This window comes from Enterobacter sp. BWH52, assembly GCF_001037565.1.
In the GTDB taxonomy this organism is placed as follows: domain Bacteria; phylum Pseudomonadota; class Gammaproteobacteria; order Enterobacterales; family Enterobacteriaceae; genus Enterobacter; species Enterobacter hormaechei_C.
The window spans coordinates 1,791,134-1,847,936 of sequence record NZ_KQ089854.1 but is presented as its reverse complement, the minus strand read 5'-3'; the positions used below and the strand labels follow the sequence as shown (position 1 = coordinate 1,847,936).

56 protein-coding genes, 1 other RNA gene, 1 pseudogene and 1 other annotated feature (2 of these 59 cut by a window edge) are annotated in these 56,803 nt (G+C 54.9%); of the genes and pseudogenes, 21 read left to right on the top strand and 37 right to left on the bottom strand.

Translation table 11 applies throughout. From position 1 onward, the window contains the following. From SK47_RS08765 to sufA, 7 genes are all read right to left on the bottom strand, one after another. Positions 1–732, bottom strand: partial view of a L,D-transpeptidase LdtE gene (locus tag SK47_RS08765; RefSeq protein WP_003857729.1) — the 5' portion only. The gene continues 282 nt to the left of window position 1, outside the view; only the first 732 of its 1,014 coding nucleotides appear in the window; it begins with the start codon at positions 730–732; the stop codon falls past the left edge of the window. Between the two features lie 97 nt (positions 733–829). Next, positions 830–1,246 carry a cysteine desulfuration protein SufE gene (gene sufE / locus SK47_RS08760; RefSeq protein WP_048243924.1) on the bottom strand — a complete coding sequence of 139 codons (417 nt, stop codon included), beginning with the start codon at positions 1,244–1,246 and terminating at the stop codon, positions 830–832. A 14-nt stretch (positions 1,247–1,260) separates the two neighbouring features. Beyond that, complete coding sequence (sufS, locus tag SK47_RS08755) at positions 1,261–2,481, bottom strand: cysteine desulfurase SufS (RefSeq protein ID WP_003857731.1); 1,221 nt, start codon at positions 2,479–2,481, stop codon at positions 1,261–1,263. Then, complete coding sequence (sufD, locus tag SK47_RS08750) at positions 2,478–3,749, bottom strand: Fe-S cluster assembly protein SufD (RefSeq protein ID WP_048243922.1); 1,272 nt, start codon at positions 3,747–3,749, stop codon at positions 2,478–2,480. Before sufD ends, sufS begins: the two co-directional genes overlap by 4 nt. After that, positions 3,724–4,470 carry a Fe-S cluster assembly ATPase SufC gene (sufC, locus tag SK47_RS08745; RefSeq protein ID WP_003857736.1) on the bottom strand — a complete coding sequence of 249 codons (747 nt, stop codon included), beginning with the start codon at positions 4,468–4,470 and terminating at the stop codon, positions 3,724–3,726. Before sufC ends, sufD begins: the two co-directional genes overlap by 26 nt. Positions 4,471–4,479: 9 nt before the next feature. Beyond that, positions 4,480–5,970 (bottom strand): Fe-S cluster assembly protein SufB, encoded by a 1,491-nt coding sequence (gene sufB / locus SK47_RS08740; RefSeq protein WP_003857739.1) that lies wholly within the window; start codon positions 5,968–5,970, stop codon positions 4,480–4,482. A gap of 8 nt (positions 5,971–5,978) precedes the next feature. Further along, positions 5,979–6,347 (bottom strand): Fe-S cluster assembly scaffold SufA, encoded by a 369-nt coding sequence (gene sufA / locus SK47_RS08735; protein ID WP_003857741.1) that lies wholly within the window; start codon positions 6,345–6,347, stop codon positions 5,979–5,981. 496 nt (positions 6,348–6,843) lie between these two features. On the opposite strand from sufA, the gene SK47_RS08730 reads away from it, so the two are divergent. Further along, the gene (locus tag SK47_RS08730; RefSeq protein ID WP_017693570.1) at positions 6,844–7,203 is read left to right on the top strand and encodes a hypothetical protein; all 360 of its coding nucleotides are present in this window, start codon (positions 6,844–6,846) and stop codon (positions 7,201–7,203) included. Position 7,204: 1 nt separating this feature from the next. Next, entirely contained in the window at positions 7,205–7,657 is a 453-nt protein-coding gene (locus SK47_RS08725) for a DUF3828 domain-containing protein (RefSeq protein ID WP_048243920.1), read from the top strand. 109 nt (positions 7,658–7,766) lie between these two features. Here the strand turns inward: SK47_RS08725 and SK47_RS08720 are convergent, their stop codons facing one another. After that, on the bottom strand, positions 7,767–8,495 hold the full coding sequence (locus tag SK47_RS08720) for a MerR family transcriptional regulator (RefSeq protein WP_003857744.1): 729 nt from the start codon (positions 8,493–8,495) through the stop codon (positions 7,767–7,769). Positions 8,496–8,684: 189 nt separating this feature from the next. Beyond that, a complete protein-coding gene (locus SK47_RS08715; protein WP_003857746.1) occupies positions 8,685–9,905 on the bottom strand; it encodes a diguanylate phosphodiesterase in 1,221 nt (406 codons plus the stop codon). Positions 9,906–10,244: 339 nt separating this feature from the next. On the opposite strand from SK47_RS08715, the gene ycgZ reads away from it, so the two are divergent. From ycgZ to fdhF, 4 genes are all read left to right on the top strand, one after another. Continuing rightward, complete coding sequence (gene ycgZ, locus SK47_RS08710) at positions 10,245–10,484, top strand: regulatory protein YcgZ (protein WP_003857747.1); 240 nt, start codon at positions 10,245–10,247, stop codon at positions 10,482–10,484. Positions 10,485–10,488: 4 nt separating this feature from the next. Then, on the top strand, positions 10,489–10,809 hold the full coding sequence (locus SK47_RS23085; RefSeq protein ID WP_032658210.1) for a hypothetical protein: 321 nt from the start codon (positions 10,489–10,491) through the stop codon (positions 10,807–10,809). Positions 10,810–10,838: 29 nt separating this feature from the next. Further along, positions 10,839–11,117: a biofilm/acid-resistance regulator YmgB/AriR gene (locus SK47_RS08705; RefSeq protein ID WP_003857748.1), complete on the top strand. Its 279-nt coding sequence runs from the start codon at positions 10,839–10,841 to the stop codon at positions 11,115–11,117. Positions 11,118–11,310: 193 nt separating this feature from the next. Continuing rightward, a complete protein-coding gene (gene fdhF / locus SK47_RS08700) occupies positions 11,311–13,461 on the top strand; it encodes a formate dehydrogenase subunit alpha (RefSeq protein WP_048243918.1) in 2,151 nt (716 codons plus the stop codon). 51 nt (positions 13,462–13,512) lie between these two features. Here the strand turns inward: fdhF and SK47_RS08695 are convergent. The 6 genes and pseudogenes from SK47_RS08695 to SK47_RS08670 form a co-directional block, all read right to left on the bottom strand. Beyond that, positions 13,513–14,165, bottom strand: a pseudogene (locus tag SK47_RS08695) (helix-turn-helix transcriptional regulator). 41 nt (positions 14,166–14,206) lie between these two features. Beyond that, entirely contained in the window at positions 14,207–14,719 is a 513-nt protein-coding gene (locus SK47_RS08690; RefSeq protein WP_022650916.1) for a fimbrial protein, read from the bottom strand. An 11-nt stretch (positions 14,720–14,730) separates the two neighbouring features. Beyond that, positions 14,731–15,678, bottom strand: coding sequence for a fimbrial protein (locus tag SK47_RS08685; RefSeq protein ID WP_048243916.1), 948 nt, complete (start codon positions 15,676–15,678; stop codon positions 14,731–14,733). Between the two features lies 1 nt (position 15,679). Next, on the bottom strand, positions 15,680–18,223 hold the full coding sequence (locus SK47_RS08680) for a fimbria/pilus outer membrane usher protein (RefSeq protein WP_048243914.1): 2,544 nt from the start codon (positions 18,221–18,223) through the stop codon (positions 15,680–15,682). Between the two features lie 27 nt (positions 18,224–18,250). Beyond that, positions 18,251–18,928: a fimbrial biogenesis chaperone gene (locus tag SK47_RS08675; RefSeq protein WP_045346430.1), complete on the bottom strand. Its 678-nt coding sequence runs from the start codon at positions 18,926–18,928 to the stop codon at positions 18,251–18,253. A gap of 57 nt (positions 18,929–18,985) precedes the next feature. Then, the gene (locus SK47_RS08670) at positions 18,986–19,465 is read right to left on the bottom strand and encodes a fimbrial protein (RefSeq protein ID WP_047930536.1); all 480 of its coding nucleotides are present in this window, start codon (positions 19,463–19,465) and stop codon (positions 18,986–18,988) included. Between the two features lie 405 nt (positions 19,466–19,870). Between SK47_RS08670 and SK47_RS08665 the strand changes: the two genes are divergently transcribed. Together SK47_RS08665 and SK47_RS08660 are read left to right on the top strand one after the other, a co-directional pair. Then, positions 19,871–20,530, top strand: coding sequence for a winged helix-turn-helix transcriptional regulator (locus tag SK47_RS08665; RefSeq protein WP_048243912.1), 660 nt, complete (start codon positions 19,871–19,873; stop codon positions 20,528–20,530). Positions 20,531–20,607: 77 nt separating this feature from the next. Then, positions 20,608–21,237 carry a helix-turn-helix domain-containing protein gene (locus tag SK47_RS08660; RefSeq protein WP_023315938.1) on the top strand — a complete coding sequence of 210 codons (630 nt, stop codon included), beginning with the start codon at positions 20,608–20,610 and terminating at the stop codon, positions 21,235–21,237. A 46-nt stretch (positions 21,238–21,283) separates the two neighbouring features. Here the strand turns inward: SK47_RS08660 and SK47_RS08655 are convergent, their stop codons facing one another. The 3 genes from SK47_RS08655 to SK47_RS23680 form a co-directional block, all read right to left on the bottom strand. Then, positions 21,284–21,478: a YdiH family protein gene (locus SK47_RS08655; RefSeq protein WP_003857766.1), complete on the bottom strand. Its 195-nt coding sequence runs from the start codon at positions 21,476–21,478 to the stop codon at positions 21,284–21,286. A gap of 85 nt (positions 21,479–21,563) precedes the next feature. Further along, a complete protein-coding gene (gene menI, locus SK47_RS08650) occupies positions 21,564–21,974 on the bottom strand; it encodes a 1,4-dihydroxy-2-naphthoyl-CoA hydrolase (protein WP_045336604.1) in 411 nt (136 codons plus the stop codon). After that, positions 21,971–25,027, bottom strand: coding sequence for a D-2-hydroxyglutarate dehydrogenase YdiJ (locus SK47_RS23680; protein WP_048243910.1), 3,057 nt, complete (start codon positions 25,025–25,027; stop codon positions 21,971–21,973). The genes menI and SK47_RS23680 overlap by 4 nt, the downstream gene beginning before the upstream one ends. Positions 25,028–25,226: 199 nt before the next feature. On the opposite strand from SK47_RS23680, the gene ydiK reads away from it, so the two are divergent. Both ydiK and rprA read left to right on the top strand, forming a co-directional pair. Further along, complete coding sequence (ydiK, locus tag SK47_RS08640) at positions 25,227–26,342, top strand: AI-2E family transporter YdiK (RefSeq protein WP_048243908.1); 1,116 nt, start codon at positions 25,227–25,229, stop codon at positions 26,340–26,342. Positions 26,343–26,551: 209 nt separating this feature from the next. Then, positions 26,552–26,659: antisense sRNA RprA (rprA, locus tag SK47_RS23070), an RNA gene on the top strand. 5 nt (positions 26,660–26,664) lie between these two features. Here the strand turns inward: rprA and SK47_RS08635 are convergent. The 3 genes from SK47_RS08635 to ppsA form a co-directional block, all read right to left on the bottom strand. After that, entirely contained in the window at positions 26,665–29,040 is a 2,376-nt protein-coding gene (locus SK47_RS08635) for a glycoside hydrolase family 3 N-terminal domain-containing protein (RefSeq protein ID WP_048243907.1), read from the bottom strand. Positions 29,041–29,043: 3 nt separating this feature from the next. Beyond that, positions 29,044–30,444 carry an MFS transporter gene (locus SK47_RS08630; RefSeq protein ID WP_045336609.1) on the bottom strand — a complete coding sequence of 467 codons (1,401 nt, stop codon included), beginning with the start codon at positions 30,442–30,444 and terminating at the stop codon, positions 29,044–29,046. Positions 30,445–30,678: 234 nt separating this feature from the next. Continuing rightward, entirely contained in the window at positions 30,679–33,057 is a 2,379-nt protein-coding gene (gene ppsA / locus SK47_RS08625; protein WP_048243904.1) for a phosphoenolpyruvate synthase, read from the bottom strand. A 335-nt stretch (positions 33,058–33,392) separates the two neighbouring features. Here ppsA and ppsR point away from each other — a divergent pair, with 335 nt between their 5' ends. The 8 genes from ppsR (at position 33,393) to SK47_RS08585 (ending at position 41,525) form a co-directional block, all read left to right on the top strand. Continuing rightward, on the top strand, positions 33,393–34,226 hold the full coding sequence (gene ppsR, locus SK47_RS08620) for a posphoenolpyruvate synthetase regulatory kinase/phosphorylase PpsR (protein ID WP_017384644.1): 834 nt from the start codon (positions 33,393–33,395) through the stop codon (positions 34,224–34,226). Between the two features lie 150 nt (positions 34,227–34,376). Next, positions 34,377–35,423 (top strand): 3-deoxy-7-phosphoheptulonate synthase AroH, encoded by a 1,047-nt coding sequence (gene aroH, locus SK47_RS08615; protein ID WP_048243902.1) that lies wholly within the window; start codon positions 34,377–34,379, stop codon positions 35,421–35,423. Between the two features lie 211 nt (positions 35,424–35,634). Further along, positions 35,635–35,823 (top strand): hemin uptake protein HemP, encoded by a 189-nt coding sequence (gene hemP, locus SK47_RS08610; RefSeq protein WP_015570723.1) that lies wholly within the window; start codon positions 35,635–35,637, stop codon positions 35,821–35,823. A 76-nt stretch (positions 35,824–35,899) separates the two neighbouring features. After that, positions 35,900–37,882 (top strand): TonB-dependent hemoglobin/transferrin/lactoferrin family receptor, encoded by a 1,983-nt coding sequence (locus tag SK47_RS08605; RefSeq protein WP_048243900.1) that lies wholly within the window; start codon positions 35,900–35,902, stop codon positions 37,880–37,882. Positions 37,883–37,917: 35 nt separating this feature from the next. Then, a complete protein-coding gene (gene chuS / locus SK47_RS08600) occupies positions 37,918–38,946 on the top strand; it encodes a hematinate-forming heme oxygenase ChuS (protein WP_032661763.1) in 1,029 nt (342 codons plus the stop codon). Further along, on the top strand, positions 38,943–39,761 hold the full coding sequence (locus SK47_RS08595) for a heme/hemin ABC transporter substrate-binding protein (RefSeq protein ID WP_032609037.1): 819 nt from the start codon (positions 38,943–38,945) through the stop codon (positions 39,759–39,761). Before chuS ends, SK47_RS08595 begins: the two co-directional genes overlap by 4 nt. Then, a complete protein-coding gene (locus SK47_RS08590; protein WP_032658176.1) occupies positions 39,761–40,753 on the top strand; it encodes a FecCD family ABC transporter permease in 993 nt (330 codons plus the stop codon). Before SK47_RS08595 ends, SK47_RS08590 begins: the two co-directional genes overlap by 1 nt. Continuing rightward, complete coding sequence (locus SK47_RS08585) at positions 40,746–41,525, top strand: heme ABC transporter ATP-binding protein (RefSeq protein WP_032658174.1); 780 nt, start codon at positions 40,746–40,748, stop codon at positions 41,523–41,525. Before SK47_RS08590 ends, SK47_RS08585 begins: the two co-directional genes overlap by 8 nt. On the opposite strand, the gene selO is transcribed toward SK47_RS08585, so the two are convergent. The 14 genes from selO to thrS all read right to left on the bottom strand — a co-directional run bounded on the left by selO (position 41,522) and on the right by thrS (position 54,165). Beyond that, positions 41,522–42,964 (bottom strand): protein adenylyltransferase SelO, encoded by a 1,443-nt coding sequence (gene selO / locus SK47_RS08580; protein WP_048243897.1) that lies wholly within the window; start codon positions 42,962–42,964, stop codon positions 41,522–41,524. The two genes, SK47_RS08585 and selO, sit on opposite strands and share 4 nt — an antisense overlap. Before the next feature lie 61 nt (positions 42,965–43,025). Beyond that, on the bottom strand, positions 43,026–43,739 hold the full coding sequence (locus SK47_RS08575) for an EAL domain-containing protein (RefSeq protein ID WP_003857794.1): 714 nt from the start codon (positions 43,737–43,739) through the stop codon (positions 43,026–43,028). A gap of 293 nt (positions 43,740–44,032) precedes the next feature. Further along, positions 44,033–44,497, bottom strand: coding sequence for an NlpC/P60 family protein (locus SK47_RS08570; protein ID WP_015570730.1), 465 nt, complete (start codon positions 44,495–44,497; stop codon positions 44,033–44,035). 72 nt (positions 44,498–44,569) lie between these two features. Further along, the gene (gene btuD / locus SK47_RS08565) at positions 44,570–45,325 is read right to left on the bottom strand and encodes a vitamin B12 ABC transporter ATP-binding protein BtuD (protein WP_022650906.1); all 756 of its coding nucleotides are present in this window, start codon (positions 45,323–45,325) and stop codon (positions 44,570–44,572) included. After that, positions 45,325–45,876, bottom strand: a complete 552-nt coding sequence (locus tag SK47_RS08560; protein WP_023315929.1) for a glutathione peroxidase — start codon at positions 45,874–45,876, stop codon at positions 45,325–45,327. The genes btuD and SK47_RS08560 overlap by 1 nt, the downstream gene beginning before the upstream one ends. Positions 45,877–45,909: 33 nt before the next feature. Next, positions 45,910–46,890 (bottom strand): vitamin B12 ABC transporter permease BtuC, encoded by a 981-nt coding sequence (btuC, locus tag SK47_RS08555; protein ID WP_023315928.1) that lies wholly within the window; start codon positions 46,888–46,890, stop codon positions 45,910–45,912. Positions 46,891–46,993: 103 nt separating this feature from the next. Continuing rightward, positions 46,994–47,293 (bottom strand): integration host factor subunit alpha, encoded by a 300-nt coding sequence (gene ihfA / locus SK47_RS08550; protein WP_003857805.1) that lies wholly within the window; start codon positions 47,291–47,293, stop codon positions 46,994–46,996. A gap of 4 nt (positions 47,294–47,297) precedes the next feature. Next, entirely contained in the window at positions 47,298–49,685 is a 2,388-nt protein-coding gene (gene pheT / locus SK47_RS08545) for a phenylalanine--tRNA ligase subunit beta (RefSeq protein ID WP_032667094.1), read from the bottom strand. Positions 49,686–49,700: 15 nt separating this feature from the next. Continuing rightward, a complete protein-coding gene (gene pheS / locus SK47_RS08540) occupies positions 49,701–50,684 on the bottom strand; it encodes a phenylalanine--tRNA ligase subunit alpha (RefSeq protein ID WP_003857809.1) in 984 nt (327 codons plus the stop codon). Between the two features lie 62 nt (positions 50,685–50,746). Next, positions 50,747–50,871 (bottom strand) — a sequence feature (Phe leader region). Beyond that, entirely contained in the window at positions 50,822–50,866 is a 45-nt protein-coding gene (gene pheM / locus SK47_RS23885) for a pheST operon leader peptide PheM (protein WP_001386830.1), read from the bottom strand. (Overlaps the previous feature by 45 nt.) A gap of 117 nt (positions 50,872–50,988) precedes the next feature. Beyond that, entirely contained in the window at positions 50,989–51,345 is a 357-nt protein-coding gene (gene rplT / locus SK47_RS08535) for a 50S ribosomal protein L20 (protein ID WP_000124850.1), read from the bottom strand. Between the two features lie 50 nt (positions 51,346–51,395). Further along, complete coding sequence (gene rpmI, locus SK47_RS08530; protein ID WP_001124225.1) at positions 51,396–51,593, bottom strand: 50S ribosomal protein L35; 198 nt, start codon at positions 51,591–51,593, stop codon at positions 51,396–51,398. 97 nt (positions 51,594–51,690) lie between these two features. Further along, positions 51,691–52,233: a translation initiation factor IF-3 gene (gene infC / locus SK47_RS08525; protein WP_023616141.1), complete on the bottom strand. Its 543-nt coding sequence runs from the start codon at positions 52,231–52,233 to the stop codon at positions 51,691–51,693. A gap of 3 nt (positions 52,234–52,236) precedes the next feature. Beyond that, a complete protein-coding gene (thrS, locus tag SK47_RS08520) occupies positions 52,237–54,165 on the bottom strand; it encodes a threonine--tRNA ligase (protein WP_003857814.1) in 1,929 nt (642 codons plus the stop codon). A 324-nt stretch (positions 54,166–54,489) separates the two neighbouring features. On the opposite strand from thrS, the gene yncL reads away from it, so the two are divergent. Further along, positions 54,490–54,582, top strand: coding sequence for a stress response membrane protein YncL (gene yncL / locus SK47_RS23065; protein ID WP_071785204.1), 93 nt, complete (start codon positions 54,490–54,492; stop codon positions 54,580–54,582). A gap of 98 nt (positions 54,583–54,680) precedes the next feature. Then, positions 54,681–54,788, top strand: coding sequence for a small membrane protein YniD (gene yniD / locus SK47_RS23880; RefSeq protein ID WP_003857815.1), 108 nt, complete (start codon positions 54,681–54,683; stop codon positions 54,786–54,788). A gap of 149 nt (positions 54,789–54,937) precedes the next feature. On the opposite strand, the gene SK47_RS08515 is transcribed toward yniD, so the two are convergent. Both SK47_RS08515 and SK47_RS08510 read right to left on the bottom strand, forming a co-directional pair. Continuing rightward, complete coding sequence (locus SK47_RS08515; RefSeq protein ID WP_003857817.1) at positions 54,938–55,168, bottom strand: YdgH/BhsA/McbA family protein; 231 nt, start codon at positions 55,166–55,168, stop codon at positions 54,938–54,940. Positions 55,169–55,431: 263 nt separating this feature from the next. Then, a complete protein-coding gene (locus SK47_RS08510; protein WP_026080717.1) occupies positions 55,432–56,190 on the bottom strand; it encodes a DUF481 domain-containing protein in 759 nt (252 codons plus the stop codon). A 296-nt stretch (positions 56,191–56,486) separates the two neighbouring features. On the opposite strand from SK47_RS08510, the gene pfkB reads away from it, so the two are divergent. Continuing rightward, on the top strand, positions 56,487–56,803 hold the beginning of the coding sequence (pfkB, locus tag SK47_RS08505; protein WP_022650900.1) for a 6-phosphofructokinase II. Its footprint extends 616 nt past the window's final position; the window shows 317 of its 933 coding nt (coding positions 1–317); its start codon is at positions 56,487–56,489; its stop codon lies beyond the right edge, outside the window.

Sequence of the window (56,803 nt, the reverse complement as noted above, 5' to 3'; positions counted from 1 at the left end):
CGGCTCGATGGAGAACTTCACCGGCTCATTGATAATCTGCACCCGCGTGCCGACGCGCACTTGCTCAAACAACGCTTTGATATCCGGCGCGTTCATCCGCATACAGCCCGAGCTGACCCGCAGCCCTACGCTGTCCGGCGCGCTGGTGCCGTGAATAAGATATTCCCCATTCCCGATACCCAGACGAAGCGCAAAGCGCCCCAGCGGGTTATTTGGCCCTGCGGGTACCACAGGCGGCAGTTTAATTCCCTGGGCCAGTGAGCGCGCTCTGATGCCCGCTGTGGGGGTCCAGGTAGGGTTAGGGATTTTCTGACTCACACGGGTGGTGCTGACCGGTGTTTCCAGCCCAAGCTGACCAATACCCAGCGGATAGACCTGCACGATATTTTCGCCTGGCGGATAGAAGTAAAGACGCAGCTCCGCCAGATTCACCACAATGCCCTCGCGCTCGGTGTCCGGCAGTAGCATCTGGGAAGGGATCGTAATGACCGTTCCTGGCGCAGGATTCACCGGTGCAATGGTATTATTGGTTTCAAGGATGAGCTGTGCGGCGGTATTAAACCGACGAGCGATAGACTGAAGTTTATTGTCCCCTTCCTGAATGGTGTATGTCTGGTTTTGCCCAATCAGGCGGCTGCCTGCGGGCGGTAAAGGATAATCAACCGCCCTGGCTGAATTAACAGCACTGAGCGAACCAAGGAGTAATAGAGTTATTAGAGACGCGCGCTTCATGCTGAGATTCCTTATTCACTGACCAAACGTCAGAAAGCTGAAAAACCAGCGAGGTGGAAACCACCCCGCGAAACAGAATGAATGCTGTTCTGTCAGTTTAGCTAAGGATTGCGGCTTTGGCGCGTATGGCGCGGATCATCGCTTCCAGTCCCTGGGATCGGGACGGGGTGAGGTGTTGGGTTAAGGCCATTTTTTCAAACCACGGGCGAACGTCAAAGGCGACAATATCCTGCGCCGACATCTGGTGATAAAGAATAAATACGACGGCAGTAAGCCCCTTCACAATGGCGGCATCGCTGTCACCCTGTAAATCGATTACGCCATCATCCGTCTGCTGCATCTGGATCCAGACCTGGCTCTGGCAGCCCTGAATGATGTTGTCCGGGTTATGCGCCTCTTCGCTGAGCGGCGGCAGGCGCTGACCCAGTTCGATGATATAAAGGTATTTCTCTTCCCAGTTCGCGCAACGCCCAAAGTTGCGCAGCAATTTATCTCTGTCCGGCAAATCTGCCATCTCTCGCCTCTCCGTTAGCCAAGCAGCTGGTGAATACGTTTTAATCCCGCCACCAGTCTGTCGACCTCTTCCGTTGTGTTGTACATCACCAGCGATGCGCGGCACATGGCCGGTACCTCATAATACGCCATCAGCGGCATCGCGCAGTGATGCCCGGTACGCACAGCGACGCCGTAATTATCAAGGAAACTGCCCACATCATAGGCGTGATGCTTGCCGAGGTTGAAGGCTATCACACCCAGACGGTCAGCAGGACCATATAAGGTCAGGTCCGGGACGCTGACCAGCTCCTGCAAGGCGTAATGCATCAGCAGCTGTTCGTACTCCTGAATCGCCGCCAGCCCCGTTTCAGAGACGTAGCTAATGGCCGCGCCCAGCCCGATGATCCCGCCCGTGTTGGGCGTACCCGCCTCGAAGCGCCAGGGCGCACGGGCGTATGTTGTGCCGTCCGTCAGGCTGACGGTGGCGATCATTGACCCGCCCCCTTCCCACGGCGGCATGGCCTGGAGAATGTCCTCTTTCACATACAACACGCCGATGCCCGTCGGGCCATACAGCTTGTGCCCGGAGAAGACGTAGAAATCGCAGTCCAGGGCCTGAACGTCAACCGCATGGTGCATCACCGCCTGGGCACCATCAATCAACACTTTCGCACCGGCCTGATGGGCTTTGTCGACGATCAGCGCCACCGGATTTTCCGTGCCCAGCACGTTTGAAACGTGGGTCACCGCCACCAGCCGCGTTCTGTCGTCCAGCAGAGCGTCCAGCTTTTCCAGCTGGAGCGTGCCGTCTTCATTCAGGGGGATCACCCGCAGTTGCGCCCCCACACGCTCGCAGAGCATCTGCCAGGGCACGATGTTGGCATGGTGCTCCATCTGGGTGATGATGATGTTATCCCCCGCGTGCACCTGCGCATTGCCCCAGCTGTTAGCCACCAGGTTGATCCCTTCGGTGGTGCCGCGCACGAACACCAGCTCTTCCGGCGAACGCGCGTTGAGGAAGGCTGCAACCTGCGTGCGCACGTTTTCCATGCGCTGGGTCGCCTCGGCGCTCAGGGTGTGGATCCCACGATGTACCGCCGCATAACCGTGGCGGTAAAACTCGGCTTCCGCATCCACCACCTGATTCGGTTTTTGCGCGCTGGCCGCACTGTCGAGATAGGCCAGCGGCAGACCGTTCACTTCACGGGTCAGTACCGGAAAATCTGCCCGGACTTTCTCTACGGGAAATGTCATGCTTCGCCTCCAGGCAGTCGCTGACCGATACGGGCCAGCACCTGCTGTTTAAGTCCGCCATCGGGCAGCGCTTCCGTCAGCTCAGCCGCAAAGGCGTAAATAATCATCTTTTGCGCGGCCTGCTGGTCTATCCCGCGCGAGCGCAAGTAGAACATCTGCTCATCGTCAATACGCCCGACCGTCGCGCCGTGACTGCATTTCACGTCGTCCGCATAGATTTCCAGCTGTGGTTTGGTGTCCACCTCTGCCAGACGTCCCAGCAAGAGGTTGTTGTTGGTCATCTGCCCGTCAGTTTTGATGGCGTGCTGCGCCACGTTGATCAGGCCGTTGAACACCGCACGTCCTTTGTCGCTGACGATGGTTTTGTGCAGCTGACGGCTGTTGCAGTAGCCTTTGTTATGCTCAAGCCAGGTGCGCGTGTCGCACACTTCTGACTTCACCGGCATCGCCAGGCTGTTAATACGCAACGTAGTGTTTTCACCGTTCAGCTGGGTGCTGGTATTGTGGCGCAGCACCGCGCCGCCAAGCAGAAAACTGTGGCTGTACGCCGCGGCATCCTGGCCCAGCAGAATATCGTTGTGGGCGAAGTGGTGACTGAGCGGATTCTCAAACGCCAGCTTGATGTGGTGCAGTTGGGCATTGGCCGCCACGTTCATCGTCAGACGCGAACCGGTAAAATGACGGGTGTCGTTAAGGCTGACGTAATGCTCGATCACCGTCGCCTCCGCCCCTTCTGCCAGCTCAAGATGGTGGCGATAGTGGGCGGTGTTAATCTCATCACCCGCAACGCCCTGGGTGATATGCATCAGCAGCAGCGGTTTCGCCGGGCGCTGGTTACGCTTAACGCGAATATGGGTGACAGATTGTGACAGGCTCTCTGTCAGGTGCAGGAAGACTTCAGGCTGAACGGGCGCGTTCAGCGACTGACGTTCATCGTTAATGACGATATCGAACCCGCTCTCCTGCACGCTGTCGCTCAGCTCCGCACGGAACAGACCGTCGACAAACACCAGACGCACGGCATCCACGCTCAGCGCCAGCATGTCGCGCTGATCGGGGCTGACCTGCGCCAGACGGGTGACAAAATCGCCGTTCAGCAGGCCATCCAGCGGGGTATATTTCCAGTTCTCATGTTTACGCGTCGGTAAACCGAGACGCAGCATCTGCTGGAGATGGTGCTGAGCCTGTTCAGAGCGCGCTCCAGCCTGCGCTTCAAACAGCCGGTGCCACTGCTGAAGTGCATTACTGCTGTTCGGTAAGCCAGCCATAACCCTGCTCCTCCAGTTGTTTAACCAGCGTAAAGTCACCGGATTTCACAATGCGTCCCTGGTAAAGCACGTGGACATAGTCCGGCTTGATGTAGTCCAGAATTCGCTGGTAATGTGTCACGATGATAAATGAGCGGTTGCCATCACGCAGGGAGTTCACCCCGTCGGCAACGATCTTCAGGGCATCGATATCCAGCCCTGAATCGGTCTCATCGAGAATGCACAGCGCTGGCTCCAGAACCGCCATTTGCAGAATATCGTTACGTTTCTTCTCACCGCCGGAGAAACCCACGTTTACCGAGCGGGTCAGCAGATCTTCCGGCATTTTCAGCAGCTTGATCTTCTCTTCCATCAGATCCTGGAAGTCAAAGCGATCCAGCGCCTCAAGGCCGCGATACTTGCGCACCGCGTTCAGCGCGGTTTGCAGAAAGAACTGGTTGCTGACGCCCGGAATTTCCACCGGATACTGGAAGGCCATAAAGATGCCCTCGCCGGCACGCTCTTCCGGCGACATCTCCAGCAGATCTTTGCCGTTAAACTCAACGGAGCCGCTGGTAACTTCATAATCTTCGCGTCCTGCCAGCGTCGCTGAAAGCGTACTTTTCCCGGAGCCGTTTGGCCCCATGATGGCGTGAACTTCACCCGGTTTGACGTCAAAATTGAGGCCACGCAGGATCTCTTTCTCTTCCACGCTAACCTGTAAATCTTTAATGCTTAACATGTGCTTTCCTTAACCGACGCTGTGTTCAAGACTAATGGCGAGGAGTTTCTGGGCTTCAACGGCAAATTCCAGCGGCAGTTCAGAGAACACGTCCTTACAGAAGCCGTTAACGATCATTGAAATCGCATCTTCTTCACTGATCCCGCGTTGCAGGCAGTAGAAAAGCTGATCTTCACCAATACGTGACGTAGTTGCCTCATGCTCAAGCTGGGCGCTGTTATTGCGGCATTCGACATACGGGAAGGTATGCGCCCCGCAGTCCGCGCCAATCAGCATGGAGTCACATTGGGTGAAGTTACGCGCGTTGGTTGCCGTCGGCATGATTTTCACCAGCCCGCGATAGCTGTTCTGGCTGTGACCGGCAGAGATCCCTTTGGAGATGATGGTCGATTTGGTGTTTTTACCGATGTGGATCATCTTGGTGCCGGTATCGGCCTGCTGATGACCGCTGGTCAGCGCCACGGAGTAAAACTCACCGATTGAGTTGTCGCCGCGCAGAATACAGCTCGGGTATTTCCAGGTAATGGCGGAGCCGGTTTCTGACTGCGTCCAGGACATTTTGCTGTTTTCGCCTTCGCACAGCGCACGCTTGGTGACGAAGTTCAGAATACCGCCGGTGTTACCGTCGCCCGGGAACCAGTTCTGTACCGTAGAGTACTTCACTTCCGCATCTTTATGGATGATGACCTCCACCACCGCCGCGTGCAGCTGGTAGCTGTCGCGCACAGGAGCGGAGCACCCTTCGATGTAGCTAACGTAGCTGCCTTCATCGGCCACCAGGATGGTGCGTTCAAACTGGCCGGTTTTTTCCGCGTTGATGCGGAAATAGGTCGAGAGCTCCATCGGGCAGCGCACGCCTTTCGGCACGTAGATAAAGGTACCGTCTGACGCCACCGCCGCATTCAGTGCCGCGAAGAAGTTATCGTTACTGGGTACCACGGTGCCAATGTACTTTTTCACCAGCTCCGGGTGATCGTGAATGGCTTCCCCGAAGGAGCAGAAAATAATCCCCTGCTCCGCCAGTTTTTCACGGTAGGTGGTTGCCACCGAGACGGAGTCAAAAATGGCGTCTACCGCCACCTCTTTGCCTTCGCGCACGGGCACGCCGAGCTGATTAAACGCCTCTTCCACCTCTTTACTCAGGAAGCTGTTCTCGGCACCGGTTTGCTGTACCGCGCCGGGTTGCGAGGCACAGGTATCATCACAGCTGCCGCAGGAGGGCGCGGAGTAGTAGCTGTAATCCTGATAGTTCAGCTTATCGTAATGCGCTTTCAGCCAGTGGGGTTCTTCCATCTCCAGCCACGCGCGGAATGCGCTCAGGCGAAACTCCAGCATCCACTCTGGCTCGTTACGTTTCGCCGAAATGGCGCGCACGACCTCTTCGTTGATGCCTTTCGCCAGTTCATCGGTTTGCAGCTGCGTGAAGAAACCCTCTTTATAGTTGAGGTGTCCGCCGCTCCAGGTGTTTACATCACTCGTTGCTTCAGTATTACGAGACATAGTACCGCCTATACCCCAAAGCTTTCGCCGCAGCCGCATTCGTTCTGGGCTTTCGGGTTATGAAATTTGAATAACTGGTTTAAACCTTCCCGAACGTAGTCGACTTCGGTTCCATCGATAAACGGCATCGCCTGTAGTGCGACGTATAACTTTGCACCGTCGGTTTCAAAGACCAGATCGTCCTTTTCAGGTTCGGTTACGGTATCCAGCACGTAGCCAAATCCCGCGCAGCCAGTCTGCTTAACGCCTAAGCGTACGCCGAGGATGTCGGGATTTTTTGCCACCAGCTCATGAATATGCGCCGCCGCCGCGGGCGTCAGCGTTAAGCCACGCCAGGCAAAATCGGCCGGATTGAAGGTTTCTGAATGCAGTTCCATAGGTCCACCTCATCTGATAAGCCACCAGGGCATAACACCATGTTAGTGATAACGATTATCACTTCAACCCCCTGCGAGCAGGGGCTTTGGGCTAAACCGCCCTTTTTGGCTACTTTCATTAAGCATAGACCCTGTGACGGGATGCGGATGGGATGGTTAGATTTGTTCAATGCATTGATAAATAATGCATTTCATAAGAAAGGCGGTGAGGTAGCGGGCAATGATAAAAATTGTATTGGAAATACCTATTTTTAAGATAGCTAAAGTACACCCAGGCACCAAATACATTATTTACGTATGCCTCCCCCTTAAGCCAGGTTCTTTTTAATCCTTTTTTGCCTTACCTGGGTGCGCATAAAGACGTTTAATGGATGAGTTAACCATTATTTATCAGTCTGATAGTGGTTAAATTCCGCTCATGATTATTTACATAAACTCATCCCTTTTCGGCGTAATGTTTCCCTTGTTAACCATTTATTCAATAAGGGATTAAATTATGTGGAGTGCCCATAAAGCCGCAGTTCATGCTCGCCAGCATGCAGGTCAGTATAGCCAGAAAAGATGTGCAGAATTTGTTTCGAAATCCATTCGCGCCGGCGGTGCTAATCTACAGAACACGCATTATGCTAAGGATATGAAAAGCAATTTAATTCTGGCGGGTTTCCACCAGGTTTACGGTGAGCCTGTTGAGGGCGATGTGGCGGTGATCCAGCCCACTGCGCACCACCCATATGGCCACGCTTGCATCTATGGTGGGAACGGCGTCTGGTACTCTGATTTTGTTCAGCGAACAATGTATCCGGGAAAGGAATACCGGGAATTAAAGCCAGCATATGCAATTTACAGGCATGACTGACATGAAAAAAATAATTCTGGCGATCCTGCTTCTGCCCACTCTCGCATCCGCTGCACAGAAGTTCCCCCCTGAGGTATCCGCTGCCCTTCAGTTTAATAAGTGGTACATCTCGCAAATTATTATCGGGAAAGAGCCCCTGAAAAACTATGAAGCGCTGAGGCCATATGTAACCCGCGAAACTATCAGCAAACTCAAAGCCATGGATAAGCTGGATCCAGATGAATATGACGTGCCTGACGTCGATATGTTCATCAAGGCTCAGGGATATGAAGATGACTGGGCCATCGTCAGTGCGCGGGCGCTGGATTACGATGCCGCCTGTATGCAGGTTTATATCTCATTCGGCAAAAAGCGGGATCACACCGTGATTGACTGCATGGTCAAGGAAGATGGCGCGTGGAAAGTTGAATCCGTGGCCAGCATGAATATTTCAGACAACCTGATGATGGAATAAACCGACGATATGACAGGGGTACTGATGCTATGCATCTTCGCGGATACCCCTGTCGTATCGCCAGAAGGCAAAATCCCGCACTGGCGGTTTACCGTTGGCCCCCTTAACATCAGTGATGGATCGAAACGGCGAAACCCTGTTCACGCCAGTGGTCGAGCTGCTCCTGTTGACGAGGCGTAGGCGCTTTACCGGTCCAGACGAAGATTTTTTGCCCGGGGAAGAGTTCAGGACGTGGAGAATCAATCGGCTCAGCCAGCACGTCGATATGCCAGCCTTTGTAGGCAAGACGGGCCGCTTCCAGCCACAAATGCGTACGGTCGTCGCACTCCCACCCAATCAGCAGCGCATCCTTACCTGCTTTTTTTCGCGACTCACCCAGGCTTGCAACGGCAAACTCAATCAGGACACCGTCGAGCAGGCTCGCCATGTGACGCACCGTATTCTGGTCCTGGTTCATTCGCTGCCGCACAGGGGTGATGATGTTATCTATCAGAACATCCATCGCATGGTCACGGCGGAACTCGCCGATTTTGGCGCGCAGTTTTGCCGGGCTGGCATAGCGCAGAACGGTTAACATCTCTTCCTGAAACGATGCCCAGTTCCCCTGAGTCATCACTTCTGTATTTTCAAGAAGCGCTTTTACTTTACCGACCGAAACACCCGTTTTCATCAGGCGTTTGATCTCTTCGATACGCAGGATATCTTCATCGTCAAACTGACGATGGCCCCCTTCGCTTCGCTGCGGCTTCAACAATCCATAACGGCGCTGCCAGGCACGCAACGTAACGGGGTTGATACCGCATCGTTCGGCCACTTCGCCGATACTGTAATAGGCCATTAACTCCCTCACGCACAATACTTCCATACCTAACCAAACCAACCTTATCAGATTGTACAAATCATTTGTATAACTAACTCCTCGTTCTGAGACAAGTGAATGGCTCAAAGAACCACTCACTCGTTAATATATTGTTGTATAAATTTAGCCGTACGTACAGGTCACTTTTAACAGTTACGTACAGGTTTTTTATAAATCGTACTTTTTCTCGGGCCAGGCAATCGCCGGAATGCCCCCCAGACGCGGGCTGGCGAAAAGGTGACCCTGGAACTGAGAAATCCCGGCAGATTCCAGCCACATCCACTCTTCAGCTAGCTCTACGCCTACCGCACAGAACAGAATTTCCAGGGAGGCGCAGCATTTAATGATTGACTGAATGATTGCCTGACGCGGGCCGCTCTTGTGCACGTTAGCAATCAAATCACGGTTGATCTTGATTCTGTCCGGCTGGAACTGGGCCAGCAGTTGCAGACCGGCGAATCCCGCGCCAAAGTGATCGATGGCCACGCTGATCCCGGCGCTTTTAAGCTGTCTGACCGCGCTGGTGAACTCTTCGAAGCGCGAGATCGCCTCGCTCTCGGTGAACTCGACCACAATTTGCTCCGGCACAAAACCGTTCGCCTCAATTGCCGTCAGTAAAAAATCGACGGCGCCAGGAACATTGACCAGCGTCATCGGCAACAGATTAATGGACAACGTTTGAGTCTGTAGGCCCAGCGCGCTGGCCATCGACAAAGCCACCTGCTTACTCTTCAGATCCGATTCGTACAGCGCCTCACGCGACAGGTTGGCAAAGTAGCTTTCCGGGGACTCACCGGACGGCGTGCGGATCAGGGCTTCCCAGGAAACCACCTGCTGCATAAACGGATCGACGATAGGTTGAAATGCGAAACTACAGTCCGCGCCCTTTGCCACTACCGTTGGCTGGGAGGATAATGGCGTGTTTTCGGTGACAAACTCCCAGGCGTCAGCCGGAGGCAGCTCAAAGTAGTTGGCTTTTTCAGTGGCCTCAACGAAGGTGCGGAAAAATTGTAGGGCGCGATCGTTATAGGTCAGCTGATAGCGGGTTGTGCCTTTATCGAGTACCTTTTGTAGCACTTCGTCGGTGTCGTACTGACGAAGGTCAAAGAGCTCCATACCTACGTTGCCAAAACGTCTTGAAGGCCCGTGATCGCTTAATAATTCGACCACGTTGTGATGCCGTGGGTCACGGCAGATGAGCTGATAGATCTCCTTAACGTTATCAGCGGGCCCTTCAAGTAACTGAAAGAAGTGTGTGCCGTTAAACAGCAAAATCCCCGTCACATCGAACTGGCGATTTCTACAATTTGCAGCAGCGACCATGTCTTCCAGCGCTTTCACTGGAACGTCCTCGCAGATATGACTGCGGTAAATAATGGTTGTGAGCATGCTAATCCTGAAGATTGAGGGGGTGACCACGAAAACACGTGGGGAGAACTCTGTTATAGCACATTAATTACCCAATAAATAATTTACATCTCAACAATTTACATGACTTCTTTGCGCCTTTTCCGGGCTTGTACAACTCTGCAACGCCACTTCGAATTGTACAATATATTTTGTGAATTTAGCAGTAAGCTGTATACATATAACCATATGATAAATATATACTTTATCAAATATATTATAAAATATTTAAAAAATTGTACATTTTTAATGTACAGATTTGAAAATTATGTATACCTTAAATGTAACGTTACTGATTACGAAAATTTACAGGAGCGAAACATGCAGCAGAACGGACACCTCGCAGACACAGCAACAGCAATTGCGCAGTACTTCGAAAAAGCCGCGCTTCCAACCCAACAGGAAACATTGGGTCAGGTTGTTGTTGAAATCCTTAGCGACGGGCGGAATCTGAATCGCAAATCGCTCTGCACAAAACTGTTAAGTCGCCTTGAAAAGGCCAATGGCCCGGAAGAGGAGCATCATTATCACATGCTTCTTGGCCTGCTCTTCGAACGTTAATGTTATGAACAGCAGTGATGCGGACAGACTGATCGACCAGCTTATTGGAGAAGCCGCTCTTTCACTTTTGAAGGAGCGCGGTCCTGTAACGACCGAGGGTTTGGTTCAGCGTCTGCGTAACATGCAAGCCTGTGAGACGGATCCCCAGCGGCGGGAGACATTAGCGAGGGTGATAGCTGAAATCAGCTCTGGCACGGTCGCTTTTAAAGGTCGCAGAACCGCACAAGGACGAATTCAGAGAGAGGGATCTCTCAAAAATAACCGAGACAATGTAGTGCCGTTATTTGGAAATGGAAAACCGTCCGATCCCAAAAAGATACATTGACTACAACTTTACAGCTACGGTGAGAACAAATGAGACAAAATATTCAGCTTCAACCCGAATACCACTCCGCCTTTTTAGATAGCGCGTTGTCGGAGTATTTCCGTCACGCAGGCGATCGCTTTGCTGAAGAGTCTGCCATTTTTTCGACTGCGGTTCGTTGTGTTCTTGCTTCCGAAGGTCATCTGACCAACAAAGCGATCATTCTCTGGCTGATCCAGACGCTGGAATCCACCGATGATGTCGTTAAGGCGGATGTGATCCGCAAGACGCTGGAAATTGTCGTCGGTTACACCATGGACGATCTTTAACGCCTCACTCTTCCCATCTCTTCGGATAGCGTGTCATCGTCAATTCTGACGAACGGACTGACGATGACACGCCCTCTCTCCCCTAACGCCCTGTTAATCAAGCACGCCGAATTTGGCATGGATCCTGCTTAGTCCGCTAAGGGACTGGGCTTTCCAGTAAACATTGCTTCATTTCTTAACAGGTCTGTTATTGATGAAAAAAATCGCCAGCGTCTGCCCCTACTGCGGTGCAGGCTGCAAACTTAACCTCGTCGTTAAAAATAACCGGATTATCCGTGCCGAAGCCGCTAATGGCGTAACTAATCAGGGCACGCTTTGCCTGAAAGGGTTCTACGGCTGGGACTTTCTTAATGATACTCGGCTGCTTACCCCCCGCCTGACGCAGCCCATGATCCGCTACAGCAAAGGCGAGGCCTTTACCCCTGTTACCTGGGAAGAGGCCATTCGCTATACCGCTTACAGGCTTAAAAGCATCAAAGAACAGTACGGCCCTCGGTCCATTATGACCACGGGTTCCTCGCGGGGAACGGGCAATGAGACCAACTATGTGATGCAAAAATTTGCCCGTGCGGTGTTGAATACTAACAACGTCGACTGCTGCGCCCGCGTCTGTCACGGTCCGTCCGTTGCCGGTTTACAGGAGACCCTCGGCAACGGCGCCATGAGCAATTCCATTAACGATATTGAAAACTCAAAATGCCTGCTGGTATTCGGCTATAACTGCGCCGACTCTCACCCCATCGTCGCCCGACGCGTGCTTAAAGCACGTGAAAATGGCGCTAAAATCATTGTCTGCGATCCGCGTCATATTGAAACGGCACGCATTGCCGATCTTCATCTTCAGTTAAAAAATGGCAGTAACATGGCGCTGGTCAATGCCTTTGGCTATGTCCTGCTTGAAGAGGAATTGTACGACAAAAACTACGTTGCTCGCTTTACAGAAGGGCTTGAGGCGTACCGACTGACGGTAAAAGATTACGCACCCGAGCAGGTTGAACATCTGACGGGGATCCCCGCGCGGGATGTTCGTCAGGCAATGCGCATGTTCGCAGCGGCGCCTTCAGCAACGGTGATGTGGGGAATGGGCGTCACGCAGTTTGGTCAGGCGGTCGATGTGGTGAAAGGTCTCTCCAGCCTGGCACTGCTGACCGGCAATCTGGGCCGCCCTGCCGTCGGCGTGGGGCCGGTTCGCGGGCAAAATAACGTTCAGGGCGCCTGCGATATGGGTGTTCTGCCCAATATGTTTCCCGGCTACCAGGACGTCACTGATCCGGCGGTCAGACTGAAATTTGCCGATGCGTGGAAAATCAATGTCAACCGGATGGACGATCGCGTCGGAACGCGCATCACCGAAGTGCCGCATCTCGCGCTGGAAGGTAAGATCAAAGCGTATTACATCATGGGGGAAGATCCGCTTCAGACAGAAGCCGATCTGGGTCTGGTCCGCCGCGGCTTTGAGGCGCTCGATTTTGTGGTGGTTCAGGACATCTTTATGACCAAAACGGCAGAGCTGGCTGACGTGCTGCTCCCTGCCACCTCATGGGGAGAACACGCCGGTGTGTTCACCTGTGCCGATCGCGGCTTTCAGCGTTTCGGCAAAGCCATTGAGTCCAGCGGCAATGTCAGGCGCGACTGGGAGATCATCAGCCTGCTGGCCACGGAAATGGGCTATCCCATGCATTACGAGGATAACCAGCAGATCTGGGACGAAATGCGCGAGCTGTGCCCCCTCTTCTACGGCGTGACCTACGAAAAAATGGGCGAGATGGGTCACGTTCAATGGCCGTGCCCGACGCTGGATCATCCCGGTACGCCGTACCTGTACAAAGATAATCAGTTCGATACCCCGAGCGGTAAAGGGCAGCTCTTTGCCGCACCGTGGCGCGCGCCAGCGGAAATCCCGGATGCGGATTTCCCGCTGGTGCTCTGTACGGTCCGCGAGGTGGGCCACTACTCCTGCCGCTCCATGACCGGGAACTGCGCGGCGCTGCAAAGCCTGGCCGACGAGCCGGGCCGGGTGCAAATTAACCCGGCCGACGCGGATGAACGGGGGATTGCCGAAGGCCAGCTGGTCTGGGTACGTTCACGCCGGGGTAAAGTGATCACCCGCGCCAGCATCAGCGAGCGCATCAATGCGGGAGCAATCTATATGACCTACCAGTGGTGGATTGGCGCCTGTAATGAGCTGACGCAGGATAATCTCGACCCGATCTCCAGAACGCCGGAAACGAAGTATTGCGCCGTGCAGCTTGAGGCAATCGAGGACCAGCGCTGGGCGGAGGATTTTGCGGCTTCCGCGTACCAGACCATGAAGACGCGGTTGATCGCTGCGGTTAACGTTTAAATGCTTGCCGGGTGGCGGCTATCGCTGCCCGGCCAGCTATCCGCTGCCGTTTCAGGCTATTTGTTGTGCATAATTATTTTCCAGGTAATCGCGAAGCAGGTTCGGCCGGCTCTTTTTCTCCATCAGCCTTCTCAACAGTACGATCAGCTCGTAATCGCTTCGCAGATTAAATTTTTGCATCATCATATATTTATGGGTAAAGACCGTTTTTTCGCTCATCTCCAGCGCCTGAGCGGTCTGCACTACCGACAGCCCTCGGTAAAAATTGACCAGAATACGAATTTGTTGCCGGGATAACCCTTATGCTGGCAGTCGAAACAGGTCTTTTTATTCCAGGTGTAACCCGGTAATTGCGTCGTGAACCACGCAATAAACAGAACGCCGCTAATACGATCAAGCGATGCCCGGCGAGGAAGAAAAATAATGTCCTGAAAGCAGGAAGGCAGCGCCGAAAAGCGCAGCTCATCGTCGACGAGACCTATCACAATTCCTTTTTGTCGGGCCAGTAACTCCGGAAAACAGGTCAGCGTTTCCCCCTGACATAATGAAAGAACAATAATATCGGCCTGGCTGACGTTTTCATTGGTCAGCGCCAGGTGAAAAGTGATGGAGCGATGAAAGTTATGCTTAAAAAAATCTTCGAAAAAGCTCTGTAGCCCAGCCTGAAAAAACAGATCCGTTTCCTGAATCAGAATATTTAACATAGTTCACACCAACGTCTTTAAAAAAGGCTTATCACCGGCATTCAGTTGTACTGCATCGTCATCACCACAACCGCGCGGATGCTTCCCGGCGTGGCGCCCCCCGTCATGGATTTTACCGAGGCCAGCATAGCTAATGTCGCGGTTCTGTCCGCGGCAATGGTCTGGGTCATGCTGGAGCCTGTTCCTTTAAGCGCACCGGTTTGGGCATCGCGCATGGCTATCGCCACATGTGTGGCCGAACCGCTGTTCATAAAATAGTCCGCGCCCGCCTCAGGATCGGGGCTGCCGGTGAAAGCGACGGTCACACTCTGCGTTCCCGTTGGGCACTGGGTAAACAGCAGACTGAAAGGCACCGGATCCGATGTTGAGCCCGGCGTCGCCATATTGGTTGCCTGAATATTGCCCAGATTGACATCGAGATTGTTATTGCCGCCATTAAATATGCATGGCGACGCCACGATATTTCCCGTCACACCGATGTTGACGCTATCAGCGGAGCATACCTTCCCGCTGAGTAAGGCAAGTAACAGCAGTGTCCTGCATCTTATTTTCATCTTCTTACCTGCTACTGGTAGGTCAAATTCAGGGTGGCGGAGGCATTCGCTGAACCTGACTCCACGCGGGTTAACGTCTGGTAATATCGGGCCGTTAATGGCAACGTCTCTTGCCCCCCGGCAGACTGTCGCAAAAATAGTCGGCTGTTCATCGCCAGCGGTGCACCGTTATAGATTAGCTGCACCCCCACCCCTTTTGCAGTGCTGGCATTTCCCTGCCCGGTTAAGGCCATCACGCTGGTATTGGCGCTGTCCGGATTCTGTATTCCACTGAGCGAGACCGTAATATTGGTTCCGGCGGCGCAAGTTAAGCCCAGGTTTTGCGTGTTCTGTGCTCCCGCTGGCGTGGTGCCCACCACGGTGCCGAACGCCGAAGCGGGAATATCCCCTATCGGAAACGTCAGCTGGGCCGTATTCACCGTGCACGCCAGGGCATTGATGTTGCCGGAGGTGAGCTGCGTGGTCAGACCGTCACGGTAGAGGCCGTCGCTTCCCTGAAGCGTCACGACGCCAATCACCCCCGGGGTTAATGCCCCCGATGAGACCGGGCCGGTCACCACCAGCTCAATCCTCCCGCCGTACCAGTCCACATAGGAGGTCTGCGCATTGTACGAGAACGTATTGCTCGGGTTTTCAAAATAGCCGTTGGAGGAAAAGCGTATCCCTATCCCGCTGACGTTCGTGTTGTAAACATGGTTGCCGTAGCTGCTCAACGTGGCGCTGTTGTAGCGCATGCTGAATCCCAGCATCAGCGGATTCGTACACCCGGTAAGATAGGAGCCTGTGGCTGACGCCGCGCCGGAAAATACCACCGTGCCGACAGGCGCATCGCGCTGCACGTTGATCGTCCCCACGGACAGGGTGGAAAGCTGCGGGGTGATGGTGGTGCAGGTACCGGCACGAGCGATACTTCCCGCCGCGAGCAAACAGAGCAGCAGCATCGTGTTAAGACATTTCATGTTAGCGTTCCTGACGGCAGGTGGTGTGCATATCAGCGATCCCACCGTACGTTGAGTGATTCGGCAGCGTGAAATCAGCGCGGCATTGCTGGCTGGATTGACTTCCCCATGTGGCGACTAACGTTCCCTGCTCGCGCATCCCGGTTAAATAGACCTGACCGCGATCGCCGACAATAAAACTGCCGCTTTCATCTCCCACAAGGGTGACCACCGCCCCAAACGGAACGGCGCGGTCGTTATCGGTCAAGGTCATCAGCACCCGGCGACCTGACTTCGGCAGATAATCGGCTCTCACCACCGCTCCCCGCGTCGGCGTCACCGTGCGGGTGTTGATCTCCAGTTCGACATCGTCCGGCATCGTTTCCGGGTCGAGGGTGAGATCGTTTTTCCGGTAGACAGAAAGGTTGCTCACGACCGTATATCCGCGAAAATCTGTCCGTACACCGGGCTGATTGCGGATATCCACGTAGTAGGCGCCTGGGGCTTTGATTAAGACGCTGGTCTCCCCCAGCGGCTGGGAAAGCGTGATGCCATCAGCATGGGCGAGAATGCCGCCTTGCAGCCCGTAATTCAGGCGTTCACTGTTTTTGTCATAACCATAACCTGCCGTGACTTCGCCATAGGTGCCTTTATAGTCCGCGTTCACGTTGCCGGTATTCCCCACGCCCTCTGTGCCATATCCCTGCTGGACGTTCCAGCTCAGGGCACGGTTCTCGAGTGCCACCCCGTTCAGGCCGACGTTATACGTCGTCCCGTTATTGCTGCTGGCGTTCATGCCATAGTTAGCCCATGTCTGCGGCAAAAATTTATCCAGCGGAATGCTGACGTTGAACGACAGAAGCTGGTCGTGGTCAGCGTTTTTTTGGCTTTTGCGGTTTTCTGACGCTGAGCGGACATTTTTGCTGTAGGTCCATGTCAGGCCATAGCTGATGTTGTGCCAGTAGTTGCTATAGCCGACGCTCCACGAAGCCATCGACTTACCGTCATTCCAGTAATCTTCCCGCGCCGCACTGAGGGTAAGCGCGCCCAGGTTGTCCCCCAGCGTCTGGCTCATCGTCAGCTCGGCACGGTTACGTCGCCTGTCCTGAAGCGCGCTGCTGTCTCCGTACGAACCGAGGACGTCCTGCATCCCGTAATAGCCGCGGGTCGAGTAGCGATACCCGGCAATCGAAAAGTTGGTCCCGGTAGTGATAAAATTCTTGCTGTATCTGGCCCGCCACGACTGACCGCTTGTTTTCGCGGTATGCTCCGGCATTGACCAGCTCTGGGTGACGTCTGCGGATACTGCCCCGAGATCGCCCATGTTCTTGCCCATCCCCAGAGCCACCGACTGGTACTTATCTGCCCCCTGGACGCCGCTATAGAGCGTGATCCCGTGAGGGAGGCCGTAAATTCCGGTCAGTTGCCCGAAGGGGGTTTTCTCCACGCTACGGTTATACGAGCGATATTGCCCGGCGGTAAGGGCATATTTCAGTCGCCCCTCCCGTTGCAGGACCGGCAGCGAAGCGTACGGCAGGGTGAAATGTTGCTCACTGCCATCGGCTTCGACGATCGTGACATCAAGATCGCCCGCGCCGCCGGTGGGATACATATCCGCGATCTCAAACGCGCCCGGCGCCACGTAGCTTTGGTAAATTTGATAGCCATTCTGACGCACCACGACCTGCGCGTTAGTTCGCGCAATACCGCGCACCACCGGCGCATAGCCTTTCAGGGAATCCGGCAGCATATCGTCGTCGGACGCCAGCTGGACGCCGCGAAACGGCATGCTGTCAAAGACATCGGCAGGCGCGGAACTGTCTCCGAGCGTAAGCTGGGCTTGCAGGGGAATAATCGCGCGCTGCATCAAGGTGTAGACGTTGTCCCACTTATCCTGGCCGGACGCATCGCGGGACCAGGTGGTGTAGTTGCGTAACCGCCAGGGACCGACGTTGATCCCCGGCCGCAGGTTTGCATACTGGCTGTCGCTGCGGGTGCCTGCCCCGCTTCTTGCCCGGCTGTTTGCCCCGCTCAGGCTGTAGTTGAGCATGGCCGCGGTAATGCCTTCATCCCACATATCCGGCGGAACGTAACCTCTCGCTGGCAGGTCTATGGCCGCCTGTGGGATGCTGATCGCCAGGCGCTGGGCGCCAAACTGGAAATCCGCGCTGGCCTGTGGAATCGCCCTGAGATCGGCGCATTCTCCTTCCCCGGCGTCGAGCTGCGGGAAAAGCGCCGTTTTCACGCCCCACGCTTTTAACTGCCCGATACTCAGGCACGGCTGCAACGTTTCACTGCCGTTAGCATCCTTCACTGCCATGAAACGAATATCCCGCGTTTCCAGCAGCCGATCGTCAAGAATAATATCAACATGGTATGTCCCGGGCGCCTGCGAGCCGGATTCAAAGGCAGATAAATCCGCTTTCCCCATTCCGGGATTATCCAGCTCTACCAGTTCCGTATTAAACGTCTCACTGGCATACAGTGTGGGAGAGACACCAGCAAGCGCGAGGGCAATAAATATTGCCAGGCGCGCAGGCTGCATTGTATTCAATGCCGTTGTCATGACGAGCACCTGATTAACGCGTAAGGATCACAAACTGGCCCGGTGTAATTCACCAGGGCTGCCATAATCGTTAATGACTTTAAACGTCAGCGTATTGCCACTGGTTCCATTCGGTAACGGGAAACGGGCTGTGCCCGAAGGCATCACATACGTGACATCGTCAAGTTTCTTATTACCCAACGTAATTTCATTGAAATTGATAACGTACGGCGTTGGATTATTAACCAGAAGGGTATTTCCCGCACGACGCCAGGTTAATTTATTGGCCTGCTCCTCGGGGGTAGACGCACGAAGAGCCTCTGGTCGATAAATTAATTTGATGCGCGTTTTGACGGCAATTTGCAGCGAGTTCATCTGCTTAGAGGCTGACGGAATAGCTTTGATGTTCAGCCAGAATAAACTCTCCTGCCCTTGAGGCAGAGAGCCTGTCATGACAATACGCTCGAGGTTTTTTTGTCCGCCGTCCAGCCGATACAGCGGAGGAGTAATAATAAAAGGCGCTTTACCCGATTGTTCATCCTGAACATCTATCCACGACTGAATTAAATAAGGACCGTTATCAGGATTCGTAATATTTATTGACGCTTCTTTTTTAGCCCCATCAAAAATAACACGGGTGCCGCCAATAATTACTCCTGCACTGGCGGATGTTAACGTCAGCGGTAACAGCGCCATAGCCAGGCCCGTTGTGGTGATAAAACGCATTTTTTTACCTCATAAAACAAGGGGCCAGGCGGCCCCCTGCTAATTACTGCCATTGACTTAGTTGTACACCACAGAGAAGTTCGCGACCGAGTTAGCCGGGCCCGCGGTAACGGATGCCGCGGTGGAAATATACTGCGCGTAGAAGCTCAACGTATTATCAGCCGTACTGCTGAGTGCGTAGGTATAGCTGTTGCTGCCGTGCAGCGGCAGATCGGCTTTATCTGCCGTCATCAGGTTAATCGCCACCCCGGTAGCCGCTCCCGCCACGGACGTATCAATCGCCAGCAGGCTGGCGTTGGTTAAATCCGGCGTGCCATCAAAACGGACTTTTGCATTGGTGACCGTTACCGGACAGTTTTTCAAAATAATATTAAACTGCGTCGCAGCCGTTCTCGCCCCGGTTGTCGGGAATTCCGTTTTATAATAATCGCCCAATACCACCACCTGATTCTGGGATGCCACATCAACGTCGCAGGCAGAATCCAGAATATTTCCGTTAAAATTAACGGTACCGGCCGCTGCCAATGCATTGGTCATAGTGAGTACAGAACCTGCCGCTAACATTGCCATCATCAATTTTTTATTAATAATTTTATATCCCGTATTACTCTATTTATTACCGACATTCAGTTGCAGAAATTAAACCCCTTCCGACGAGTCAAAATTTATACAACTCCTTTTCCGCATACAATCAATTTTGAGGTCTAGCTGTAGACCCTCTTTTAACAAATAAAAAACATATTCACTCGGGAATAGCTTAAGAATAATGTCCACAGTCTACTTTTAGACCTGAACAAAAAAAGTTGCAATTTCAATTAATTAACACTTAAAAAAAGATAAGTCTATAATTAGACTCGCTGCAAACATTCCCTGACCTGCTGTTTTTTAAGATAATTCTTTATGCCGATCAAAAAATGATCGCATCAGTCAGTGAGGTCTCAAATGAATACCCGATTCGCGCCTGAGTCAGAAATTGATAAATCAATAGTGCTCGGCGCTAAGCCTTTTAAGCACATTGAAAAAATAATCGATAATGTTTTGCCGCATGCGGAGAGAGGCATTATTGCCAGAGGAGAAATTATCCATTATTGCTCCGGCGATACCCGTCAATGCTTTTTACTGTTGCATGGCAGCGTGGCGTTGCACCGTCGCGGGGACGGTATCGTCTTAAATTCTGAATCTGCGCCATTTATACTCGGCGTGAGCAGCCAGTTATCGTCTGAGCACCTGTACGTCAGAGCGCTGGAAACCTCAGAGGTGGCCAGCGTTTCGCTGGCGCGTTTCAATCATGTTGTCGCACAACAGAATTTATGGGAGCACTTCTCAAACCTACTGATCTATACCGCATCGCGCGTTTACGAACATTGCGCCCAGATATCGCAAATGTCGGCTTATGACATTATCCGCTTTCAGCTGGTTGAGTTGATGCAGGAGCCTGAAGCCATTAGACAAAACATTACCGCCGCAGCCTATATCAAAAGCCGCACCTATCTTTCACGCAGTGGCATTATGCGGATCCTCGCGGAGTTGCGGACGGGGAAATACATCACCATGGAGCGTGGCGTTCTAGTAGAGATCCATCACTTACCCCGTAAATACTGAGGCTGTATTTATCTCTGGAGAAGGTGGAAAAGAAGAGCGACACTATAGAGAGTACAGTCTCTTTCCAGGTTAACGCTATGTCTTCTGACAAACCATCGCATCGCGGATCTCCCTATGCTCAGGAACTGATTTCTCATTTACAGCCGCACTGCACCACGCATAAAACCGATCCCGGCGAGCAACTTAATCTCCAGGTAAACGGGCAGAGCATGTGTTATTTAATTCTTGACGGCACGGTCGCAATATACAGAAGAAGCGACGACATGATGCTTTCGACGGCGCGCAGTCCCGCCCTGTTTGGCCTCGCTAACCTGACGGACATCTATTTTACCGACTACCTTCGAACGGTAACGCCTTGCCTGGTTGGTGTGCTCACGACCGAGCGGGTGGCTGAAATTATCAAAGAGAAGGCGCTGTGGGGGCTGCTTTCTAATCATCTGATGTTTGTCTATAACCGGCTTTATCACAACGTCATGCCGAAAGGCGCGCCAACCGCGTACGAGATGATTCGCCAGCAGCTCGTGCTGCTGATGCAGGAAGATGACAGCTACCGACGTAGCGTGACGGCGGAAAGGTATATCAGGGATAAAACCCAGCTTTCCCGCAGCGGCGTAATGCGGATCCTGGCTGACCTGAAAACGGGCGGGTTCATCGAAATGGAAGAAGGCCGGCTGATTAAAATTAACAAACTGCCTGCCAGATACTGACTGTCAGACACAAAAAAGGCCGCGCTTGCGGCCTTTTCTTCACTGCTTAATGGACGTGAACGCCCAACCGCCAGGCAAAGTAGATCTCTTCTTTCAGTTCGTTTGAAGAGAGCGCCAGCAAATCCGTAAATTCCAGCTCAAGCTGTTTCAGCTTTTTCAGGTACTGCGCGGGAGACAGATTGCTTTTATCGCGACGTAAATATTCAATTGCCAGCTGTGTTGGGGTTATTTCAGTATCCATGATGTCCTCGCTTATGTTCAAAACGTGACCAGTATATCACAATCAGGCGGCTAATTTTTGACCAAAAGCAAGACATCCGGAAACTTTACACAACAGCCGTCGTCAGCCTTGATGAACAACACAGGCGATCCTGCTCGTCCAGGATATCAATCTGCCACACCTGATGACGGCTTCCGGCATGCAGCGCCCGGCAGACGCCGCGCACGCGCCCGCTGCGAACGGAGCGGATGTGGTTGGCATTGACCTCCAGACCTACCACCTTCTGCTCTCCTTCCGTACACAGGTAGCCCGCCACCGATCCCAGCGTTTCGGCCAGCACGACGGACGCGCCGCCGTGTAACAGGCCAAACGGTTGATGAGTACGGCAGTCTACCGGCATCGTCGCTTCCAGTTCGTTGTCGCCAATGCGCGTGAACTGGATGTCCAGCAAACCGACCATGTTCTCCGCGCCCATGGCATTTAAGCCCTCCAGCGTGACCGCACGTTTCCAGATCATCCGATAATCTCCAGTAAAGCCTGCAATGGATGGCGGACGCCGTTACCTTCTACCCGTTTCACCTGGCTGCGGCAGGAGTAGCCCGTCGCCAGACAGCGGTTGCGTGGCAGGCGCTGCATCGCCTGATGCCATGACAGCTCGTAAATGCCGAGCGAATTAGCGTGGTTTTTGACTTCATGGCCGTAGGTTCCGGCCATACCGCAGCAGCCCACGTTGACGCTTTCCAGCTTCGCGCCAAACCGGGAGAAGATAGAAGCCCACTGGGCAGGCGCCGTCGGCAGCGCCGTCACTTCGGTGCAGTGCCCAAACAGGTACCAGGATTCTCCGCTGACCTCCTGAGGGGGCGTTTGCGTCAGCACCGCAGGCAACCACTCGTGTACCAGTAAGACCTGAAAATCACCGCGCTTATCGCCGAGCGTCTGCTTATATTCGTCCCGGTAACAGAGCACCAGCGCCGGATCGACGCCCACCATCGCCATGCCGAGCTGCGCCACGCGATTCAGAAAATCTGAAGTTTTCTGCGCGGTTTTCGCAAAGCGGGTGAGGAAGCCTTTAATGTGCTGCGCCTTGCCGTTCGGCGAGAACGGCAGCACCACCGGCTGGTAACCGATTTTCTCGGCCAGTCGGACAAAATCGGCCACCACCTGCGCATCGTAATAGCTGGTAAACGGATCCTGCACCACCAGCACCACCTTCGCTTTCTGCTCAGGGCTTAATGCTTCCAGTTGTTCCAGGGTCATATTCGCCGAGCGGTGCCCCACCAGCCGACGCTGGAGCGATGGCACCGACAGCAGCGGCAGATCCACCATGCCGATATGTTTTTCAGACAGTTTTCGCACCAGTGGCTGGTTGATAAAGAAGTTAAAGGTTTTTGGCGCACGGGCCATCAGCGGCGCGTAACTCTCCACCGTCGCTACCAGATGATCGCGCATCGGGCGCAGATAACGCGTGTGGTACAGCTGGAGGAAGCGGGAACGGAATTCCGGTACGTCAATTTTAATTGGGCACTGGGTTGAACACGCCTTACACGCCAGGCAGCCGGACATCGCCTCTTTCACCTCATGCGAGAAATCGTATTCGCCTTTGTTCGCATGCCAGCTGTTGCGGGTGCGTTCGATAAGCCCGCGCAGGCTCGCGCGTTTTTCCGGCAGCTCCTGTTCCAGCTTGAGCGGGTCAACGCCGCGGTCGGCCAGCAGGCGCAGCCATTCGCGCACCAGCGTGGCACGCCCTTTTGGGGAGTGGATGCGGTTGCTGGTGATTTTCATCGACGGACACATCGGGCTTTTCACATCGAAGTTAAAGCACAGCCCGTTGCCGTTACACTCCATCGCGCCGCGCCAGGAAGCGCGTACCGCAATCGGAATTTGGCGGTCATAGGTGCCGCGCTTAACGGCATCCACCTGCAACATCGGCGCATCAACGCCCTCTGGCGGGCAGATTTTTCCCGGATTGAGGCGGTTATCAGGATCGAACGCGGCCTTCACCTTACGCAGCTCGGCGTAGAGCTGTTCGCCAAAAAAGGCCGGGCTGTACTCGGCGCGGAACCCCTTACCGTGCTCGCCCCACAGTAAACCGCCGTATTTGGCCGTCAGGGCCACAACCTCGTCGGAGATCGCCTTCATCAGGATCTCCTGCTGCGGATCGCACATGTCCAGCGCCGGGCGCACGTGCAGCACGCCCGCGTCAACGTGCCCGAACATGCCATAGCTCAGACCATGGCTGTCGAGCAGCGCGCGAAACTCCACGATATAATCCGCCAGATGTTCCGGTGGCACGCAGGTATCTTCCGCAAACGGAATCGGCTTCGCCGCCCCTTTCGCGTTGCCGAGCAGCCCCACCGCCTTTTTACGCATCGCGTAGATTCGCTCGATGCCGGAGAGATCGTTACACAGCTGCCAGCCAATGACGCCGCCTTCCCCCTGCGCAATCAGCTCGTCCAGACGCTGGCAGAGCGTGTTTACCTGGCTCTCAATCAGCTCTGCGTCATCCCCGGCGAACTCGACGATGTTCAGGCCGAGCATCTCTTTATCCGGCACGTCGGTAATCAGTTCGCTCACCGAATGCCAGACAATATCCTCCCGGGCCAGGTTCAGGACTTTTGAATCGACGGTTTCCACCGACAGCGCCCGCGCCTCCACCATAAACGGTGCATTACGCAGCGCCGAGTCAAAGGAGTTGTATTTGACGTTCACCAGACGGCGCACCTTTGGCAACCGGGTGATATCCAGACGCGCTTCGGTGATGAAGGCCAGCGTCCCTTCTGACCCGGTCAGTACGCGGGTAAGATCAAACTGGCTCATATCGTCATTGAAGACATGTCGCAGATCGTAGCCCGTCAGGAAGCGGTTTAGCTTCGGGAATTTGTCAAGGATCAGCTCGCGATTTTCGCGGCAGCGCTCCAGCACGGTGCGATAAATCCGTCCGCTGGTGGTGCTCTCTGCTGCCAGCGTTTCGGCCAGCTCGATCGGCATCGGTTGGGTATCGAGGATATCGCCCCCCAGCAGCACCGCCCGCACACCCATAACGTGGTCGGAGGTTTTGCCGTACACCAGTGAGCCCTGCCCCGAGGCATCGGTGTTGATCATCCCGCCAATGGTCGCGCGGTTACTGGTGGAAAGCTCCGGCGCAAAAAAATAGCCGTAAGGTTTCAAAAACTGATTCAACTGATCTTTGATCACCCCCGCTTCCACACGCACCCACCCCTCTTCCGGGTTGATCTCAATGATGCGGTTCATATAGCGGGACATATCAATGATGATGCCCTGGTTCAGCGCCTGCCCATTGGTACCCGTCCCGCCGCCACGCGGGGTGAAGACCAGGGAGCTGAAACGCTCCTGCGATGCCAGACGGGCGATGAGCGCCACATCGGCGGTAGAGCGCGGGAAAACGACGGCATCGGGAAGAAGCTGGTAAATACTGTTATCGGTCGCCATCGTCAGCCTGTCGGCATAATCGGTAGCGGTGTCACCTGTAAAACCCTGTTGCTCCAGTGCCTGCAAAAAATTAAGCACCAGCTGAACGACGCCCGGTGCCTGAGAAATCTGTGGGATCATTGCTGTCGACCCTAATGAGAATAGTGTGAAATCGTTTGCGTTGTGTCTGGAAAGTTTTATCACATTTTTTTCTTATGTGCTTTGTAGAATTACGGGCAAAATCCGCCTGTCAAAAATCGCTGAAATCACTAATGATTAGAGAGATGCGGTTTATATTCCCATCAGCCTTGCTGGTGTTCATTTAAGGAAAGTTTCGTTTATGGTCAATCTTCGTCAGCCCAGGGATGTCGCGCAGATACTGCTGTCGGTGCTGTTCTTAGCCATTATGATTATTGCGTGTCTGTGGATCGTTCGTCCTTTCGTGCTCGGATTTGCCTGGGCCGCGACCGTCGTCGTCGCCACCTGGCCTTTACTCTTGCGTTTGCAGAAACTGCTGTTTGGTCGCCGCGGCCTGGCCGTGCTGGTGATGACGTTGCTGTTGTTCCTGCTGTTTATTATTCCCATTGCACTACTGGTTAACAGCCTGGTTGACAGTAGCGGCCCGGTTATTCGCGCGATCACCAGCGGTGATATGACGCTGCCGGATCTCGCGTGGCTGAGCAGTATTCCTGTTGTGGGCGCAAAACTGTACAGCGGCTGGCACAGCCTGCTGGAGATGGGCGGTAGCGCCCTGATGGCCAAAGTGCGTCCGTACATCGGCACAACCACCACCTGGTTTGTGGGGCAGGCTGCGCACATTGGTCGCTTCATGATGCATTGTACGTTGATGCTGGTCTTCAGCGCCCTGCTGTACTGGCGCGGCGAGCAGGTTGCGCTGGGGGTACGTCATTTCGCCACCCGACTGGCAGGTAAACGCGGCGATGCGGCCGTGCTGCTGGCAGCCCAGGCCGTCCGCGCGGTGGCGCTCGGTGTGGTGGTCACAGCGCTGGTGCAGGCTGTACTTGGCGGAATCGGGCTGGCGATTTCCGGCGTACCTTATGCCACCATTTTCACCGTCGTCATGCTGATGACCTGTCTGGCGCAGCTCGGTCCGCTGCTGGTGCTGGTTCCCTGCATTATCTGGCTTTACTGGACGGGGGATACGACCTGGGGCACGGTGCTGCTGGTCTGGAGTTGCGTGGTGGGCACCATGGATAACGTGATCCGTCCCATCCTCATCCGCATGGGCGCTGACCTGCCGCTGATTCTGATCCTGTCCGGGGTAATTGGAGGGTTAATTGCCTTCGGCATGATTGGCCTGTTCATCGGTCCGGTGCTGCTTGCGGTGACCTGGCGACTCTTCTCCGCCTGGGTGCATGAAGTGCCGCCGCCGGGAACCGACCCTGACGTCATCTTAAGCGAACTTGAAGAGCTGGAAGATAAGAACGCGCAGTAAGAACGGATGCCGGGTGGCGCTAACGCTAACCCGGCCTACACTCTCCACAGCAATACTTAAACGTTGCTAAACTATTTATTCTCTGCACACTGGTCAGACCCGCCTTTTCCTGCCTAAAACCGTCATTCTCTTCAAGAAATCTTTACCTGCCTTTAACTATTGAGACGAATCCGATCGACTCAAAATCCTGGCATGCCTACTATTAAGACACGGTTATAAATCAACACCTTGATTTATAAGCATGGAAATCCCCTGAGTGAAACAACGAATTGCTGTGTGTAGTCTTTGCCCATCTCCCACGATGGGCTTTTTTTTATCCTTTTTACGCCAATGTAATGTCACAGCGACTAAGCATCCGCCAATCCCCCGCCAGCACCCGCGTTTCCCCGGTCACCAGCACGTTCACCACCTCGCGAATATCCGCCGAGGACGCGCCAACCTGTAGCTCAAACTCCCCTGGCTCGACAATTCGCTTTCCGTCCCGGCGGGTGAAATTAAACATCTCCACCGGCAGGGTAAAGGTCAGCGTGGCGGTTTCTCCCGGTGAAAGCGTAACGCGCTGGAACGCTTTCAGCTCCTGAAGCGGACGCACCTGCGTGGCGACCTTATCGCGTACGTACACCTGTACCACTTCGCTGCCGCTGCGCTCGCCGGTGTTGGTGATATCGACGCTTAACGCCACCTCTCCGTCGATCGGGACGCGGCTTTCAGCCAGGCGGGCCGCGCCCCAGCGAAACTGCGTCCAGCCGAGACCGTAACCGAACGGGTAAAGTGCGCCGAAATGGAACGCAAACGGCGTGCCGCCGCTTTTCAGCTTGTGGTTATAGTAGTACGGCATCGCCCCGGCGTTTTTCGGCACGCTCACTACCAGCCTGCCCTGCGGCTCCGCGCGGCCGGTTAAGACATCTGCAATCGCCCAGCCCCCTTCCTGCCCCGGCGCCCAGGCCATCATCAGCGCGGCCACCTTCTCTTCCAGCCCCTGAAGGTTATAAGGACGCCCGCCCGTCATGACGACAATCACCGGCTTACCGGTTGCCACCAGCGCCTCCAGCAGCTGTTGCTGCACGCCTGGCAGATCCAGCGAGTCGGTATCCGATCCTTCCCCCACGGTGCCGCTCTGGAATAGCCCGGCGAGATCGCCGACGCAGGCTATCACCACGTCACTCTCTTTTGCCGCGCTTACGGCGTCGGGGATCAGATCCATACGTTGTGAAACCGGCGATTGCTGTATCGGTTTACCGCCGCTGTCGCCCGGGAACACCGGCGCGCCCGCCATCCGTTTTTCGATAATGTGACACCCTTTGGCGTAACGTATCAGCGATGCGCCAAGGTACTGTTCCAGCGCCGCGCGCGGGGTGGTCACCTGCGAGGTCTCTTCAACCATATCGCTGATGATCAGGTGAACCGGGAAGCTGTAGCCGCTCAGCAGCGCCAGCGGATCGTCAGCCGTCGGCCCCACCACCGCTACACGGGGTTTTCCGCCGAGAGGTAATATGCCGTTATTTTCCAGCAGCGTGATCGATTTTGTTGCCACCTCGCGCGCCACCTGCCGGGTCGCCTCATTCTGCAAATCGATACCGTCTTCGGCGGCGTACGGTTTTTCAAACAGCCCGAGACGGAATTTTTCACTTAGCACGCGCGCCACAATCTCATCCACTTTCGCCATTGAGATAAGCCCACGCTCTACCGCTTCTGCCAGATGACGCGCGCAGTCATCCTTCGGCAATTCCACGTCCAGCCCGGCGTTAAACGCCAGCGCCGCCGATTCCGCTGGATCGTGAGAAATTCCGTGGTGCTGGTGCAGCAGGCTGACGCCGCCGTAATCCGCCACGATAATGCCGTCGAAGCCCCACTGTTCACGCAGCACGGTAGTGAGCAGGAAATGGTCGCTGTGCCCTGGCTGATTATCAATGTCGTGATAGGCTGGCATCACCGAACCGGCGTTGGCCAGCTTCACCGCCATCTCAAACGGCAGCAGGAAGGTATCGTTTAGCTCGCTGAAACCGAGATGGACCGGCGCATGGTTGCGCGCCCCTTCGCTGAAGGAGTGGCCGACGTAATGTTTCAGGGTCGCCAGCAGATCGCGCTTATCGCCCTGCAACCCCTTCACGTACGCCGTCGCCATCACCCCTACCAGCCACGGATCTTCCCCAAATGTCTCTTCCGTCCGTCCCCAGCGCACATCGCGCGAGACATCCAGCACCGGGGCCAGCCCCTGCTGGCACCCGACGGATCGGGCCTCTTTGCCAATCTGCTCCGCTGCGCGCTGTACCAGCTCCGGGTCCCAGGTGGAACCGTAGTTTAGCGACGACGGGAACAGGGTTGCATCTTTGCACAGCAGCCCCACCAGACACTCCTCATGAAACAGCGCCGGAATGCCGAGCCGGGTCTCCTCCATCATCATGCGTTGCAGGCGGTTGGCGGCAAGCACGCCGGTTTTTGCATTAACAATGTGCGTGCCGAGCGGACGGGTGATCTGCCCGACGCCGAGCTTCAGCCTTTCGTTGAGGGACGCCTGTTCGCTCACGCCAGCGAATTCATCGCTCAGATCGCTGCGCTCGCGGTGGTTGCCGTGTTCATCGAGGATCAGCCAGTACGCGTGCATCTGGGCAAATTTCTCTTCCGGCGTCATACGCGCCAGTAAATCAGCGACACGCTCGTGTACGGGACGTCCCGCGTCCTTGTAGATCGCAGTCATGGTTTACTCCTGTAGTGCGGATTGGGTTGCCGGGCTGAGCTGCCCCGCATCGTTTCGACTATCGCGTTTGCTGGCCAGCTCGCGGGCGATGCTGTCCACCAGCCGGCTGTTAAGTTTGTAGATGGCAAGGAGCGCCACCATGCAGAGGAACAGCACGCAGGGGATCAGGGTGAACAGGGCATTGATGGTTGCAAGAACGTGAGGCGCCTGGTTTGCCTGACCTGGAGCGTAATCCACCATGCCAAGCACCCAACCGACCACCGCCCCACCCAGCGCCAGCCCAAACTTGATGGCAAACAGGGCGGTTGAAAAGACCAGCCCGTCCAGGCGGCGGCCGCTACGGTGTTCTTCGTAGTCCACCACATCGGAGAACATGGTCCATTGCAGCGGCGTGGTCAGGTTCTGAATAAAGCTAAACACAATATTCAGACTGAATATCAGCCACACCTGCGAAGGCGGAATGAAGAAAATCAGCGCGCCAAAAATAACGAAAGAAATAATGGTCCACTGATAGGCACGCACCCGGTCAAATTTCCCCAGCAGGCGTTCAGATAATAATGCGCCGCTTAAGGAGGCCACCATGCCGGAAACAATAAAGGCAAAAACCAGTTCCGGACGTAACAGAACATAGTTAACGTAATACATGGTCGCAGAGCCACGCGTCACGACGGCGGTTAACAGTAAAATATTAAACAGGAAAACTATTCGCCACTGGCTATTGGCGGCCAGCAGTTTTAAATCCGTCAGCATCGAACCGGAGGTGTCATTGCGCGGCGAGTAACGCTCCCGGGTCATAAAGAAGCAGCAGAAGAATAAAACAATGCCCAGCAGCCCCATCAGGCTCATGGCATAGAAATAGCCTTTTTGCACATTCCCCTGGCCTAATAATGAGACCAGCGGCAGCGCGATGACCGTTACAATCAACCCGCCGATAAACGACAGGCCAAAGCGCCAGGATTGCAGCGAGTGACGTTCACGCGGGTCGAGCGTCAGCGCGCCGGGCATGGCACAGTAAGGGACATTAATCGCGGAATAGATCAGACTCAGGATGGCATAGGTTACGCAGGCATAGACAATTTTCGCCGTCTGCCCGGCATCCGGTACGTAGAAGGTAATCAGGCAGCTCACGCCAAACGGAATGGCAAACCAGAGCAGCCAGGGACGAAAACGACCGTGGCGGGTCTGAGTGCGGTCCACCAGCGCGCCAATGCACGGGTCGACAAACGCATCGACCACGCGCACCACTAAAAACATGGTGCCCATAATGGCGGCAGGCAAACCGAATACGTCCGTATAGAAATAAGCGAGAAATAACGTTGCCGTTTGCCAGACCAGCGCGCTGGCCATATCGCCGAGGCCATAACCTATTTTATCTTTGGTACGTAATACAGAGGAGATTGTCATTGTTATTTGCCTTTTTATCAGGTTAAAACGTATTTCAACCAGTCGCGCATCATCCCGACGGATGTACGCGGTAAGGCTCAAGTATTAGCAACGCCCTGCCCGCTAACAATTGTCTAAATTAACAGATAAATTATGATATTTGGTTTTTTGCTTTATTTGTGATGGTGAGCATATTCGCAGGAAAATAAAAAAGGCGAGGACAGATATCCTCGCCTTTTTCAGATTATGCAGGTTTTACTTGTTCAGCTCTGCCAGGCTCAGCCAGGTCTGCACCACGGTGTCCGGGTTCAGGGAGAGGCTATCAATTCCCTCGTCCATCAGCCAGGCCGCAAAGTCTTCATGGTCAGAAGGACCCTGGCCGCAAATCCCGACATATTTACCCTGTTTCTTCGCCGCGCGGATGGCCATGGAGAGCAGCGCTTTCACCGCCTCGTTACGCTCATCGAACAGCTCAGAGACAACGCCGGAGTCGCGGTCCAGGCCGAGCGCCAGCTGCGTCATGTCATTCGAGCCAATGGAGAAGCCGTCGAAGTGCTCCAGGAACTGCTCGGCCAGCAGGGCATTGGACGGAATTTCACACATCATGATGATCTTCAGCCCGTTCTCGCCGCGCTTCAGCCCCTGACGCGCCAGCTCATCTACCACTGCCTTCGCCTGATCCACGGTACGGACGAACGGGATCATGATTTCCACGTTGGTCAGCCCCATGTCGTTGCGCACGCGTTTTACCGCCTCGCACTCCAGCGCGAAGCAGTCGCGGAAGCTTTCCGACACGTAGCGTCCGGCGCCGCGGAAGCCCAGCATCGGGTTCTCTTCTTCCGGCTCGTAGCGTTCGCCGCCCACCAGGTTGGCGTATTCGTTGGACTTAAAGTCCGACAGACGCACGATCACGCGTTTCGGGTAGAAGGCCGCGCCGAGCGTGGCGATCCCTTCCGTCAGACGACCAACATAGAACTCTCTCGGCGAGTCGTAACCCTTCATCATCTCGCGGATTTCGTTTTGCAGTTTTGCGTCCTGGTCGTCGAACTCCAGCAGCGCACGCGGGTGCACCCCGATCATACGGTTAATGATAAATTCCAGACGCGCCAGGCCCACGCCTTCGTTCGGCAGGCAGGCGAAGTCAAACGCGCGGTCCGGGTTGCCGACGTTCATCATGATCTTCAGCGGCAGATCCGGCATGGTATCCACGCTGGAGCTTTTCACGCTGAAGTCGAGGATATCGGCATACACGTAACCGGTATCGCCTTCGGCACAGGAGACCGTCACCTTCTGGTCGTCCTTCATGCGTTCGGTCGCGTCACCGCAGCCGACTACCGCCGGGATCCCCAGCTCACGGGCAATGATAGCCGCGTGACAGGTACGGCCGCCGCGGTTCGTGACGATGGCAGCCGCTTTCTTCATGATCGGTTCCCAGTCCGGGTCGGTCATGTCGGTCACCAGCACGTCGCCGGGCTGAATGCGGTTCATCTCGCTAATGTCGTGGATCACTTTCACCGGACCGGCACCGATGCGGTGGCCGATTGCGCGGCCTTCCGCGACAATTTTGCCCTGCGCGTGCAGGGTGTAGCGCTCCATGACCTGACCGCGTGAACGGACGGTTTCCGGACGCGCCTGCACGATAAACAGCTTGCCGGTGTGTCCGTCTTTGGCCCACTCGATGTCCATCGGACGGCCATAGTGTTTTTCAATCTGCACCGCCTGCTTCGCCAGCTCTTCCACTTCGGCGTCGGTCAGGGAGAAGCGATCCCGCTGCTCCTGCGGCACATCTTCAATGGTGACCTGCTTGCCATGTTCTTGCGTCGGGGCATAGATCATGCGGATTTTTTTCGAGCCCATGGTGCGGCGTACCACTGCCGGACGGTTAGCCGCCAGCGTAGGCTTGTGCACATAGAATTCGTCAGGGTTCACCGCCCCCTGCACCACCATCTCGCCCAGACCCCATGCGGAGGTGATAAACACCACCTGGTCGAAGCCGGATTCAGTGTCGATAGAGAACATCACGCCGGAAGAGCCCACGTCGGAGCGCACCATGCGCTGTACGCCTGCGGAGAGCGCGACGCCGCGGTGGTCATAGCCCTGATGGACGCGATAGGAGATGGCGCGGTCGTTGAACAGGGAAGCAAACACATGCTTCACCGCCACCAGTACCGCCTCGTAACCCTGGACGTTGAGGAAGGTTTCCTGCTGCCCGGCGAAAGAGGCATCCGGCATATCTTCTGCGGTAGCGGAAGAGCGCACGGCAAAGGAGGCCTGCGCGTCGTCAGCGGAGAGCAGGTTGTAGGCGTCATGGATGGCTTTTTCCAGTTCCGGCTGGAAAGGTGTGTCGATAATCCACTGGCGGATTTGCGCGCCGGCTTTGGCAAGCTCGGTGACATCATCAATATCCGTTTTATCCAGCAGGTCGTAAATGCGCTGGTTTACACCGCTCTGGTCTAAAAACAGGTTAAACGCATCGGCGGTTGTGGCAAACCCGTTAGGTACGGAGACACCCATACCGGACAGATTTGTAATCATTTCACCCAGGGAGGCATTTTTGCCCCCAACTCTGTCTACATCATTCATGCCGAGTTGGTTATACCAAAGCACCAGCGGTGACGAGCCATTGTTGGACATCGAAACAATCCTTTTGTGATATTTGATCGGAGTAAGAAACACCTGACTACGTATTTATACTGGCATATTTATTTCCGCTAAAAAAACGGTGAATCGTGTAAGCAATTTAAATTTTCAACTTTTCGGACAGTTTCCCCGCACTCGCTAACCCGATGATTCCTATAGATTCCGGCAAAAACCTTAGAAATAAAGCCGCTAATCGAAAAATGAAATCTACTTTTCAGGAAAATCAAAAACACCATTTCATTTTAAATTCAGATAAGTTCTTTGCTGTGAAATTAACTTTTTTAATTTATGCTTTCAGGCAATTACGTACGCTATTCAGGGTGGATAAAATGGATAATGCTGTCGATCGCCACGTTTTTTATATTTCTGATGGGACGGCGATTACCGCCGAGGTGCTGGGACACGCGGTGATGTCGCAGTTTCCGGTATCGATAAACAGCATCACGCTGCCGTTCGTGGAAAATGAGAGCCGGGCCAAAGCGGTCAAGGACCAGATCGACGCTATTTACCAGCAGACCGGCGTTCGTCCGCTGGTGTTCTATTCCATTGTGATCCCTGAGATCCGCAATATCATTCTGCAAAGCGAGGGCTTCTGTCAGGACATCGTGCAGGCGCTGGTTGCCCCCTTGCAAAGCGAGCTGAAGCTCGATCCGACGCCGATCGCCCACCGTACCCACGGGCTGAACCCCGGTAACCTGACCAAATACGATGCGCGTATTGCCGCTATTGACTACACCCTGGCGCACGACGACGGGATCTCGCTGCGCAATCTCGACCAGGCGCAGGTGATTTTGCTCGGCGTGTCGCGCTGCGGTAAAACTCCCACCAGCCTATACCTGGCAATGCAGTTTGGCATTCGCGCCGCCAACTACCCCTTTATTGCCGATGATATGGATAACCTGGTGCTGCCCGCCGCGCTTAAGCCGCTCCAGCATAAGCTGTTTGGGCTGACCATCAACCCGGAACGACTGGCGGCGATCCGCGAAGAACGTCGCGAGAACAGCCGCTACGCCTCGATGCGCCAGTGCCGAATGGAAGTCTCTGAAGTCGAAGCGCTGTACCGGAAAAATCAAATTCCCTGGCTGAACAGTACCAACTATTCAGTAGAAGAAATTGCCACCAAGATCCTCGATATCATGGGGCTAAATCGCCGCATGTACTAATATGCTAGTACATTAATCCAGTTTCAGTTATTATCATGCCATCCTCGGGGCGACGTGCCCCGAACTTGAAATCAGCAGGGATTGGTTTAAGGTGATGCCCATCACTTCCCGGTAGTCTGCCGATGAAGCAAAAAATTTCTGAGACATTCCATGAACAAAACCGACGAACTGCGCACCGCGCGCATTGATAGCCTGGTCACACCGGCTGAACTGGCCAGGCTGCATCCCGTTTCCGCCGTGGTGGCGGACCATGTGACGGCCTCCCGTCGCCGCATCGAAAAAATTCTCAATGGTGAAGACAAACGTCTTCTGGTGGTAATTGGCCCCTGCTCCATCCACGACCTGGACGCGGCAATGGATTATGCACAACGCCTTCAGACGCTGCGCGGCAGGTATCAGGATCGCCTGGAGATCGTGATGCGTACCTACTTTGAAAAGCCGCGTACCGTCGTGGGCTGGAAAGGATTGATTTCCGATCCGGATCTGAACGGTAGCTACCGGGTGAATCACGGTATTGCGCTGGCGCGCAAGCTGCTGTTACAGGTTAACGAGCTGGGCGTGCCGACTGCCACCGAATTTCTGGATATGGTGACCGGACAGTTTATTGCCGACCTCATAAGCTGGGGCGCGATTGGCGCGCGTACCACCGAAAGCCAGATCCACCGTGAAATGGCGTCAGCGCTCTCCTGTCCGGTGGGCTTCAAAAACGGAACAGACGGTAATACCCGAATTGCCGTAGATGCCATCCGCGCGTCACGCGCCAGCCATATGTTCCTCTCCCCGGATAAAAATGGCCAGATGACCATCTACCAGACCAGCGGCAACCCGTTCGGACATATCATTATGCGTGGCGGTAAAAAACCGAATTACCATGCAGAAGATATTGCCGCCGCTTGCGAAACGCTGGCGGAATTTGACCTGCCGGAGCATCTGGTGGTGGATTTCAGCCACGGCAATTGTCAGAAACAGCACCGCCGCCAGCTGGACGTCTGCGAGGAAGTTTGCCAGCAGATCCGCAGCGGCTCGACCGCCATTGCAGGAATTATGGCGGAGAGCTTTATCAAAGAAGGCACGCAGAAGATCGTCGCCGGACAGCAAATGGTCTACGGCCAGTCAATCACCGACCCGTGCCTGAGCTGGGAAGACAGCGAACGGCTGCTGGAGATGCTGGCGTCTGCGGTAGATTCGCGCTTCTAACCCCTTGCCGGGTGGCGGCTTTGCCTTACCCGGCCTACGATTCGTGCCCTTCTCCCTCTCCCCGTGGGAGAGGGTCGGGGTGAGGGCGTCAGACCGCATCTCTCCCCCAAATTTGATCCCGTCACACAATTTTCACAAAAACGCTTGCTGTGAATTTGCAGTTTATTGATAATGATTATCATTGTTACATTGATTGTTATTTATAAACATTATGTCACCGACCGATAACAGCGCGGCAACGCCAACAAAAACACACACAGCGCCGTCCCCTGCTCCCACCGATCGCCGAATCGACAGTAAAAGCCTGTTGGGTGAGGAGGGACGGGTCATTATCGAGCATGACGGCCAGCACTACCTGCTGCGCCAGACCAATGCCGGAAAACTGATCCTGACTAAATAAACCAGACAACACATTCGCCAGCCACCCAGGTGATCCCCAGGCAGCCAGCGCTTTTCAATTCTTATGGAGAGTTGCTATGCCACACCTGCAATCCGCGTCTTTACGCCCGTCTCTTCTGGCGCTGGCGATTGTCAGCACCCTGCCGGGCGTTACGGTTGCCGCTGCAGACGAGATCACCGTCACCGCCACCGGCAATGCCCGCAGCGCCTTTGAAGCCCCCATGATGGTGAGCGTGATTGACGCCACCGCGCCGGAAAACCAGACCGCCAGCTCCGCTGCCGACCTGCTGCGCAAGGTGCCCGGTCTGACGCTGGACGGCACCGGGCGCACCAACGGTCAGGACGTTAACCTCCGTGGCTATGACCGCCGTGGCGTGCTGGTGCTGGTGGATGGCGTGCGCCAGGGCACCGATACCGGACACCTGAACAGCACGTTCCTCGATCCGGCACTGATCAAACGTATCGAAGTGGTACGTGGCCCTTCCGCCTTGCTGTACGGCAGCGGCGCGCTGGGCGGCGTAATTTCGTATGACACCGTCGACGCCAGCGATCTATTGGATGCAGGTAAAAACAGCGGCTATCGCGTATTTGCTACCGGTGCAACGGGCGATCACAGCATCGGGATGGGCGCCAGCGCCTATGGCCGCACCGATACCCTGGACGGCCTGGTCTCATGGTCCAGCCGCGATCGCGGCGACATTCGCCAGAGTGACGGCGCGAGGGCGCCAAACGACGAATCCATCAACAATATGCTGGCGAAAGGCAGCTGGAAAATCGATCCGGCGCAGACGCTGAGCGGCTCTCTGCGCTACTACAATAACGACGCGCAGGAGCCGAAAAATCCGCAGACCACGGATGCCAGCAGCAGTAACCCGATGACCGATCGTTCCACCATTCAGCGCGATGCCCAGCTTGGCTACCACATTGCGCCAGCCGGAAACAACTGGCTGAACGCCGATGCGAAAATTTACTGGTCCGAAGCGCGGATCAACGCCCAGAACATCGACGCCAGCGGTGAGTTCCGTAAGCAGACCACCAAAGGCGGCAAAGTCGAAAACCGCACCCGCCTGTTCAGCGACTCCTTCGCCTCGCACCTGCTGACCTACGGCGGGGAATACTATCGTCAGGAGCAACACCCTGGCGGCGCGACCACCGGCTTCCCGGACGCTAAAATCGACTTCAGCTCCGGCTGGTTGCAGGATGAGATTACCCTGCGCGACCTGCCGGTAACGCTTCTCGGCGGGACGCGTTACGACAACTACCGCGGCAGCAGCAGCGGTTACGATGACGTGGATGCGGATAAGTGGTCATCACGCGCCGGGTTAACCGTAAGTCCAGCCGACTGGCTGATGCTGTTCGGCTCTTACGCCCAGGCCTTCCGCGCGCCAACGATGGGCGAGATGTATAACGACTCGAAGCACTTTTCTATCGGCAGCTTCTACACCAACTACTGGGTGCCGAACCCGAACCTGCGTCCGGAAACTAACGAAACCCAGGAGTTCGGTTTTGGGCTACGTTTTGACGATCTGCTGCTCGCCAACGACGCGCTGGAGTTCAAAGCCAGCTACTTCGACACCAATGCGAAAGATTACATCTCCACTACCGTCGATTTTGCGGCGGCCACCACCATGTCCTATAACGTACCAAATGCCAAAATCTGGGGCTGGGACATGATGGCGACCTACGCGACCAGTCTGTTCAACCTGGACGTGGCCTACAACCGCACGCGCGGGAAAGATACCGACACGGGCGAATACATCTCCAGCATCAACCCGGACACCGTCACCAGCAAGCTGGATATCCCGGTGGCGCAAAGCGGATTCTCCGTGGGCTGGATCGGCACCTTCGTCGAACGTTCAACGCACATCAGCAGCAGCTACAGCGAGCAGCCTGGCTACGCAGTGAATGATTTCTACGTCAGCTATAAAGGTCAGCAGCAGTTCAAAGGCATCACCACCACCCTCGTGCTGGGGAACGCCTTCGACAAAGCCTACTGGTCACCTCAGGGCATCCCGCAGGATGGCCGCAACGGCAAGATCTTCGTCAGTTATCAATGGTAATTCCCTTCGGGGCAACGATTCAGAAGGATAAGATTATGGGTCACTACACACGCTGGCTTGAGCTTAAAGAAGAACATCCGGGTAAGTACGCCCGTGATATCGCCGGATTAATGCACATCAGCGAAGCAGAGCTGGCATTTGCGCGTGTTGGACACGACGCCTGGCGGCTGCGCGGTGAAATCCGTGAGATTCTGGCGGCGCTGGAGTCGGTGGGGGAAACCAAATGCATCTGCCGTAACGAATACGCCGTTCATGAACAGATCGGAGCGTTTACTAACCAGCACCTCGGCGGCCACGCCGGGCTGGTGCTAAATCCGCGTGCGCTGGATCTGCGTTTGTTCCTCAACCAGTGGGCGAGCGCGTTTCACATAAGTGAAACGACCTCCCGCGGCGAACGTCAGAGCATTCAGTTCTTCGATCATCAGGGCGACGCTTTACTTAAGGTCTACACCACGGATCACACCGACGTTGCCGCCTGGGGCGACGTGCTGACCCGTTTTATCATTGCCGATAACCCCGCTCTGGCGCTAAAGGCTGTCGAGTCCCCTGCGCATTCCGACGGTGCTGATGCAGGCTCGGTGGAGAAAGAGTGGCGCGCCATGACCGACGTGCATCAGTTCTTTAGCTTACTGAAGCGCCATAACCTGAGCCGCCAGCAGGCGTTTCGTCTGGTGAGTGACGATCTGGCCTGTAAGGTGGATAACAGCGCGCTGGCACAGCTGCTGGAGACGGCGCGACAGGACAGAAACGAAATCATGATCTTCGTCGGCAACCGCGGCTGCGTGCAGATTTTCACCGGTGTGGTGGAAAAACTGACGCCCATGAAAGGCTGGCTGAACATCTTCAACCCAACCTTTACCCTGCACCTGCTGGAGGAGGCCGTCGCGGAGACGTGGGTAACGCGCAAGCCGACGGCGGACGGTCACGTCACCAGCCTGGAGCTGTTTGCGGCGGATGGCACCCAAATCGCCCAGCTCTATGGGCAGCGTACCGAAGGCGAGCCTGAGCAGAGCCAGTGGCGTCGCCAGATTGACGCCCTGACGCCAGAAGGGCTGGCCGCATGAAAAACTGGTTTGCCCTGCTCTGCGCCCTGCCGCTGGTCGCCGTCGCCGCGCCGGAGAGAATTGTCGCCCTCGGCGGCGATGTGACGGAGATCGTCTACGCCCTCGGCGCGGAGTCTTCTCTGGTTGCGCGCGACAGTACCAGCCAGTGGCCGCAGGCGACAAACGCGCTGCCTGACGTGGGGTATCTTCGCCAGCTGAATGCGGAGGGGATTTTGTCCGTACGCCCGACGCTGGTGCTGGCAAGCGACCAGGCGCAGCCCTCTCTGGCGCTGAAGCAGGTTGAACAGAGCCACGTCCGGGTGGTTACCGTTCCCGGCACGCCTGATCTGCGCGCGATTGACGAAAAAGTACGGGTGATAGCTCAGGCGACGCATCATGAGGCGCAAGGGGAAACCCTGCGCAGCTCGCTGCGTCAGGCGCTGGCGGCACTGCCCTCAATGCCGCTCAACAAGCGGGTGCTGTTTATCCTCAGCCACGGCGGAATGACCGCAATGGCGGCTGGGCAACAGACCGGCGCGGATGCGGCAATACGCGCCGCCGGGTTGCAGAACGCCATGCAGGGCTTTACCCGCTATCAGCCGCTTTCCCAGGAGGGGGTGATGGCCAGCCAGCCGGATCTGGTGGTGATTTCGCAGGAGGGCCTTAACGCGCTGGGCGGCGAAGAAAATCTGTGGAAACTGCCCGGTCTGGCGCAAACGCCAGCGGGACGAAGCAAGCAGGTGCTGGCTATTGATGACATGGCCCTGCTGGGCTTCAGCGTCCGCACGCCGAAAGCCATACAACAGCTGCGTGCCAGAGCGGAGCAACTGCCCTGATGTCCCGGCGCATCACGTTATCGTTATGGCTTCTGGCGGGGTCGCTTATCGTCATGACGATCATGGCTACCGGTTTTGGGGCGTTACGCCTGCCGGTGAACGTGCTGTGGAGCGGCAGCGATGAGACGCTACGCCAGATCTGGCTCACCATCCGTCTGCCCCGCGTGCTGCTGGCGCTGGTGATTGGCGGGTCGCTGGCGCTCGCCGGCTGCGTCATGCAGGGGCTGTTCCGCAATTCGCTTGCCGACCCGGGCCTGCTCGGGATCAGCAGCGGTGCGGCGCTGGCCGTCGCCCTGTGGGTGGTGCTCCCGCTTGCGCTGCCCGCGCTGGTGATGCTTTACGCCCCTATGCTGGCGGCATTTTTTGGAGCGCTGGCAGCCACAGGCGTGATCTTCCTGCTCAGCAAGCAGCATGACACCTCTCTGTCACGTCTGTTGCTGGTGGGTATCGCCATCAATGCCCTGTGCGGTGCGGCAGTAGGTGTGCTTTCGTGGGTCAGCAATGACGCCCAGCTGCGTCAGCTTTCACTCTGGGGAATGGGAAGTCTTGGTCAGGCGCAGTGGTCCACGCTGCTCGCCGTGACCTCGCTGATGGTGCCTGCCGCTCTGGCGATCTGGCGCTGTGCCAGTGCGTTAAATTTACTGCAACTGGGTGAAGAGGAAGCGCATTACCTTGGCGTGGACGTTGCCCTTGTACAGCGAATATTACTGTTATGCAGCGCCCTGCTGGTCGCTGCGGCTGTCGCCGTCAGCGGCGTGATTGGCTTTGTCGGACTCGTGGTGCCGCACCTGATGCGCATGTGGTTGGGCGCCGATCACCGGGCAACCCTCCCCGGCACGGTACTCGCGGGCGCTTTACTGCTGCTGGTGGCGGATACGGTCGCGCGCACCCTGGTCGCCCCGGCAGAAATGCCGGTCGGCCTGCTCACCAGTATCCTTGGCGCTCCCTGGTTCTTATGGCTCATTTTTCGTCGTGGAGAACAGCATGGCTGAACGTTATACGGCTGAAAATCTGACTTTTACCCGGTCTGGCCGCACGCTGACAGATAACGTTTCGGTGTCACTGTCGCAGGGAGAGCTGGTTACATTGATCGGCCCCAACGGCGCGGGGAAATCCACGCTGCTGCGGCTGCTGACCGGCTATCTGAAACCCGACAGCGGAGGCTGTTCGCTGGCGGGAAAAGCGCTGGATGAATGGCATCCGCAGGTGCTGTCGCGCTATCGGGCGGTGATGCGCCAGCAATCTCAGCCTGAATTTGACTGGCAGGTGGAGGAGATCGTTGGAATGGGGCGTGCGCCCTGGACGCGTCACCCGGAACCGTCAATTGTGCGTGAGGTGTTGCAGCTGACCGGTTGCCTGCCGCTGGCCGGCAGGCGCTATCATGCCCTCTCGGGGGGCGAGCAACAGCGCGTCCAGCTCGCCCGCGCGCTGGCGCAGCTGTGGCGTGACGGAACGCCACGCGGCTGGCTGTTTCTCGACGAACCCACTTCCGCGCTGGATCTCTACCACCAGCAGCATCTGCTGCGCCTGTTGAAATCGCTGACCCGTCAGGGCCATCTTCACGCCTGCGTGGTGCTGCACGATCTCAATCTTGCCGCATTATGGTCGGACCGGATCCTGCTGTTACACAACGGCAGGATTGTTTCTCAGGGCATACCGGAGAAGGTTTTGCAGGCCGACGCGCTGGCACGCTGGTACGGTGCGCAGGTGCACGTCGGCAGACATCCGGCGCACGCCGCGCCGCAGGTTTTTCTCGCCCCTTAGCTTGAGCAGCTCACTTCCAGCCGCTTGCCCCAGTCCGGCGGGCGGCTGACATAGTCATCCTCCCGGTCGGCAAACGGCGTGCGCAGGGCGATATGTAGCCGATGCAGCTCGGTATAGTCCCCCTGCTCTGCCTGCTCAATGGCCCGCTGCGCCAGCCAGTTGCGCAATACCATCGCCGGGTTAACCGCCTTCATCCGCGCCTGGCGGGTATCGTCATCAATTTGTTCCTGCTGTAAACGCGCCCGGTAAGCGGCAAACCAGTCATCAAACGCCTGTCGATCGACGAACTCGTCGCGCAGCGGTGACGCGGCGCTCTGCTGCGCTGTCTGACTCAGCATACGGAAGGTTCGGGTATAGTCGCTGCCTTCACGCGCCATGATGGCAAACAGCCCATTCAGCAGCGCGTTATCGCCTTTTTCCTGCGTCATCAGCCCCAGCCTGGTGCGCATTAACACACCGTATTCCCGCAGCAGGACCTCCTGATAGCTGTCCAGCGCATCGTTCAGGGCATCAACGTCGATAAACGGCGACAGGCTTTGTGCAAGCCGCTGAAGGTTCCACAGCCCCACCGCAGGCTGGTTGTCGAAACGGTAACGCCCCTGATAGTCCGAATGGTTACAGATGTAATCCGGCTGATAGTCATCAAGGAAGCCGTACGGACCGTAGTCAAACGTCAGCCCTAACAGGGACATGTTGTCGGTGTTCATCACCCCGTGGGCAAAGCCGACGGCCTGCCAGCGGGCAATCATTGCGGCGGTGCGCGCAACAATATCACGGAACCAGAGAACATAGCGGTCCGGCTCGTTTTGCAGGTGCGGCCAGTGACGACGAAGAGCGTAATCGGCAAGCTGGCGGACTTTATCCGGCTCGCGGCGATAGTAGAAGTGTTCAAAATGACCGAAACGCAGATGGCTTTCCGCCACGCGGACCAGCATCGCTCCCTGCTCCATCGTTTCGCGGGCCACCGGCGTGTCGCTGGTGACAATGGACAGCGCACGTGAGGTAGGGATCCCCAGAGCGTGCATCGCCTCGGAAGCCAGACCTTCACGTATGGTTGAACGCAGCACCGCGCGGCCATCTCCCATGCGTGAGTATGGGGTTAGCCCTGCCCCTTTCAGGTGCCAGTCGAGCGTTTCGCCATTCGGCAGAACTTGTTCACCCAGCAGGATACCGCGGCCATCGCCGAGCTGTCCCGCCCAGACGCCAAACTGATGTCCGCTGTAGACCTGAGCCAGCGGCTTCATGCCCGGAAGCAGCGTTTCGCCGCCCCAGACGCCGGCGCCTTTTTCTGGCTGAAAAAGCGTCGAAGGGATGCCAAGCGAATCCGCTAATGCATCGTTATGCCAGATAAGACGCGCGTTTTGTAAAGGCGTTGGCTTAAGCGCGGTGTAAAAGCCGGGTAATTCATCGTGCCAGTGAGCAGTAAAAGACAGGGTCATAAGTCCTCCTGCTTTAAGTGTAGAGGGTTTCCCTGGACGTAAACACGGGCGAAGAAAGGGGTTATTGCTGTACGAGAGTCGTGACCCGCTCTGCCGGGACGGCAGGCCACAGGCTTCCCTGCATTGCACCAAAATTGAATGGCAGCACGCGTTGTAAGATGCCGTGATCGTCAATTCCCGAGACCATGACCGACTGACAGTGCGGCGCGATCTGCCAGAGAATAGCGCGCATAAAAGGCTCAAACGAGAGTGCCGAGACACGCTGCTGGATAAAGTTTTTATCCAGAACCACCCGTTTGAACAGACCATCATAAACCGGCTTAAGGGACGCAGCCCCTGCACCGAAGTTAGCCAGCACTAAGGGGAAATGGATCGCCATTCTTGCCAGACAGGGATCGTCTTTCCCGTTATTTAAACCTGGATAGTTCTCATTAACAGTAAACTCAAGAAACGGATATCGTTCAAGGATTGAAACAGCGTTCTCATTAGTTAATAAAAACTCAACAATTGCAGGTGTAATATTGATCCATGCAATTAACTGATGCTGAATAAAAAATAGCTTACAGGTATCGAGTAATTGTAGTTTCTCCTGAAACAGCGCTAATTCATCTTCCTGAGAAAGATGGGGGATAACCAGTTCAGTCGGGATCCGTACGTCCGCACCCACGCCAGTAAAGTTAACCAAAATCTCTAAACCTTTAAGCAAACCTGCACTATCACGCGCCGGAAGGAGTAAAAGTTCAGACTGGTAAGCATTATCTAGCGTAATAATCATCGCGCTTGTCCTGCATTAAAGATGAGAGAGAACATCCTGGAGCAATTGCAGGCACAATTCCACTGTCTTGATTTTAATAAGATTAATTTCATTCTTTCCGTATTAATTTTCAGATTTTTCCCTGAATCTTAATTAATTTTATCCTGGTTATTGAATAATAGCCAGTTTTAGATAAAACAGGCACATGCGGACATAAATAATTGGGCAAAAAATTTAACTTTAATCAACCCGCAAGAAAAGCCTGACGTCTATTTTCACCGCCAGGCCCTCCGCACTGCATTTTTATGCAGCGGTTAAATACGTCTGGCCTGCCAGAAGTTTTTACGCCAGTAAACATTATCCAGAGAGGAGCGCATCACGCCACGGCTGGTCGAGGCATGAATGAACTGATTATCGGTGTCATAAATGCCGACATGAAGGCCGCTTTCACCGGAGCCCGTTTTAAAAAAGACCAGATCGCCGGGCAGGAGTTCGTCTTTATCAATTTCAGTACCGATTTTCGCCTGCATACGCGTTTCTCGCGGAAGCTGGAGGTCAAATTTATCGCGGAAGGTCATCAGCACGAATCCTGAGCAATCCACCCCGCCCCGGCTCATGCCGCCGTAGCGATAAGGGGTGCCGCGCCAGTTGCTGAGCTGATCGTTCAGGCTGGCAATGACCGTAATGGAATCGGAAAGCCGTGGGTTGGGCGGAGGTGCACGATGGCTGCTGCATCCTGCAAGAAATAGCGCCGCAACAAGGAGAAACCAGAATCGCATTTCAGACGAATCCTCTGCTTTTTTTGTTCTTTCGGTAATTTAGCGTGCATCTATGCGACTGTGCAAGAAAGGTTATTCCTGCGCCGTGGAAATGAGCATCTTGTGGCCTTCAATATCCAGCCTCCGGAACGACATGTGGTAAGCGCTCGCAAGATTGGCGGCCGTCAGCACGTTGTCGCGCGTTCCGCTGGCAATCAGTTTGCCACGCGCCAGCAACCACACCCGATGCGCGTGGCGCAACGTATGGTTTAAATCATGGCTGCTCATCACAATGGCGATCCCCTTGCGACATAGCGCGCTGAGCAGGGTATCCAGCGCTGCCTGTTGGGCAACGTCCAGCCCGCTCATCGGCTCGTCCAGCAGCAGCATCCGCCCGTGAGGATTTCCCGCCGGATGGATCTGAAGGATAACGGCGGCCAGACGCACGCGCTGCCACTCGCCGCCGGAAAGCTGATTTGCCTGCCGGGTGAGCTTATCGTCTAACCCGAGCGCCGCAGCAACCTCGTTGAGCAAGCCCACCTGATTTTTATCAGACAGATGCAGCGTCAGGTAGTGCCAGACGGGCATCGCAAAGGGCGGAACCTGCTGCTGAACCAGGTAGCTTCGACGGGAGGCAAGTGTAGCGGGTAGCCAGTCGACGAGCGATTGCCCGAGAAAGGTTATCTCTCCTTCCCCGGTGGTCAGCCCCGCCATGCGAGCCAGCAGCGTGCTTTTTCCGGCGCCGTTTGGCCCAACCAGGTGAAGGATTTCACCTGCGTTGACTGCGGCAGTCACAGGCTCAAGACGTCCCTTCCCGGCAACGTCCGTGAGCTGCATCAGCAGCGTCATTATTTCGCCAGCGCCAGCTTGATTGATTCCATCACGATAGGATCTTCCGGCGTCATGTCAGGCGAAAAACGCTGCACGACCTGACCGTCACGTCCAATCAGGAATTTTTCGAAGTTCCACAGAATATCGTCCGGATAGAGCGGCGCGCGGCCTTTACTCGCCATACGCTCATAGAAACCACTCTCTTCAGGCGCAACGGCGGTCGGCGCCGCGGCCACCAGTTTGGCATACAGCGGATGACGATTTTCCCCGTTCACGTCAATTTTGCTGAACATCGGGAACGTCACGCCATAGGTTGTGCTGCAAAAGGTCTTAATTTCCTCTTCGCTGCCCGGCTCCTGGCCCAGGAACTGGTTGCACGGGAAGCCGAGTACGGTAAAGCCGTCTTTTTCCCAGGCTTTATGAATGTTTTCCAGCTGTTCATACTGCGGCGTAAGGCCACATTTCGACGCCACGTTCACGATGAGCAGCACCTTGCCCTTGTAGCCTTCCAGCGTGGTTTTCTCGCCGTCAATGGTCGTCACTTCGGTATTCAGAATATCAGGCTGCATAGCATTCCCTCAGGTTGACTTACAGGTTGTGTTTTAACGTCCAGCTTTTAATAGTAGCCAGATAAAGACCGGCGCGCCCAGCGTTGCGGTCACCACGCCTATGGGCAACTCAGCGGCCGTCAGGGCGAGTCGGGCGATGATATCGGCAACCAGCAGCGTTGCCGCCCCGGCAACCGCCGAGGCCGGGAGCAGGGTTCGGTGGTCCGTCATGCCGCACAGACGCAGCATATGCGGGATCACCAGCCCAATAAAGCCAATCGCCCCCGCCAGCGCCACGCTTACGCCCACCATCCAGCCGATGGCGATAACCAGCACGTTGCGCCAGAATCCAATCGGCATCCCGAGCTGGCGAGCAGACGTTTCGCCCAGCGCGAGAATATTCAGCGGCTGCGCCTGGAAAACCATCCACAGGATAGCCGGGATCAGGAGCACCATCAGCCACCCCTGACGCCAGTCGACGCCACCAAATCCCCCCATCATCCAGTACATTAACTGGCGCAGATCGAAGGAGGTGGAGAAGTAGACGGCCCAGGTCATCAGCGCACTACAGATGATCCCCAACGCTACCCCGGCAAGTAGCAGCCGGCTGGTGGATAAATGGCGACGAGCAAAGCGCAGAAGGATAAGGGTTATCAACAGCGCGCCAAGGATGGCGCTGAGGCTAATCCCCCAGCCGGAGAGCTCGCCTCCCCCCAACATCACGGCGGCGATAAGCCCGACGCCTGCACCATTCGAGACCCCGAGAAGCCCGGGTTCCGCCAGAGGGTTTTCAAATAATGCCTGCATGATCGTACCGCACAGCGCCAGCGCAGCGCCGACTAAAAGGACAGCCAGCGTCCGCGGCAGGCGGATCTGCCAGACAAAGAGCTGCCCTTCAGGCGTAAACCAGCTTTCCGGCCCCAGCCACCGATCGCCCGCGCACAGGCTGACGGTGGTGGAGACAATCAACAGCACCCCGAGCAGACACAGGCGGCGGAGATCGGAGCGGTGCTGAAGACGGGCAAGATCAAGCATAGACGATAGGTTATCCGGTTGAGATATCATTGATTTTACGGCGGGTTTAGCAAATAGCGCAAAGAAAAAAGGCCGCGTGAGCGGCCTTTTTAGTTAGTTCATATTACTCTGCTTTGGGCGTTGCGTTTTCGACACGGCTTTTTAACTTCTGTCCGGGTCTGAAGGTCACCACGCGGCGGGCTGTAATGGGAATATCTTCCCCCGTCTTCGGGTTACGGCCCGGACGTTGGTTTTTGTCTCGCAAATCAAAATTGCCAAAGCCGGAGAGTTTAACCTGCTCACCATTTTCCAGAGCACGACGGATCTCTTCGAAAAACAGCTCTACCAGCTCTTTGGCATCCCGTTTGCTAAGCCCAAGCTTATCAAACAGATATTCTGACATTTCAGCTTTTGTAAGCGCCATAGGTTCAATCCCTCAATGATGCCTGGAATCGCTCTTTTAATGCCTCTACACATTTGGCGACGGTAGCGGCAATCTCCTCTTCTTCGAGTGTACGGCTGGTATCCTGAAGGATAAGGCTAATAGCGAGGCTCTTGAAACCTTCTGCTACGCCCTTGCCGCGGTACACGTCAAATAAGTTTACGCCAACTACCTGATTTACGCCAACTTTCTTACATTCGGCCAAAATATCTGCTGCGGGCACATTTTCAGCGACCACAACCGCGATATCACGGCGGTTTGCCGGGAAGCGTGAGACGTCCTGCGCCTGAGGAATGACGCGGTCTGCAACCGGGTTCCACTCCAGTTCGAATACGATGGTACGGCCATTCAGATCCAGCTTACGTTCCAGTTCCGGGTGAACAACCCCAATGAAACCAACACGTTTGCCGTCTAAATAGATCGCCGCACTCTGACCCGGATGCAGGGCTGGAATCGCTTCTGCGCGGAATTCAATTTCGGATAATTTACCGGTCAGATCGAGAATCGCTTCCAGATCGCCCTTCATATCGTAGAAATCAACCGTCCCTTTTGCCAGGTCCCAGTGCTCTTCATAGCGGTTACCGCTGATGGCGCCGGCCAGCATGAGATCCTGACGGATGCCTAAATTCGCCTGAGTATCCGGTACAAAGCGCAAACCGCTTTCGAAAATACGCACGCGGTTTTGCTGACGGTTCTGGTTATAAACGATAGTGCCCAGCAGTCCCGTCCACAGGGACAGACGCATCGCTGACATCTCGCTGGAAATCGGGCTTGGCAGGATCAGCACTTCCTGACCCGGGTGGATCAGCTGTTGCAGCTTAGGATCAACGAAGCTGTAGGTGATCACTTCCTGGTAGCCTTTGTCGTTCAGCATGGTTTTCACACGCTTCAGAGACAGATCGGCCTCGCGATGGCTGCCCATCACCAGACCCGCCTGCACCGGCTCGTCAGGGATGTTGTTGTAGCCGTAAACGCGGGCCACTTCTTCCACCAGATCTTCTTCGATCTCCATGTCGAAACGCCAGGATGGCGCAACGGCTTTCCACTCGTCCTGACCTTCTGTGACTTCGCAGCCCAGGCGCGTCAGAATGTCGGTCACCTGCGCATCGGCAACGTGGTGACCAATCAGGCGATCCAGCTTGCTGCGGCGCAGGGTAATGGTCGCACGCTTCGGCAGTGTCGCTTCGTTGGTCACATCAATTACCGGACCCGCTTCACCGCCGCAGATATCGATCAGCAGGCGAGTTGCACGCTCCATCGCTTTGTATTGCAGCGCAGGATCCACGCCACGCTCGTAGCGATGAGAAGCATCAGTGTGCAGACCGTGACGGCGTGCGCGGCCAGTGATGGAGAGCGGGCTGAAGAACGCGCATTCCAGCAGGACGTTTTGCGTCTCGTCGTTAACGCCAGAGTGCTCGCCGCCGAAGATACCGCCCATCGCCAGCGCTTTGTTGTGATCGGCAATCACCAGGGTGTCGGCGTTCAGTTTCGCTTCGCTGCCGTCCAGCAGAACCAGGGTTTCGCCCTCTTTCGCCATGCGCACGACGATCCCACCTTCGATACGATCTTTATCAAAGGCGTGCATTGGCTGGCCCAGCTCCAGCAGAACATAGTTGGTGACGTCAACCACGGCGTCGATAGAACGGATACCGCAGCGACGCAGTTTCTCTTTCATCCACAGCGGGGTTGGCGCTTTAACGTTAATACCTTTCACCACACGACCGAGGTAGCGTGGGCAGGCCTCAGGCGCGTCTACCTGAATCGGCAGCACGTCACTGATGGTTGCCTCAACCGGCGCGATCTCCGGCACGTTCAGTTCGGTCTGGTTTAGCACGGCCACGTCGCGGGCCACACCGATGATGCCTAAGCAGTCGGCACGGTTTGGCGTTACGCTGATTTCGATGGTGTTGTCATCAAGCTTCAGGTATTCGCGGATATCGGTACCGACTGGCGCATCCTGCGGCAGTTCAATAATGCCGGAGTGATCGTCGGAAATACCCAGTTCGGAGAAGGAGCACAGCATACCTTCAGACGGCTCACCGCGCAGCTTAGCCGCTTTGATTTTGAAATCGCCCGGCAGTACCGCACCGACGGTCGCCACGGCCACTTTCAGGCCCTGACGGCAGTTTGGCGCACCGCAGACGATATCCAGCAGACGATCACCGCCCACATTGACTTTTGTTACGCGCAGTTTGTCAGCGTTAGGGTGCTGACCGCATTCAACCACTTCGCCCACGACCACGCCGGTGAAGGCGCCAGAAACCGGCTCTACACCGTCAACTTCCAGACCCGCCATGGTGATCTGGTTGGAAAGCGCGTCGCTGTCCAGCGTGGTGTTCACCCATTCGCGTAACCACAGTTCACTGAATTTCATTGTTCTGTCCTGCCCTTATTTAAACTGTTTGAGGAAACGCAGATCGTTTTCGAAGAACGCACGTAAATCGGTTACGCCGTAGCGCAGCATGGTCAGACGCTCCATGCCCATACCGAACGCAAAGCCGGAATACACTTCTGGATCGATACCCACGTTGCGCAGCACGTTTGGATGCACCATGCCGCAGCCCAGCACTTCCAGCCATTTACCGTTTTTACCCATCACGTCAACTTCCGCAGACGGTTCGGTGAACGGGAAGTAGGACGGACGGAAGCGAACCTGCAAATCTTCCTCAAAAAAGTTGTTCAGGAAATCGTGCAGCGTGCCTTTCAGGTTGGTGAAGCTGATGTTTTTATCAACAATCAGACCTTCCATCTGGTGGAACATTGGGGTGTGGGTCTGATCGTAGTCGTTACGGTATACGCGACCCGGCGCGATGATGCGGATAGGCGGTTCCTGTTCCTTCATGGTACGGATCTGAACGCCGGAAGTCTGGGTACGCAGCAGACGGGTAGCGTCAAACCAGAAAGTGTCGTGGTCAGCACGTGCCGGATGATGGCCAGGAATGTTGAGGGCATCGAAGTTATGGTAATCATCTTCAATTTCCGGGCCAGTCGCCACGGTAAAGCCGAGCTCACCGAAGAAACTTTCAATACGATCGATAGTACGGGTAACCGGATGCAGACCGCCGTTTTCGATACGACGACCCGGCAGAGAAACGTCAATCGTTTCTGCCGCCAGACGCGCATTCAGTACTGCGCTTTCCAGCTCGGCTTTACGCGCGTTCAGCGCCTGCTGTACCTGCTCTTTGGCTTCGTTAATCACTGCACCGGCTGCCGGGCGCTCCTCTGCTGGCAGTTCACGCAGGGTAGTCATCTGAAGGGTCAAATGCCCTTTCTTGCCCAGATATTCGACGCGGACATTGTCTAACGCGGCAACATCTGAGGCCTGGTTAATGGCGGCCGTTGCACTGGCAACCAGCTCTGCGAGATGTGACATGGTTTTCCTCATTATGTCGGTGCAGACACCGAATTGTTGGACGTATTCTCTTAACTTCAGGCACAAAAAAAGCCTCCATCGGGAGGCTTATCTGGCGCTGTTTTTCGTTTCATCTTTCACGCGCTAGCCTCCTGAAGTCAGGTGCTAAAGTAAAAGAAGAAGCGGAAAATAGCAGCATTCATGCTTGCGTTACCTTGTAGGGTAAAAACCGTTAAGACCTTATTGAAAAGCCTGCACGGATAAATGTCAATCTTCTGATGGTGTTAAATGAAAAGAGGAGGCAAAGCCCCCTCTCTCAACTGGCTTATGCCAGTGCTGCTTTCGCTTTTTCGACCAGAGCGGTGAACGCTACTTTGTCGAATACTGCGATGTCAGCCAGGATCTTACGGTCGATTTCAACAGAGGCTTTTTTCAGGCCGTTGATGAATTTGCTGTAAGAAATACCGTTCTGACGTGCTGCTGCGTTGATACGCGCAATCCACAGTTGACGGAACTGACGCTTACGCTGACGACGGTCACGGTAAGCGTACTGACCTGCTTTGATAACAGCCTGGAAGGCAACGCGGTATACGCGTGAACGCGCACCGTAGTAGCCTTTAGCTTGTTTCAAAATTTTCTTGTGACGTGCACGTGCAATTACACCACGTTTTACGCGAGCCATGTGTGCTCTCCTGTATCTATTCTAAGTTAAAAAAGTTAAACGTTAACGACTTATGCGTACGGCAGGCACGCGATGACCAGGCCCAGATCGCCTTTAGAAACCATGGCTTTTGGACGCAGGTGACGTTTACGCTTGGTAGCTTTCTTAGTCAGAATGTGACGCAGGTTAGCGTGCTTGTGCTTAAAACCACCTTTACCGGTTTTTTTGAAGCGCTTAGCAGCACCGCGTACGGTCTTAATTTTTGGCATTTTAATAACTTCCACTTCGCATTGTTAAATAAACGAAACATAGGCGAACAAAACCTATGAAACCCGAAGGCTCCACAGATTTTGCTGCTTGAAGGCCTTACTGTTTCTTCTTAGGAGCGAGCACCATGATCATCTGGCGGCCTTCGATCTTCGTAGGGAAGGATTCGACTACTGCCAGTTCACTCAGATCGTCACGGACGCGGTTAAGCACTTCCATACCAATCTGTTGGTGGGCCATCTCACGACCGCGGAAACGCAGCGTGATCTTGGCCTTATCGCCATCTTCCAGAAAGCGAATCAGGCTGCGGAGTTTTACCTGATAATCGCCATCGTCGGTACCAGGACGGAATTTGATTTCCTTAACCTGGATAACTTTTTGCTTCTTCTTCTGTTCCTTAGAAGACTTACTCTTTTCATAAAGGAACTTGCCGTAGTCCATGATACGACAAACTGGCGGTTCGGCGTTAGGGCTGATTTCAACTAAATCTACTCCAGCTTCTTCAGCCTTTTCGATCGCTTCTCTCAGACTCACAATCCCCAGCTGCTCGCCTTCCAGACCTGTTAAGCGAACTTCCTGGGCGCGAATCTCGCCATTGATACGATTCGGACGTGCCGTTTGAACTCGTTTTCCGCCTTTAATACCTTATTCCTCCAGTTGTTGAAGACTGCGGCTGCGAATCTCTTGTTGCAGCTTCTCAATCACTTCACTTACGTCCAGGCTCCCCAGGTCTTTACCACGGCGGGTGCGAACGGCAACTTTGCCTGCTTCCACCTCTTTATCACCACAGACCAACATATACGGGACACGACGTAAAGTGTGCTCGCGGATTTTAAAGCCAATCTTCTCATTTCTCAAGTCTGCTTTTACGCGAATGCCCGCATTTTGTAGTTTCTGCGTCAATTCTTTAACGTAATCCGCCTGAGAATCGGTAATGTTCATCACCACGACCTGCACTGGCGCAAGCCAGGTTGGGAAGAAGCCTGCGAACTCTTCGGTCAGGATGCCGATGAAGCGCTCCAGTGAACCGAGAATCGCACGGTGAATCATAACCGGCACCTGACGCTCGTTGTCTTCGCCAACATAAGAGGCGCTTAAACGCTGCGGCAGGGAGAAGTCCAGCTGTACCGTTCCGCACTGCCATGCGCGATCGAGGCAGTCATACAGGGTAAATTCAATTTTCGGACCGTAGAATGCGCCCTCGCCCAGCTGGTATTCGAACGGAATACCGTTCTCTTCCAGCGCTACGGCGAGATCCGCCTCTGCGCGATCCCATGTCTCATCGCTGCCGATACGTTTTTCCGGACGCGTTGAGAGTTTGACCACGATCTTCTCGAAGCCAAAGGTGCTGTACATATCGTAGACCATACGAATACAGGCGTTAACTTCTTCACGGACCTGATCTTCAGTACAGAAGATATGCGCATCATCCTGAGTAAAGCCACGAACACGCATCAGACCGTGCAGCGCACCTGATGGCTCGTTACGGTGGCAGCTACCGAACTCCGCCATACGCAGCGGCAGATCGCGGTAGGATTTCAGACCCTGGTTGAAGATCTGAACGTGGCCCGGGCAGTTCATTGGCTTGATGCAGTATTCACGGTTCTCAGACGAAGTGGTGAACATCGCATCTTTGTAGTTGTCCCAGTGGCCGGTTTTTTCCCACAGCACACGGTCCATCATGAACGGGCCCTTCACTTCCTGATACTGGTACTCTTTCAGCTTGGAGCGCACGAACGTTTCCAGTTCACGGAAGATAGTCCAGCCGTCGTTATGCCAGAACACCATCCCCGGCGCTTCTTCCTGCATATGATACAGGTCAAGCTGCTTACCGATTTTACGGTGGTCACGCTTAGCCGCCTCTTCCAGGCGTTGCAGGTATGCGTTCAGGGCTTTCTTATCGGCCCACGCGGTACCATAGATACGCTGCAACATCTTGTTGTTGCTATCGCCACGCCAGTAAGCGCCTGCGATTTTCATCAGTTTGAAGTGATGACAGAAGCGCATATTCGGCACGTGCGGACCACGGCACATGTCGACGTATTCCTGGTGATGGTACAAGCCTGGCTTGTCATCATGAGCGATGTTTTCATCAAGAATCGAGACTTTGTAGCTCTCGCCGCGCTTCACGAAGGTTTCACGCGCTTCGTGCCAGCTGACTTTCTTCTTAATGACGTCATAGTTGGTTTCGGCGAGCTCGTGCATACGTTTTTCGAGCGCGTCGATATCTTCCTGGGTCAGGGTGTGGTCAAGGTCAACGTCGTAGTAGAAACCGTTGTCGATAACCGGGCCGATCGCCATTTTGGTGTTTGGCCACAGCTGCTTGATAGCATGGCCTAACAGGTGCGCGCAGGAGTGACGAATGATCTCCAGACCTTCTTCGTCTTTCGCGGTGATGATCGCAAGCGTTGCATCGCTTTCAATCAGATCGGACGCGTCTACCAGCTCGCCATTTACGCGGCCTGCAATGGTTGCTTTTGCAAGTCCAGGACCGATATCCAGGGCAACATCCATTGGGCTAACAGCGTGGTCGAAATGGCGTTGGCTGCCATCAGGAAGAGTAATTACAGGCATTTTATATCCTTATTTGCAGTGATGCCCCACACATAAGAGCATATACAAAGAAAATAATCGTGATTAAACAGTAGATTACGAAACCATCTGACCAACAATCGTCAAATTGGTTCGTCATCATTCACCGGCCGATTTCAGAATAATGCGGGTTTACGACAGGCGACGTAATGGTAACACTATTGACAGGGCGAATGCACCTTCCTGCGACCGTTTTGAACCGCACATCCTGTTGTCTGCATTAATGAACTTTTGTTGGCGGGTGCTCGCAATCCGAAAGTGCTGAGCTATTCTTGATCTGGTCCTTAAACATCGAAGGGGTATCACATGAACGTATCGAGTAGAACCGTTGTGATATTAAATCTACTTTCCGCTGCTGGCCTGGTATTGATTCTGGCTGACAGATTCCATTGGTTTTAAGCCGAACCGGTGTTCCGGCATAACCTGTTCTCCCTTGTTGAGCGCTTTCTGGCGCAGACTTTGGTAGACTAAGGGTATCAACTGACAAGGATTAGGTTATGCCAACAAAAAGATTTGCCGTGAAGCACTGGAAAATGGTCGTGGTGTTAATTGCTATTTGCGGCGCGATGTTGCTGCTGCGCTGGGCCGCTATGATCTGGGGCTAATATTTTGTCAGCGAAAACCTGCCGTGAATTTACTGAATAAATCTTAACTATCTTTACGATAATTTATGGTCCAAAACCGGTACGTCATAATCCGGTTTTCGACAGGCTGTGGCAGCGTATATATTCCGTCACACGTGGCAGTTGAAATATCAGGACCACTCACCCGCCACCAGCTTATGTACATCAAATGCATCATTCATTGACTGGCCGGTAGACTGAGTGCCAGGGGCAATGTTGGAGCCTGCTTCTACATCAGAGGCTTTAGCGATCCCGATTGGGCTGTTAACGTCATTGGCAGGTTGCGTATTATCAGCAGCAAATACGCCAAATGAAAGTGCGGAAAGCACCATCGCTGCTGTAGCGGTTTTGATTTTTTTCATAATTTTATTCTCATACTTATTTAATGCGATATGCCTGAGGCAAGTTTTTCGCCTGTGCCGTAAGTGTAGATCTGGATCACATTCTTGCCTAGTCAAATTATTTATCAATTCGTGTCAAATAAACTGAATAAGCCCTGGCCAGCTAATTATGGAGAAATTATGAAGATGAAACCAGACACATTATTTTAAAACGCCGTTTAATATAAATAAGCACAGTTTCAGAAAATAAAAAACGGGCCGGGATTATTCTCGGCCCGACGATATTACATTTTATAACCTAATGAAATCGTGGTTCGGCGATCGGTATGTTCCGGTGCAGAATCGGGTGGGGATGAGTTCCAGGTTACGTTGTACGCCACCTTGAGTCCAAAGTGTTCATTGATCGCCACGTTCAACGCACTTTCTGAGTTCAGCGTTGTATCTTCAGCACCAAACACCGACACACCCTGGGTGAATTTTGCGTTGTCGGTCATCTGCCATGCATAGGTGCCCGATGCATAACCCAGCGGCTGGGTTTCATCTTCGCCGTTGGTGTACTCGTCGTAACGGACACCCGGACCGAATTCAAAACGCAGGCTGTGCACCGGCCCATTGAGGAACTGACGACCATAACCCGCAGTTACGACATCACGCTGGCGATAGCCGTTGTAGCGGTCAGTCAGCCAACTCGCCTGCCCGAACAGGTAGTCATAATCGGTCATGTTGTATCGGCTACGTCCGCCTACCGCGTATTTCTCCGATGAGCGTTGATCGTTAGCAGAGGTGTTGCTGGCATTTCCCCACAGCGACCAGGCCGTGGTGTTGCCGTACCAGGTCAGGGTGCTGTCTGCGGTCAGGGAGGAACTTTTCGTGTTACCGGATTGCGCCAGATACCCGGCATTCACATTACCTTCAAAGGGTTTTTTGGCAGTGGAGGGATCGTCCATGACAGTAAAAACGGTATCATCGGCGGTTGCATTCAGTGACGCAAATACGCCACCCGCCAGCATCAGTGCTGCGGGTACTGTCTTCAAAAGCTTCATTTTATTTAAGGAGTCCGTACAACATAAAAAGAGACCGTCACGGTCTCGGAAACTTTCTTGCGGATCAATGACAAGGCGACCATAGAAAGGTAACAAATTATAAAAAGCCGCAAATAACATAGCAATATTTTCTTCTTTCATTTTTTGAATAAGAACGATCCCAAAACGCGTTTTATTTTATATGCCCGGCGCAGCTTATTTGTCAGCATTCATATTTAAAATCATACTGTTATTTACGTTGCCTTCCTGCCAAACGGTGCCAGGCTTAAAAGAACCCATGATAAAAGGAGGTCATGATGGCTTCGATTTATACGCTGACACTCTCCCCTTCCCTCGACTCCGCGACCATGACGCCGCAAATCTACCCGGAAGGTAAGCTGCGCTGTAGCGCGCCGGTGTTTGAGCCGGGCGGCGGCGGCATCAACGTGGCGCGCGCTATTACCCATCTCGGCGGAAAAGCCACCGCCATCTTCCCCGCTGGCGGCGCCACGGGAGAACATCTGGTGGCGTTGCTGGCAGATGAACAGGTGGCCGTAGACACCGTCGACGCTAAAGACTGGACCCGGCAGAACCTGCATGTCCATGTTGAATCCAGCGGCGAGCAATATCGCTT

Excerpts from the sequence above, each read along its gene's own strand:
- btuD (WP_022650906.1), bottom strand. The coding sequence starts at position 45,325 with ATGACGCTGCTGATGCAGCTCACGGACGTTGCCGGGAAGGGACGTCTT.
- ydiK (WP_048243908.1), top strand. The coding sequence starts at position 25,227 with ATGGTCAATCTTCGTCAGCCCAGGGATGTCGCGCAGATACTGCTGTCG.
- aroH (WP_048243902.1), top strand. The coding sequence starts at position 34,377 with ATGAACAAAACCGACGAACTGCGCACCGCGCGCATTGATAGCCTGGTC.
- SK47_RS08660 (WP_023315938.1), top strand. The coding sequence starts at position 20,608 with ATGTCTTCTGACAAACCATCGCATCGCGGATCTCCCTATGCTCAGGAA.
- SK47_RS23085 (WP_032658210.1), top strand. The coding sequence starts at position 10,489 with ATGAACAGCAGTGATGCGGACAGACTGATCGACCAGCTTATTGGAGAA.
- pheS (WP_003857809.1), bottom strand. The coding sequence starts at position 50,684 with ATGTCACATCTCGCAGAGCTGGTTGCCAGTGCAACGGCCGCCATTAAC.
- btuC (WP_023315928.1), bottom strand. The coding sequence starts at position 46,890 with ATGCTTGATCTTGCCCGTCTTCAGCACCGCTCCGATCTCCGCCGCCTG.
- sufD (WP_048243922.1), bottom strand. The coding sequence starts at position 3,749 with ATGGCTGGCTTACCGAACAGCAGTAATGCACTTCAGCAGTGGCACCGG.
- SK47_RS08705 (WP_003857748.1), top strand. The coding sequence starts at position 10,839 with ATGAGACAAAATATTCAGCTTCAACCCGAATACCACTCCGCCTTTTTA.
- SK47_RS08655 (WP_003857766.1), bottom strand. The coding sequence starts at position 21,478 with ATGGATACTGAAATAACCCCAACACAGCTGGCAATTGAATATTTACGT.
- sufB (WP_003857739.1), bottom strand. The coding sequence starts at position 5,970 with ATGTCTCGTAATACTGAAGCAACGAGTGATGTAAACACCTGGAGCGGC.
- SK47_RS08510 (WP_026080717.1), bottom strand. The coding sequence starts at position 56,190 with ATGAAGCTTTTGAAGACAGTACCCGCAGCACTGATGCTGGCGGGTGGC.
- SK47_RS08675 (WP_045346430.1), bottom strand. The coding sequence starts at position 18,928 with ATGCGTTTTATCACCACAACGGGCCTGGCTATGGCGCTGTTACCGCTG.
- menI (WP_045336604.1), bottom strand. The coding sequence starts at position 21,974 with ATGATCTGGAAACGTGCGGTCACGCTGGAGGGCTTAAATGCCATGGGC.
- rpmI (WP_001124225.1), bottom strand. The coding sequence starts at position 51,593 with ATGCCAAAAATTAAGACCGTACGCGGTGCTGCTAAGCGCTTCAAAAAA.
- rplT (WP_000124850.1), bottom strand. The coding sequence starts at position 51,345 with ATGGCTCGCGTAAAACGTGGTGTAATTGCACGTGCACGTCACAAGAAA.
- ppsR (WP_017384644.1), top strand. The coding sequence starts at position 33,393 with ATGGATAATGCTGTCGATCGCCACGTTTTTTATATTTCTGATGGGACG.
- pheT (WP_032667094.1), bottom strand. The coding sequence starts at position 49,685 with ATGAAATTCAGTGAACTGTGGTTACGCGAATGGGTGAACACCACGCTG.
- SK47_RS08570 (WP_015570730.1), bottom strand. The coding sequence starts at position 44,497 with ATGCGATTCTGGTTTCTCCTTGTTGCGGCGCTATTTCTTGCAGGATGC.
- sufS (WP_003857731.1), bottom strand. The coding sequence starts at position 2,481 with ATGACATTTCCCGTAGAGAAAGTCCGGGCAGATTTTCCGGTACTGACC.
- sufC (WP_003857736.1), bottom strand. The coding sequence starts at position 4,470 with ATGTTAAGCATTAAAGATTTACAGGTTAGCGTGGAAGAGAAAGAGATC.
- SK47_RS08725 (WP_048243920.1), top strand. The coding sequence starts at position 7,205 with ATGAAAAAAATAATTCTGGCGATCCTGCTTCTGCCCACTCTCGCATCC.
- SK47_RS08515 (WP_003857817.1), bottom strand. The coding sequence starts at position 55,168 with ATGAAAAAAATCAAAACCGCTACAGCAGCGATGGTGCTTTCCGCACTT.
- chuS (WP_032661763.1), top strand. The coding sequence starts at position 37,918 with ATGGGTCACTACACACGCTGGCTTGAGCTTAAAGAAGAACATCCGGGT.
- SK47_RS08715 (WP_003857746.1), bottom strand. The coding sequence starts at position 9,905 with ATGCTCACAACCATTATTTACCGCAGTCATATCTGCGAGGACGTTCCA.
- SK47_RS08720 (WP_003857744.1), bottom strand. The coding sequence starts at position 8,495 with ATGGCCTATTACAGTATCGGCGAAGTGGCCGAACGATGCGGTATCAAC.
- ycgZ (WP_003857747.1), top strand. The coding sequence starts at position 10,245 with ATGCAGCAGAACGGACACCTCGCAGACACAGCAACAGCAATTGCGCAG.
- sufE (WP_048243924.1), bottom strand. The coding sequence starts at position 1,246 with ATGGCAGATTTGCCGGACAGAGATAAATTGCTGCGCAACTTTGGGCGT.
- SK47_RS23680 (WP_048243910.1), bottom strand. The coding sequence starts at position 25,027 with ATGATCCCACAGATTTCTCAGGCACCGGGCGTCGTTCAGCTGGTGCTT.
- SK47_RS08635 (WP_048243907.1), bottom strand. The coding sequence starts at position 29,040 with ATGACTGCGATCTACAAGGACGCGGGACGTCCCGTACACGAGCGTGTC.
- fdhF (WP_048243918.1), top strand. The coding sequence starts at position 11,311 with ATGAAAAAAATCGCCAGCGTCTGCCCCTACTGCGGTGCAGGCTGCAAA.
- ppsA (WP_048243904.1), bottom strand. The coding sequence starts at position 33,057 with ATGTCCAACAATGGCTCGTCACCGCTGGTGCTTTGGTATAACCAACTC.
- SK47_RS08690 (WP_022650916.1), bottom strand. The coding sequence starts at position 14,719 with ATGAAAATAAGATGCAGGACACTGCTGTTACTTGCCTTACTCAGCGGG.
- yncL (WP_071785204.1), top strand. The coding sequence starts at position 54,490 with ATGAACGTATCGAGTAGAACCGTTGTGATATTAAATCTACTTTCCGCT.
- SK47_RS08665 (WP_048243912.1), top strand. The coding sequence starts at position 19,871 with ATGAATACCCGATTCGCGCCTGAGTCAGAAATTGATAAATCAATAGTG.
- ihfA (WP_003857805.1), bottom strand. The coding sequence starts at position 47,293 with ATGGCGCTTACAAAAGCTGAAATGTCAGAATATCTGTTTGATAAGCTT.
- yniD (WP_003857815.1), top strand. The coding sequence starts at position 54,681 with ATGCCAACAAAAAGATTTGCCGTGAAGCACTGGAAAATGGTCGTGGTG.
- SK47_RS08605 (WP_048243900.1), top strand. The coding sequence starts at position 35,900 with ATGCCACACCTGCAATCCGCGTCTTTACGCCCGTCTCTTCTGGCGCTG.
- SK47_RS08630 (WP_045336609.1), bottom strand. The coding sequence starts at position 30,444 with ATGACAATCTCCTCTGTATTACGTACCAAAGATAAAATAGGTTATGGC.
- SK47_RS08585 (WP_032658174.1), top strand. The coding sequence starts at position 40,746 with ATGGCTGAACGTTATACGGCTGAAAATCTGACTTTTACCCGGTCTGGC.
- SK47_RS08730 (WP_017693570.1), top strand. The coding sequence starts at position 6,844 with ATGTGGAGTGCCCATAAAGCCGCAGTTCATGCTCGCCAGCATGCAGGT.
- SK47_RS08680 (WP_048243914.1), bottom strand. The coding sequence starts at position 18,223 with ATGACAACGGCATTGAATACAATGCAGCCTGCGCGCCTGGCAATATTT.
- SK47_RS08685 (WP_048243916.1), bottom strand. The coding sequence starts at position 15,678 with ATGAAATGTCTTAACACGATGCTGCTGCTCTGTTTGCTCGCGGCGGGA.
- selO (WP_048243897.1), bottom strand. The coding sequence starts at position 42,964 with ATGACCCTGTCTTTTACTGCTCACTGGCACGATGAATTACCCGGCTTT.
- SK47_RS08560 (WP_023315929.1), bottom strand. The coding sequence starts at position 45,876 with ATGCAGCCTGATATTCTGAATACCGAAGTGACGACCATTGACGGCGAG.
- SK47_RS08595 (WP_032609037.1), top strand. The coding sequence starts at position 38,943 with ATGAAAAACTGGTTTGCCCTGCTCTGCGCCCTGCCGCTGGTCGCCGTC.
- SK47_RS08670 (WP_047930536.1), bottom strand. The coding sequence starts at position 19,465 with ATGACCAATGCATTGGCAGCGGCCGGTACCGTTAATTTTAACGGAAAT.
- thrS (WP_003857814.1), bottom strand. The coding sequence starts at position 54,165 with ATGCCTGTAATTACTCTTCCTGATGGCAGCCAACGCCATTTCGACCAC.
- SK47_RS08590 (WP_032658176.1), top strand. The coding sequence starts at position 39,761 with ATGTCCCGGCGCATCACGTTATCGTTATGGCTTCTGGCGGGGTCGCTT.
- sufA (WP_003857741.1), bottom strand. The coding sequence starts at position 6,347 with ATGGAACTGCATTCAGAAACCTTCAATCCGGCCGATTTTGCCTGGCGT.
- SK47_RS08575 (WP_003857794.1), bottom strand. The coding sequence starts at position 43,739 with ATGATTATTACGCTAGATAATGCTTACCAGTCTGAACTTTTACTCCTT.
- hemP (WP_015570723.1), top strand. The coding sequence starts at position 35,635 with ATGTCACCGACCGATAACAGCGCGGCAACGCCAACAAAAACACACACA.